The following is a 57,671-nucleotide window of genomic DNA, read 5'->3' on the forward strand; positions in this document are numbered from 1 at the left end:
GAAAGGGCTAAGCTGACATGGGTAGGCCAATCCAAATATTTACAGGGATTAACTGCCTTGTCGCTGCACAGAACGGGGGAAACCATTGTCCCGAAATCGATCTTGAAATCATTGAAAGAAACTGCCATTAACAATGAAGAATTGGGAATGTACTGGAAAAGCAACCAGCGCGGCTGGTGGTGGTATGAAGCTCCGATAGAGCGGCAGGCTTTGCTGATCGAGGCTTTTCAGGAAATAGGAAATAATGCCCAAACTGTCAATGACCTCAAAACATGGTTATTGAAAAACAAGCAAACCAATAATTGGGAAAGCACCAAAGCCACCGCGGAGGCCTGCTATGCATTGCTGCTGAACGGATCAGATTGGCTGTCCGAAGAACCGGCGGTGACGATTAAACTGGGAGCTACTACATTGCAACAGAACGACCAGGCAGCGGAAACAGGGACGGGATATTTCAAAAAAATCATTGAGGCAGCCGATGTTAAGACTGAAATGGGCAACATTCAAATTGTAACCAGTGGAAAGGAAGGGACTTTAAGCCAACCTGGCTGGGGCGCAGTTTACTGGCAGTATTTTGAAGATCTTGACAAAATTTCAATGGCCGAAACACCTTTGAAACTCTCGAAGAAGTTGTTTCTGGAAAAAAATTCTGACAACGGCCCGGTACTTTCCCCAGTCAAAAACGGAGACATGCTGAGCGTTGGTGATAAAATAAAAGTGCGCGTAGAGCTGCGTGCGGACAGAGACATGGAATATGTCCACATGAAAGATATGCGTGCGTCCGGTCTGGAACCCGTTAATGTACTGAGTGGTTTTAAATGGCAGGACGGGCTTGGTTACTACGAAAGCACGAAAGATGCAAGTACCAATTTCTTTTTCAGTGCATTAAGAAAGGGTACTTATGTATTTGAATATCCACTCTTTGTAACGCACGAGGGAGATTTCAGCAACGGTATCACCAGCATTCAATGCATGTATGCGCCGGAATTTTCGGCTCATAGTGAGGGTGTCAGGATTAAAGTGGTGAAGAAGTAGGAGGTGGAAAAATCTACGCGGCAACCGCATTCTGAATTTTCCTGATAGCCTCTGCAAACGCATCCATATCTTCCCGGTCCCCCAACATGGCATGCTGTAAAATCCAGACAGCGTCGGTACTACATGCTTGCTCAGCAACGGGACAGTTCACCTGGCTGTAGTCTGCGCTTTCCGGGATCGCATAGCACATGAAGTTCTTGTTTTGAAAAAGCGGCTGCCGATACAGCGGCTGTGGATAACCTTTAAAGGAAGGCACACCCTCAGCCGCCAGCATTTCAGCGAAACTGTCTTTGGGTAACCCTCCGAATTTTGCCAAATCGTATTTGAAAATATAAATGTGATAGCAATGTAAGGTTATGGATTCGTTACGCTGCAATGGCGTGATACCCTCTATATTTTCCAATAGCTGGTTCAGATATAAGCCGTTTTCGTTTCTACGCCGGGTCTGCGCTTCCAGTCTTTTCAGCTGATTTGAAAGTAGCACCGCCTGCATTTGCGTGATCCTGTAATTGCAGCCCGGATTATAATGTTCGTACCATTGCCCGCCTTCAATCCGTCCCACATTCCGCAATGAATGCATCATCGCATACAATTCATCGTCATCGGTGATCACAATGCCACCTTCTCCTGACGTAAGATTTTTGGAAGATTGAAAGCTAAAACTGCCCACATGACCTATTGAGCCCAGTTTTTTTCCTTTGTACTCCGCCCCGTGCGCGTGAGCGGAGTCTTCAATAACTTTCAGCCCGTAACGGTTTGCAATGTCCATGATCGCGTCCATATCACAAGCCAGCCCTCCAAAATGAACAGGAATAATGGCTTTGGTCCTGGGTGTAATCGCGGCTTCAATCGCGGCTGGACTGATGTTGTAAGTCTCAGGATCAATGTCGACAAACACCGGTACACAATTACATTCAATAACCGATGAAGCAGTCGTAATGAAGGTATAAGGTGGCACAATGATCTCGTCACCGGGCTTCACGCCGCAGGCTATCAGTGCCAGCCGCAATGAAACGGAACCATTGACGCACGTTATCGCATATTTACTTCCGCAGTAAGCGGCAAATTCATTTTCAAACTTTGCTACCTGATCGCCGCAGTCCGGGTTGCCCCATTTACCGCTTCGCACAATTTCAGCAACAGCATTCACTTCCTCCTCGTCGTACACAGGCCATGGAAAAGCCTTATTGACTGTTTTATCTCCTCCGTTAATTGCCAGTTTCTGGTCCATCTCCATTGCTTTCATGAGTATTGCGCTGTGATCATGTTTTCATTTATACTAGGCAAAATCTTTTTCAGGCTATTTTCTCAGGTTAGGGCGAAAATTATAGTCCGTTTTCATGATGAAAAAGTATTTAGCCCATAACCCCTACAACCGCATTTTACAATGAATAACAGACAATTACTTTATTCTCTGCTCCTTGCAGGGATGTCGCTCGGTACTGCCTGGGCAATCCGAGGACAATTTGGTCATGAACAGGGCGCCGCCTGGGCGGGAGGAATCGGAGGGTTGATCATTGTGCTGCTTGCCAAAAGAAAGGACTGGTACGCGAAGGCTTTTCATTTGACGCTGGCTTCTGCGGCTGGTTGGGGAATAGGCGGCATTATCAGTTATGGAAAGGTGGTGGGCTACGCACGAGGGCTGGAATTCGGAAATGTTTACTATGGATTTTTGATGTTGTTCGTCATCGGCGGGCTGTTCGGTTTGATTGGTGGCGGATTGTTTGGCCTGACGCTAGCTTCTACCAAAGAAAAGCCCGTTAAATGGCCCGAGCTGATTATCGAGATGACTGCCGGGGCTATAATATTTTACTACTTACTGATCGAAGAATTCGGCTGGACTATGACACCCCCGCGGTCTGAGGCCTGGGCTGCCTGCTTCGGTATGACGGTAGCGATGTTTTGGTTTATGCTCAGGAACAAACAGTATGCCGCAATACGGGTAGCCATTTTCGCAGGACTTGGAGGTGGATTTGGGTTTGCATTTGGTAATTTCCTGCAGGTAATGGGTCGCGTTTCGGGTGTCAAATTCAACTTCTGGAATGTCATGGAGTATTCGATCGGATTTTTCGGAGGCGCAGGAATGGCTTACGGCACGTTCACCTCTGAATGGGCGGATTCAGGCGACTCGGTCAGCAAAAGAAGTATCATCGCGCCGCTGGCCATCCTCACATTACTCATTCCATTTTTCGTATGGGACCAATCTTTTGGAACCGAACGGCTGATCGGGATCATCAAAGGTTTTGACCAGTTTGCCGATGCAGCTCACATTACCACATATGTACAGTGGGTGGCATTCCTGCTGATTATTGCATTTGCAGGATTGAGTTTTTACAAGTACTATTTCTCAAAACAGGGTGAGCTACTGCAATATGACGAGAAAGCATTACAAGTGTTTTTCTTTGGAAATCTGGGCTTGTATACTGCTTACAGTCTGCTGATTACCTGCGCCTTTATGAGCCTTTACCGCATCGAACAATACCTCTACATTGTCAATCTGATCATTATCGGTTTTCTGATCAATAAATTTCAGCCATCATTTAGTAGCCGTGGCCTGAACGTGAACCGGTGGGTTGTTAATTTTCTCTTTGTAATGGCCTTGTTCGCCATTTTGACAGCGGTGGCAGTTAGTTCTCATGGGGAGCTGAAAGGAGCTAACAGTCGGTTTGAGTAATCTTGACAAACCCTGACGTTGGATCCGATGCTCAATCAGCTATATTGGTGATGTTTTTTAACCAGAAACATTCGCCACGCACATGGAAGAAGGAACAAAGGAGCATCCCTGGCAACTCAAAACGCCACCTTTAACATCAGACTTTACAATGCATAAAGATGTAAAAGACGGAAAAGAGATATTGGTATGCACGGTTGGCAAAACCGTGCTGCACTATGACTATCGCTGTCTCGCGGACCTACACGAAATGCTGAAAAAGCATGGAGACTGGATGGATCTGGGTAGTGCCGACGAGCAGAAGCCGACCAAAGATGGTACGGTGGAAGCCTGGGGAAGGTCCGAAACGAATCCCGTTGGTGGCTGGTACGGTCTAAAAAAAGGGTTGCGCGGTCGTTTTGGCATGTATGTACCGCCGCTGATGGAAAAACTGGGTTTCGCGGAAGTTACCCATGAAGCAAAAGGCAATCAAATTAGGGCAAAATAAAAGCAACACTCCGGCCTGAAAACCGGAATGGCAATACTAAACCTAGCGGTGCAATCCCATTTCCCGTAATGTTGCGATCATCCTCTCTGGTTCGTCCGTCTGGATGATATTAGCGCCTTGGTTAGTGAGAGCAGTCAACGTTTCGCGCGCCTTTCCTTTTCTGATTTCCGCATCTGGCTGGCCGAGTGCATTGATCCATATTCGCGCTTTCTTTCCTTTGATCAGAGATGTCACCTCAGGAGTATAGAATTTCGAATCGATGTGCACTACCACCGGTTTGAAACGGACCAGCGCCGAGTCGGCCATCGCATGCGAGTACGCGCGGGGCATAATCATGAATTTTTTAGAAGCCGAATCTACTTTGGAAAGTATTTCATAGTCACTATCGAAAAAGAAAACGAACCCGGTCGCTTCCATCTTTTTCACTACTTCTATCACTTGATCGATCTGGTCTGTTTTCAGGTCAAGATCGACCAGGATATTGCCCTTGGCAATTTTCAGGGCTTCTTCCAACGTCGGAATAGTTTCGTCCGTCACCTTACCGTTAGAAACCAGCCTCAGTTTGCGCAGTTCCTCAAACGTCAGTGTTTCAAAACTACCCTTACCATTCGTCGTCCGGTCGACTTTCCCGTCATGCATAAGCATTGGAATACCGTCCTTGCTGACTTTCACATCGATTTCAGCAATGTCGACACCAAGGCGTATGGCTTCCTGAATGGCGGGTATTGAATTCTCTGGAAATTGATGGTGCACCGCACGATGCGATGCCACCAGTATATTTTTTGAATTAGGATTCAGGAAGTCCTTTTTAATAGGATCAAGCTGCTTTTGTGCGTGGGTTTGACAAACAACAAAAAATAAGAGAATAGCGGGTAATGTAATCCTGGTCATTATGATTGAAATTATTGAAAACTATTTGGTAATGATAAGCTCATCCTTCACATTCCCCTCCGGGTCGTAACATTTATACGATAATGTATTTCCATTGATGGTAATGTGTTGGTAAAGAGGACCATCCTTGTAGCGAACTAATGCATATTCCTCATCCGGCCAACGGACCTGCTTACCGGGAATACTGATCGACATCGTGTAAATGGTCCCTTGTGCCGGCGTGGCAACAGCCTTGTCGGCATTCAGGGGTTTCGTGCGGAGGTAGTAATGCATATGTCCGCTCATGACCATATCCACATGGTATTTGTCAAAAAGGGTACCCCATTCTTTTTTGATCTCATCATAAGGCTCCTCAAAATTATATGGAGGAAAATGGAACATCACAAACTTCCATTTAGCATCAGAAGTCTTTAGCTTTTCCTCAACCCAGGCACTTTGCTGCGGCACCGACAGGGTAGCGTCGATCATCAGGTATAAGGCATTTTGATAATTAAACGCATACGTCATTTCCGACGGCTGTCCGGCCGGGCCGTTCTCGGGTAAGCTGAACATTTCCTTGTACATCCACGCCCCCAGACCGTCCTGGCTGTCGTGATTTCCAGGAACCGGCATGAGCGATTTGCTGGTGAACACATTCTTGCTATGATCCCAAAGCTGATCCCAATGGTCACGGTGCAGCCCCGTGCTTACCAAATCTCCGGCAATTGAAAAGAATGCCGTCTCAGGATGGCGTTTTACGGCTTTTTGAGCCATATCTCCCCAAATGGGCGAGTAATGCGTGTCACCAAACCATATAAATGAAAAACCATCGTTTTGTGCGGATTCTGTTTTAAATGACGTAGGTACCGACCATTTGTTACGGTCTGTTCCTATCGCATAATGGTATGTTGTACCTGGTTTGAGACCTTTCAGCTTGGTTGTAAAGCGGTTGACGTACCGGTCATTTTGCAACAGTCTGTCCTCCATCTTAAAGACAGATGCGTCGGTACTAACCGTATCCTTCGTTCCCGGAACCCAGTATTTTACCTTTCCTGTTGCGATTTCGGGATTCGTTCTCCACTGCACATTGACCGAGGTTTTAGGATCACCGCTCCATGTCAGTATTACCTGATCGGGTTGTGTGGAGGAGGGTGTACCCGTAGTCCTGAATGCGTGTACCAGATGCGCCTCGCGCGCCCTGCCACGCACCGTCGTGAAAAGCACCTGTCCTTTCAAAGCATCGGGTACTTCATCCAGTACCAGACCGTCCCAGTCGTGGTATGTAAATGCGCCAACCCGCATTGTATCCAGTTTGTATTCAGCGGGCGCGACATTCGTAATTTCAAGTTTGTCGCTTATATTTTGCGGGGCTACGCTGATGAAATACACCGGCCGATGCATATCAAATCCATTGATACCCAGCCCGACCGTACCTTTATCGAAATTCTTTTGCCAGACTTCGTAGGTAAACTCTTCATTTTTTACCTGCATAGAAGTCTTTTTGAAACCGCTGCTTTCCAACCAGAAGGGCAATATTTTCTGATCTATATCCCGCATCAGAGAAACTGTCACAGGTACATTGGCATCGAATGTCCAGAATTTGGTCGCTAGTATTGCTTTCTCCTCCTCATTAAGAGATCCCAGCACATAAGCATCCGAAATGGTGTCGAGCTGTGCCGGTGTGAGCTTCTTGTAAAACCGCGTCACCGTACTGTCCACTACTTCCTTTACAGTCCCGGCCGGTAGCTGTTCCTGTTTTTGGCACGACATCATTACAACGGACATCATCAGCCCGTGCAGCAGCATATTTTTTATTTTCATCAGGGCTAATCTTTCAGTTATTTCGATTCTTACTCTTTCTTTTTTGTCGTCTTTACCGTTAAAGAACATTTTTACTATTGGTCAGGAAAACCCTGGTACTTTCTGTATAAGTATCTCCTTTCGGGGTTTTGTATTTCAAATCCACATAAAATGCGCGGAAGCCACTTGAAGGAAATGTCTCAGTCACCTTTACAGCGGATTTGCTGCTAATGCCCAGACTTTTGCTCGTCCAGGTATCATTACGCAAATCCTGGTCCGTAGAACTGGCCGACCACAGAATTACATCAACTAATGCATCAGAAGTGGTTTTGATATCCAGGTTAATCTGCTTCCCAGCCACCGATTGTGTCCATTTGCATTCAGTATAAGGCCTTTTGGTAACCGTAGCACCAAAGAAAGCACTTAATGCCTGCATCGCCTGTGCACCATCGCCCAGGTCGTGCCCTGCATTCGGGACATAATGCAGCATGCTGTTTCCGGGGATTTTGTCCAGGTAATTTTTAATATTGTCCACCACCCAGTACTCGTCATTGGTGCCCATAAAAATCATTTTGGGCATGGTTAATTTGGCGCGGTATGAATATGGGTCAATCATTTTAGTGATCGCCTCGCCATCCGCAGATCCCGTGGATTGGGGAATGCCGAGCTTTACATAATCTTCAATTTGAATGCTGTAGTCACCCCATGATTTGATCTGATAATCAAGGCTTACCGGCATATTGAGCACATCGATCACCATGGGCGCTATGGCTTCCACCCGCTTGTCGCTTGCACCTGTCAGCCAGGTAGTCCAACCGCGTTTAGAGGCGCCCGTCACTACAAATTTATTCACGGTGTGATTCAGTTTTTGTTTTGAAAACTCCTGCACCACATCCATGGCCCTGACCGCGCTTTTCACCATTGGAAATAATAGCGGCCAGCTATAATCCTTGTCTTTTTTCCAGTTATGCAGTGTATAGGAAATCAATGCGTCCTCTGTTAAATCACCGAAAAATGGCTGATTGGGTGTTTGCTTCAGCAATGCTACAATCGCGTGATTGGTTTTCGCAACTTCGCCCAGCGATGCATACATTTTTTCGTCTTTCTTACCATTCCAAGTCGGAAGTCCGTCCGCATTGGAGCCGCCGGTTATGAAAAGCAATGCATCATCGTGCTGGTTGTCTTTGGGAACGATAATGGTCAACTGGTGCGTCCAGGTAAATTCCCGCCACTTTTGCGAAGTAACAAGCACATTATAGAATGTAAGATCATCCCGTTTAAATGAATCTTTGAGCTCCCACTTAAAGCTTTTATCACCATTGTTCAGATAACTTTCCAGTGCATTTTCAGGAGTGATTTTTTTCTGTGCATTAGAAGTAAAAACAAACAGAAACTGGATCAGCAGTAATTTAAACGTGATCTTGATCATTTTCAAAGACATAGATTTGAAGCTTTTAGTAGTTTGCTAAGATTATTTAATTTCTTGTGGTTTAGGGCTTTCCTGAATTAATTTAAGCGCTTGTTCCATATAAATTTCCCCGGTCATTTCGCCCAGGCTGGTCCGGCTCACATAGTCGTATCTTTTGAAACTGTTGAAATCAACTTTAGTTAGCATATAACCGAATGCATCATTGGTTAGTCCGAACAAAAACGGTTGCTTCGTACTCATGTGCCGCTTTACATAGAAACCGATGTTAGGTAACGCTTCTCCGGGAATGCTCAGTACCTGGGCTGTACCAATGTTCAAGAGGTTGAGCTGCGTTGCGATCCGGTTCTCGCCGGCCATGTTATTTTTAATGGGTGATTTTTTCAAAATGTACCGCATGATTTCGGAGTCTACCGGAAATTCGATCTTTCTTGCAGTACAGTATAATTGAGGGTTTTCCTGTAATGGAGCGTCTTTCACGATCCGCAGCGCCTCATCAGCCAGTAGCTCACCGATCCTTTTGCATTCGTTCCAGTCGCTTGCCTCCTTGCCATTTTCCAAACGGTTATCGGCAGTGACCATTCCGCCCTGCGCACCATTCATAAACACCGCGATACCACCTCCCTGCGCTTCGATACGGTCATAAAGCGGCCCGCAGAGATCAGGACTTAAAATCCCTCTTCCCGAACCGATCACTTCCGGATGGATCGCATAGTTGACTAATGTGGCGATCGCTTTCCCTTTTTTTGCACCCGATGTCGCTATTGCCTGTATCACACCGCAACGGGGATCGTAAAGCTGGTCTGCGTAATAGTTGTAAGCGATTTTGCCCTTGGCTTCGCCTACTGCTATTTTCAATGAGGCGTCTTCCAGGTTCTTTACTGCTTCATTTACAGCATCCGCGATTTGTCGGGTGCAATGTTCAAGATATTTAAGGTCTGCGAACGACTCTCCTTTCTCATTGGGGAAGCCGTAAGCATCGGGACCGCTGTGCGTATGCGTGGCTCCGATCAATACATTTTCGGGGGCGATACCTTTAATCAATGCCCTAGACTTGTTGCCCAGCGCTGCCGGCCAACCCAGGTTATCCACATTCACAATGGCAATTCTGACATTGCCTTTTTCAAGTACCAACGCTCTTGCATACAAATCACCATTTTTCTCAGTCGATTTTTTCGGCGTCCCAATCCCGCCCGAAACCGGCAATAATGGGTCAGGCGTGATGATCCTGACAGCAGCAGCAGCCCTGAAATGCTGAGCGCTTATCACTTGCGGGATAATGAAAAACAGGCTGAGAAAAAGCAGGAGTCTTGATTTCATTGTAAAGGGTTTAGGAATTCATTTCAAAAAATTCTGTGCGTTTTAAAAATAAACCGGAACTGTCGGTACACATAGACAGCCCCGGTTTCAATTACTCCACCAAAAAAGATATTACCAGGGTTTAGCAGTTCCCTGTATCAGCCATGGTTTAGACCATGCACTATTTCCTTTATCAGCCTGTGAATAACTGGTGATTTCCAGCTTGCTCACTGCGCTTTCTGCATTGGCTTTGTTAATGCGAAGTTCATCCTGCATATAGTAAAAACGAACCGGCAGTACTTCTCTTTTTGCAGCAGGGCCAGCTTTCAGATCTGGGAAACCAGTTCTCCTGAAATCAAACCAGGCTTCGGTCGCAGCAGTCCAGCTGGCGATCCATTTTTGTTCAATAACCTGTTTGATGGTTTTATCAAAAGCTACACCAGGTGTGGCGATGTAAGTAGCATAGAAACTTCCTACTGTCCAGGTATCCATCGATGCTTTGATACCGGCCTCATAATGATCTTTCGCAGAACCCGCAGCCCAGCCTTTCAATGCTGCTTCTGCCAGAATGAAATGTACTTCCGCTGCCGAGATCATCCGGGCCCTAAGTAATGGTCCTTTTGCAGCTTTGTAAATAGTGTTCAGGAAAGAAACGTGCGGGTTAAAAGAAGTCTGCCCCGGTGTTGGATTCAGGTTATAAGCGGATGGCAACGCGGAGAAGCTTGGTGGCAGCCCAACGTATTCAGGATCTGTGTCTATCATTGCATTTTTAACTTTATCCGGAGACAAAATCCTTTTGCCGTTCACAATCTTATCTGTTCCCGCAGGCTGTGTAGCGTCCACTACCAATGGCACTTCCACTTTATTGGCCCATATACCCAGACGCGGGTCTTTCAAAGTTTGTAATTTCTCAACCAATGTCGCGCACATTTTGATACGACGGTAGTTGCTTCCGCTTGCATCAATCACCGCATTGGCAGGCCACGCATCGGCTTCGCTATTACCAGGGAAACCCATGGTCGCATCTTCTGAACTTGACGTAATGATAGGATACATGGCAGCATTGCCTACAATTTTCTCGATCCCTGCTTTGGCAATATCAGGCTGTTTTGCAGACAAACGCATATAGTAGCGCAGCAGCAATGAGTTAGCCATTTTCCTCCATTTCGCAGGATCGCCTCCATAATACACGTCTACATTATCCACAATACCTTCGTAATCGGCTTTGGATTTGGAAAGCAATGTGTTGGCTTTTTCAAGATCGGCGATAATGCCTGCATAGATTTTATCCTGACTGTCAAATGCCGGCAAAATGTCGCCCAAAGCGCCTGCTTCTCCTTTCAGTGCATTGGTATAAGGAGCATCTCCCCAAAGATCAGTGATCAATCCAAAAACGAAAGATTTCATGACAAGGGAAACTCCCTGGTGAAACTCAAATTTGAGCTCAACAGACCTGTTATAGAACAGATCATTGTTTCTCAGGATATCATAGTATTCGTTCCAGCTCTGGTTTCCACCCCAATCGTAGTCATTATGGCCGCTCGACCAGGCATCTTTCTGTGTATGCTGCACGACCCCTGCAATGTCCTGATAACCCAGGTTTACATACCTTTTTGCAGCCTCAGTAAGCACCGTAGGCATCACCAGGTTGGGGTTTACGCTCTCCGGGCCTACGCCGTTCGGATTCTCGTTGAGTTCCGTCAGATCTTTACAAGAGAAGATCAGCATCGTCAGCAGCAACGGAAATATAATGGAAGTTTTGATCAATTTTTTCATGAGTTTATTTATCTAAAATAGACTATATGACAGTTGTTAGAATGTTAGACCAAGTTTGAAACCGATAGGCATCACCCATGGAGTTACATTGTACCGCTCGATTCCTTGCTTGAACTGCGTTCCAGCCTGACGATTGGATTCTTGCTGGAATGCCATTTCAGGATCTATGCCGATCTTGGCTTTTGTCCACAAGATAATGTTACGGCTATACACGGCTACGTTTACGTTTTGCAGGCCAATTCTTTTCACAAATGTACTTGGCAGATCATAACCGATAGACACTTCACGAAGCTTCACAAAAGATGCGTCGAATGTAGCTGCGCGGGTGAAATCCCATGGATAGTTGTCTCCGTAAGGAATGTACTTGGTCCCTGCACCTCCAAGGTTTTCAGTATAACCGGTGACCTCGCCTTCTGAATTGTATTCGGCAATAACCCCTGGATTAAACACGGCATAATTGTAAGTATTGCCACCGTATTCAAACGGGAACCCGCCATATTCGGCAGTCGGTCCACCCACAATGTTGAACTTGTTACCTTCGATAATCACCTTGTTATTGTCCACCAGGTAGTTTCTCAGCTGATCACCAGTCATTCCGTTTGGATTGATCAGGTTATCCAGGAAGCGTTGTGATTTCAAATCCGACTCGCCATAGCGGTAAGTCTGCGATACAAAGTCACCACCACTTCTCCAGTCGAATGTCATGTTCAGGCTGAAACCTTTGTAGGAAACCGAAGTCTGCATTCCAAGAATAAAATCCGGGTTGAAGTTACCGATCTTATTTCTGGTGTTAGAAGCTGAAATGCTCTGCCACGATCCGTTTTCGTCCAAAATAGGATAGCCGAAGTAAGGTGAAGTTTTGTCTTTTACAGTCACGATTTCCGAATCATACAAATCTCCGATCTTTTCTCCAACATAAGTCCAGGCACCACCTTTTGCGTCTGTCCACAAAGTGTAGAAATCAAGTCCTTCCGACAACGATTTGATCGTTGTGCGGTTTCTCGACCAGTTCGCATTGATATCCCATCTCCATCCGTCTTTGTTGATCGGCGTTCCTCCCAATGTAAATTCAAGACCTTTGCTGACAAGCAAACCTGCATTGATGTTCTTATTGGTAAATCCGCTTGATCCCGGAAGCTTGGTGGGGATGATCTGGTTACGGTTATCAACCTGATAGTAGGTAGCTGAAAAACGCAGCTTGTTGGCATACAGGTTCAGGTCCAGACCATATTCGTAGGATTTAGCGATTTCAGGTTTCAGATCAGGAAGCAGAATAGTTCCTGATTTGGTTAGCCGGGTTATCCCGTCCCATGCACCTGCATTACCCAATGTACCAATCAGATTATATGGGTCCGTATCATTACCAACCTGGGCCACGCCGCCTCTCACCTTCAGCAGGCTGATCTGGTTAGGCATGTGAAACGCCTGATTAAGTAACAAACTAAGTGATGCTGATGGATAAAAATATGATCTGTTAGCTTTTGGCAATGTACTCGACCAGTCGTTACGAGCGGTAAGGTCCAGGTAGATCATATCTTTGAAACCTAAGTTGGCCAACCCATACACACTGAATACAGCGCGTTCCGATTTGTAATTTCCCGCGAGGAGACTGGCCGGAGCAATGTTGGAGATCGTGAAAAGACCCGGAATGATCAGACCTGTACCATTTCTAGTCGCAGCACTGATGTCTGTATTTTTCTGATAACGTGAGTTACCACCCGCCGAAATCGAAAAACTGAAATCGCTTATGTCTCTCTTATAGGTAGCAAGGAAATCCGCATTACGTTCAAATCTTGACAAATTCGTAACACCATAGGCACCGCGGCTATCATTGGTGTAGCTGTTACCGATCTTTGTTTCACGTTCTTCGCGGTAAGTATCCAAAGAATACCGTCCCATCAAGCTCAAATGCGGGGTGATTTGCCAGTCGGCTTTCAAGTTACCAAACACGCGATCGCGAACGAAGCTGTTATTTACTTCATAAGCAAGGAAATAAGGGTTGTTGTAATCGCCCGGCCCCTGCGACAATTGCTGCAGACCTTCTTGACCTGGCACCCAGTAGTTTTTCAGGTCCCTGATATCAATGTGCGGAGATACTGCATACGCCCATTGCAACGGGTTGGTACCTCGGTTGGTAGCGGGGCGATTATTGGAGTTATTTCGGCTGAAATCAATGTTGCTACTGATCCTAACATTCTTACTAACCTTCACGGACGAATTCATGTTAAGCGAGTTACGGAACAGATCCGAATTAGGAATGATACCTCTATTGGTCATGTTCGAGTATGACAAACGGTATGAAACCAGATCGGTGCTGTTTGATACTGAGACACCATTGGTTGTGGTGATCCCCGTGCGCACAAAGTTCTTCACATTATCCTTATGCGAAATCAGTTCGGTAGGAATCGGGTTACCGTCTGCATCTTTCGGACTGTTCCACTGAATAGCCTTGTAGCCTTTGTCCAGCTCCGGACCTACACCGCCGGCTGAGCCTTCGTCGATCATCAGGATACCGCCTGGGTAAGGATTGTTATCGGGTGTAAATGGAAGGATACCCGTCGCATACTTGGAGTGCATGTCCAGGTATTTGTAAGGTCGGTCAAAAACCGTGTTGGAATTGACGGACACGGTCATTTTTTTCGCTTTGCTTCCACTTTTTGTCGTGATCAACACAACGCCGTGGCCTGCACGCGAACCATATAATGCAGCTGCATTCGGCCCTTTCAGGATGGATACACTTTCAACGTCATCGGGGTTAAGGCTTGAAATCGCATTACCATAATCTACCCGGTTGTCATTACCGACCTGGCTGATGTTGTTCAATGTGTTGGTGATGGGTACACCATCTACCACGAAAAGTGGCTGATTATCATTACTTAGCGAAGTAGCCCCGCGGATGATCATACTCACGGAAGAACCAGTTCCGCCGGTTGAGCTGATGGTCACACCCGGTACTTTTCCGGCCATTGAGTTCAAAACGTTTTCCTGCGCTACGCGGCTGATGTCTTTACCATCAATTTCGCCCACTGAGTAGCCCAGGGAGCGTTTTTCACGGGAAAGGCCGAGGGCTGTCACCACGGTTTCTCCCAATGTTTCAGTGGCTTCCACTAATGCAACATTGATAACTGACTCATTCCCAACGGTAATTTCCTGGGATTCGTGGCCAATGTAAGAGAATACCAATACCGGCTTGCCCTGTTCGCTAACAGAAATTGAATAATTCCCCGCTGCATCGGACGAGGTACCGAGTTGTGTACCTTTCAGGATAATGTTGACGCCGGGCATGGCCGAGCCATCCGTTTTAGCAGTGATCTTACCTTTGATAGTCTTGTCCAGTCTGGGCGCGCCGGAAGCCTGCGAAAAGTCAGGCATTGCCATGAATACCAATACGAGCAAACACCATAGTATTCGTCGTATGCCAATGATAGAATTTGGATGCATAAGTTTTAAGTTTAAGGTGATTGTCACTTGCATTACTACTGAAACAGAGCTAATTAATGAATTTAACAGCCCGAAAAGCTTATATAACTAGTGTCTAAGAATCTATACAGCGTAAATGATTACCCGTCCCTTTTAATGCTATCTACATTACTTGGTATTATCACTTAAGTACTATCGTAAGTACCTCATTTTTAAATTATTCAAAACTATTATTTACAATAAGGGAGGGGCTACATGATTTGTTCAGGCAGGGTGTCGTTTTTACTGTCCCTGCCTGAACCCGGTCAAACTATTTTATTAACCACATTTTGGAAAATTGATCGTCCACTGTGGGCGTGAGAGAGGATACTCCCAGGTCGTATGCTGCTTTGTTCTGGCCCAGTTCATTACCTGGATAACGATAGCGTTCCGGGAACGCAAACCCGCTTAATCTGCCATTATTGAAGATATTGGGCAGTTTTGTGCGGCGAAGGTCCAAGTAGCCCTCGGAGGAAACCAGGAACAAACCGATCCACTTCTGATCCGCGATTTTTGCCAGCTGACCTGCTTTATCAGCAGGCAATGCTATTGCGGCCTGTGCCAGATATTTCGTTATCGCATCCTGGCTTACACCCCAGCGAACCAGCGAATTGGTGATCCCTTTTCTGTAATAAGCATCCGCGCTTCCTGAAATAAGGCCTTTTGCAGCTGCCTCAGCGAGATTAAATTGAACCTCGTCGCTGTTCATAATCATGGCTTTAAGCAATGCATGTTTATTTTCTCTAAATAGCTTGGAGAATTTCGACACCTTGAAATTCCCTACGGTTCCACCCGCAGCAATGTCGTAATGTCCGTTCCCGTTTTTCCAGTCGGCAAGCATTCCTGCGATAAAACCCACATATACTTTGTTCGAGTCGATCAGGATATCCTTCGTGGCGTATGCTGCAATGTCTTTATTTTTACGGTTGATGTACTCCCAGGTCGAAGTGTAAGTATAACCATTGGGATCTGTGGTTGAGAAACTTACGCCATTTTTTGCGGGGTCGCTGGTCCATGGTTTTTCAACTGGTGCGAACCATACCTGCATTCTTGGATCATTGAGTTCGGTTAATTTATCGATCAATGTTTTAGAAGGTCTTCTGGTATCGAAATTGTCGATCGTTCCCCAGTTCAGCGGCCCGCCGGTCCATGAATTACTATTATCTCCGCCAACGGTTCCGATATAAGAAATAGCGGCATTGTCGGTAGCGTCCGTGAATACAGGCGCCGTAAGCAATGCAGTAAGCTTGGCACCAGCATCGGGAAGTTTGGCAGAGGCGCGCATGAGCAACCTCAATTTCAGCGAGTTGGAAAACTTCTTCCATTTATCTTTGCTACCTGCAAACATCAAGTCGTAAGATTCCGAAATGGGTTCAGTACCTGCGTCCATCAATGCATTGGCGTCGTCCAGTTCTTTCAGCAAGCCTGTGTAAATGTCGGTTTGCTTGTCATACTTTGGATAAAGAATTCCCTCTCTCGCTTTCAGTGCCTGTGAGTAATATACGTCACCGTAAAAATCGGTCATATAAGAAAAAAGAAGCACCCGGAATACCTTGAAAATCCCCTGATGTGTTTTGGAACCTCTCGTCTCCGCCAGACCGACGGAGCCGTCGATCAGTTTCAGGATATCCATCGCGATGTACATATCATTCACTGGCGCTTTAAATCCCGAGTAGAAGTTATCACCGCTCTGGTAATTACTTTCCATATGCTGTACTGCCCCGGGCAGCATCCGGTTATCGTACCCCATTTTTTGGTAAAACAATGAGGTTTTTTTGATAATGGATGCCAACAGGTAAGGGTCGTTCACTGATTCCACTGCGTCTTTTTGCTGTAGTGAATCATATGTTCGCAATTCATCCTCACTGCAGGAGAAAAGCCCTGCGATGGTGACTAGTGTAAATATTTTGATAATCGATTTCATATTGCTTCAGAATGAGAGTTTGAATTAAAAATCAAGAGAGAGCTTGAACCCATAAGAACGGATACTTGGCAAAGTAGCCCTGAGCACACCCTGGCTGGTTCCGACCCCACTGAATGCAGATTCAGGATCTTCGTGACGGCCTGACTTGTTCCATTGGAAAACATTCCTTCCAACCAGCGCAAGCGTTACATTGTTGAGTTTGTACATCCTCGTCAAGCCGGCTGGCAATGTATAGGCCAGTGAAATTTCTCTCATTTTGAAATTAGTCGCATCGTAAGTTCTGGTGGAAGTGAAATTCCAGATAATATCACCATAACCATTGTAAGGGAAATCGTAGAAAGTATTGCTGGGATCAGCACCGTTTACAATGTAGTCCGAATCTTTGGCGTCTTCCGGGTTACCTTCGTAGGCAGGGTTCAGAAACACTCCTTTTACATAACTTGCATCCTGAAAATCAGAACGTTTGTCGTCATTATTAGCATTGATCGCCTCGTACTGGCTGGCTCCTACTGCCGGCCAAACCATACCACCATGTTCCGCGTCACGGCCTCCCTGCCACATTGGGTTATTATCTCCTGAGCCCAGCGTCGTAATCGCGCGGCCATTTGATTCCAGATACTGCTGATTTACAGATACATACTTGCCTCCTTTTCTCAAACTACCCACCATGTTCAATGTGAACTGCTTGTAGCGCAATGTGGTGTTCAGCCCCAGGATAAAGTCTGGATTATAATTTCCAAGCTGCCCGCGATCTCTTTCGTCAGACGACTGTTGAATTTTGCCCTGCTCACCGTCCAGAAGCGCCATACCTGCATATTTCCCTGATTTAACCCTGATCACAGGATTTTCTTCGTAGATATTACCAATGGTTTCTCCCTGGGCGATCTTCACTTTAGTTTTTCCGTCGTAGCTGGCAAACACATAGCCGTTTGGAGCAAAACTGTCGGACAGTCTGGTGATTTTCGCCTTGTAGTGGGTAAAGCTTCCGAATATATCCCATGAAAAGTCTTTCGTTTTAATCGGAGAAATGGTGATACCCCATTCGTAACCTTTGCTTTGCACGTCACCAATGTTAGTCAGCAACCCTGAATAACCCGTTCCCTGCACCAGCGGAATGTTATCGATCTGGTTCTTTTGTTCTTTAATAAAATAGGTAAAGTCAAACTTGATGCGATTGCGAAGCAGCCAAAGATCAATACCTGCCTCTTGTGTGACCGAATGCTGTGCTTTCAGGTTCGGATCCACGATCGTGGCATTGAGGCTTACCGTATTGATAGCGCCCCATGGACTTGCGTCATAGCTGTATGTATCGATGGACCTTCTTCTGGTAAGACCATTACCCACATCCGCCAGGCCTAACCGGAATTTCACGAGGTTAAACGCCTCAGGAAATTTGAATGTTTCAGACGCCAGCCAGCTCAGAGAAGCGGACGGATAGAAATAATGTATTTTTTCTTCCGCCAGGATTCCTTTCCAGTCGTTGCGCCCTGTTACGTCCAGGTAAAATTTGTCATCCCAGCCTATGGTAGTTGTACCGTAAGCACTGATCGATTTCCCTGTTGAATAAGGATCACCTTTTACGGTCATTGTTCCGGCCTTAATGTTGGCCAAAGTAAATAAGGAAGGAGAATTAAGGTCACCACCAGTAATTTCCATGCTGTTGGAATTGGTGTAACGATAGTTTCCCCCTCCTGCTACTGTCAAGGAAAGTTTACCAAAATTTTTGCTGTAAGTCAGGATAGCGTCCGTATTGGCTTCAATGCTGCTATTAGTTCCAGAAACATACTGTCCGTTTGCATCGCCTTTTTCACCCCAGGATTTCCTGAGCTCGTAGTTTTCTTTTACGTTTTCCATACCGGTACGAAGCAGCAGGGAAAGATGATCGTTAAACTGCCAGTTGAGCTGGATTTTACCGAAATAATTATCACGTCCAAAACGGTGGATTTTTTCGTAAGTCGTCCACCAAGGGTTATTTTCAGCTACATCCACCCCATTGTCTTTCATAATCGCGCCATTCTGTTTCGAACCTTCGAATCCATCGAGCCAATAATCTTTCATATCGCTCAGCGGTTGCAGGTTACTTGGCATGTTAAACAGCAAACTGTTCAGCACACTGTTAGAACCTGTCGTGTTGGCCTTATTGGGATTGAAAGTATTAATGTAGCTCGCATTGACGGACACCGTCAGGCGATTAGTAATGTTGTATTGCGAATTAAAATTGACCGATTTCTGCTGTGTCTTCGTATTGGGCATCACGCCTTTGTTGGTCATATTGGACAATGACAATCGGAAAGAACCTTTGTCATAATTCCCGGTAACGCCGATGTTGTTCGTAAAGGTGGTTCCGGTTTGCAGATAAGCCTTTACGCGGTTTTCATTGGATGACGTCATCGGACCATTCTTCCAGCTTTTGGATTTAATGTCCCAATAGTCAGACACAAACTTACCGTCTAGTTTCGGCCCCCAGGTGTCGGTGTTATCATACTGCCATTCGTAAGCTCTTTCTCCCTGGCCGAATTCCATCTGGCTTTCGATAAACTGATACGGTTTTTCAACAGTCGCCATCGTCGAGAAAGATACACCAAGTCCTTTTTTCGCGCCTTTTCCGGATTTGGTCGTGATCATCACGACACCATTTCCACCTTCTGCACCATATAATGCACCCGCGCTACCGCCTTTCAGAATCGTGATGGAGGCAATGTCATTCGGATTCAATTGAGAAAGGATGTTGCCAAAATCCACACCGTCTTTGGAAGTAAATGTTTGAGTACCAACAGGGATACCATCAATTACATACAATGGCTGACCTTTAATGGCCACATTGGCACCACCGTCACCGGTGGTAGGCATGGCAGTAGTTCCGCGGATGTTGACCAGCACGGAAGAAGTAGGATCACTGCTTAAACTCGTAAGGTTCACACCGCTCACTTTTCCATCCAGCGACTTCATCAGGTTGGGGTTACCACCTTTTACTATATCCTCCCCTTTAATATCACTGACCGAGTAAGCCAGAGAGCGTTTATCCCGGCTAATACCAAGGGCGGTAACAACCACTTCCCTCAAATTCTCGGCACTTGGCACAATGGCCACATCGATTACGCTTCTGCCGTTCACGGCTACTTCCTCCTGCACATAACCTACAAAAGAGAACACAAGCACAGGATTTCCACCACTTACATCGATCGAATAGTCACCGGAAGCATTCGATGTGGTACCGGTTTGTGTACCTTTTATCAAAATGTTCACTCCTGGCATGACCGTTCCATCTTCTTTGGAGGAAACCTTTCCTTTCACCAACTGGGCCTCAGCTGCTGAGGCGAGTACCGCTGCCAGTATTATGGCAAATCGTGTGCGCAGTAAAAATTTACGTAATGTAAAAACTGAATTCATACTATTCATGGGTAACGGTTTTAAATACATCGGGTTCACAATTCTATTTGCCCTCGGGGGCTTCACCATTCGGATGATTGTCCTTTAAAAGATTGTTAAAGTAGATCTCCAGCGCATCAGAATATTTCTGTTGCTCTTCTTCGCTCGTAATACCTTCCAGCAGTTCAGACAGTTCTTCCCCTGAGAGTTTGTTGCTGATCAGTTTATTAATCAATTTTTCAGCCCGGGAAAGTGACATAGTATTAGCAAGGTTTAGTCTGTGTAGGATACTGGCTGTCCTGTGGAAAAGACTATTCGTAAGTTCTTTTTTTCAAAAAGTTAACATTGAAGTAATTCAGCGTGCTGGCCTCCCAGAACAATACAATGCACTACCCTCAACGAACGGCACTTGCGTCAAATATTTTTTTTAGAAATATCTGTCGTGCGGCTGTTACCTATTTTGGAATGTACGTCTAAATACAGAAAGCTCACTTTCAGTATTATTTCGAACCATACATTCACTTGATTTTTATGAAACATTTTGTATTCAATTTTATCCTGCTCGTTGGCAGCATCAATCACCCGGCCTTAGCTCAGATACCACCAGTTCCAGACCTGCCGATCGATTTCGTTAATGGCCTAGAAGCCACCGAAGACAATGCAATACAGGCCGAAAGTGGCTATACCAAAGTATCCCCCCCTTCCCCGCAGTCGGCCTCATTTCAACGTTATGGTGATTATCCGGTGGGCCACGTCACAGGTGTCCCTGAAATCAGTATTCCACTTTTTACGATCAATACCGGCAAACTCTCACTGCCGATATCCATCTCCTACCACGCAGGAGGTTTCAAGCCTCGGGAGAACAGCGGAATACTCGGCCTGGGTTGGTCGCTCCATGCGGGAGGGCGCATTTCAAGAACTGTGATCGCAGATCCGGACGAACTGGCTTCAACACCCGCTCAGATAGTACCCGCTGGACAGCTTGCCGGAACAACAGTTAATGTAGCTGATGCGAACAAGCGGCTCTATCAATTGCAACTTGCTGCTGATGAAACCGCCTCGGGAACTGATTTGCAGCCGGATATTTTTTACTACAATTTTCCCTCGGGAGGCGGAAAATTTATGCTCAAAAATATTTTTGATGCCAACGGCAATTACACCGGTGTTAATAAGCCGGTAACCGTACCTTACCGCCCCATAAAGATTTCTTCCAATACTGCCTCTTTTAACTCAACCTTCACGCATTTTGAAATCATTGACGAAGATGGAGTGACGTACCGTTACGGACGTTCGGTAGCTAACGTAGATGTGATCGAAACCACTTATCCCGATCAAAAGAATGCTGGAAGGTCATTCACCACCAGTTGGTTGCTGACTGACATTATTTCTCAGGGAGGTAAGGAGCACATTACATTGAAATATACAACGGGGATTTATTACAGCAGCAGCAACAGAACGGATCTCGGAAAGATCAACAGTTTTGACATTGGAAACCCTCCCCAATCAATTAATAGCTTTGTTACAGCCGCCGCAAACGCATTTCCGCAGATCAGTATCTCCCAGGGTATCATCACCTCCACACATTATGTCACTTTGCCCAAATCCATTGAATGGGAGAATGGAAAGGTATTATTTTCTTATGAAACCGGCGGTACCGTACCTACCACATTCGATGGCAATAAGCTGAAAACCATGGAGGTTTTTGACGCCAGCAATAACCTGGTACAAAAGCATTCCTTTTCCCAAGGCATGTACACCGGCGATGTGAAACGCTACAAGCTGACCAAACTCGAACGTTTCGGTGTCCCCGCCGGTGCCACGTCAGAAACGCACAGTTTCGAATACAACGAGCCTCCTCAGCCTGCGCCCAACAATCCGGTCGATTTGAAAGGCCTCGATTATTGGGGTTATTACAACGGTTTGAATGCTAATGGGAGTCTCATACCGGGAAATTTCAAGGTACTGGTCACTGCGCAAGGTGGGGCGCAAACCAATTATTCATCTGGTAATGCTAATCGCGAGGCAAATGAAACGGCAACCCGATATTATGTTTTGAAGAAAATTGTCTATCCCACAGCCGGTTCAACGGAATTTGAATATGAAGGAAATAAAGTCTGGTGGGCAGGTGTGGCTACCAATGCAGGTGGTTTACGCGTCAAAAAGATCATTAACAATGTCGAAGGCCAGCAGGAAATCAAAAGTTATGACTATGGCGGCGAGCAATGCACGGGCTGTGGTTTTATCCGGCTTAACCCGTTTCAAACGGAAAGCTTCTGGACAATGGGTTATTCTAACAAACACGTACCCATTTTCAGCGGCTGTCTGGCAGAAAACAATTATGTGATCAAAGTGTCTTCTGATATCGTAGATGGTTCGGCATATTTTCAGACGAGTCCGGTCCTGTACACCAATGCGACCGAATACATTGGCGGGGTGAATGCCAACCAGGGCAAAACTATATTTACTTACGATACCCCAAGCCTGACTTTCGCGAACAATCCATTGATACGGTATCTGTCTAATGTGGATTTCTGGAAAGGTTCAAATTTGCTCTCAAAGGAAACAATGGGGTACATTGGAGGCAGCTATACTTCCATTGATAAGGAAAGTTACCAGTATACCAATGTCATCCGCGATTCACTGCAGGCGCAATACATTGAACCTTTTGCCATAGATGGTGATACCGGTGAACCATCTTTCGCTCACCTTGTGTGCGGCCATACAATGGATGCATTCAAGCTGTTTGACTATAAAATTAAAACCGGTTCGGCCATGCTGAGTCAAAAGCAGGTTGTGAAAAATGCAAACAACAATGGAGGGATCAGTACCACGGAAACTTACCAGTACCCGGCTGACTATATTTTACCAAAATCAAAAACTTTCACCAATAGTGAAGGACAGGTCATTGAAACCGCGTACACCTATCCTTTCGATCTCCCGGCATACGCAAATATGACTAATGCGAATGTGGTGACGCCAGTCATTTTACAAACTGTAAAAGAGGGCAATATGGTGATGGCAAATAAGACTGACTATGCATGCGCTTCGGGTGTTTGGGGAATTTCTAATCCTTGTATTTATGTACCGTCCATTATTTCTTCCCAACGAATTGAAAACAATGTAGCAGGTCCTGTTCTTTCAGAAATCACATTCAATAGCTACACAGACCGGGGTTATCCAGCTCAATATACTTCCAGAAACGGTATGGTAACTGCATTGGAATGGTACACGAATGGAGGCAATGCTAACTTACTGTCTGCGGAGACTACGGGTCTGAATACAGCGCTTGCCCAAACCAAGTCCTACCAATATCAGCCGCTGGTTGGGGTTAAAAGCATGACAGACGTTAGCGGGAAAGTCACATACTACGAATATGACCCATTCAATCGGTTGAGGTATGTTCGCCAGGATAACGCAAATGGAGCCATCCGTGCTTCCTATTGCTACAATTATGCGGGACAAGTCGTTGATTGCGCATTGATTGCGGCCTTCGGGATTGTCAGTCCTCCACCTCTTTTCCTGCTGCCCGATTCCAAAAGTTCCCCGCTGCCTGTGACCCTGGTTAGGTTTGTAGCCACGAAAGATGAAAATGCTGCGCTACTAACCTGGAATACAACTTCGGAAACGAATAGCGAAAGATTTGACATAGAGCACAGCACCAATGCTAAGGACTGGACCCGACTCGGTAGCGTAGTCGCCCAGGGTGAAAGCAGCAACACTGAGTTTTATTCATTCAAGGACACTAGCCCTTTGCCCGGAGAAAATCTTTACCGGTTAAAAATGGTGGATTCAGACGGAACCTTCGCTTACAGCCATATTGAGAGCATTCATTTTGATAATGATGTCAAAATCTACCCCAATCCTGTCATTACCGACAAGCTCCACCTGAGCGCACCTGAAATGATAAGCAATGTGCAGATCTACGATATGCGGGGCAACGTCCATTATTCAGGAAAACCCGAAAATGGCAGCCTGGACACCAGTCAGCTGAAAGCCGGGATTTATCTCATACAGGTTACTGCCGCAAACGGGGCTGTCAGCACGCACCGGGTAGTTAAGCAATAAGTCCTGGGCCTGGCGGAACAGCCGTCAATGAGAATCTGATCATTCATTTTATCATTTAATCAAATCATTATGAAGCATATTTTAGCCTTTTTGCTTCTCTTCTCAGGAGCAGTTTGTCTGGGACAAACCGATAGCAAAAACTACATCCTCTCCCGTACTTTTAAACAAACCGGGGCATTTCCAAATGACATAAGTAAAGTAAATATCCAGGTGCAGTATATCGACGGCCTGGGCAGACCGTTGCAAAATGTTTCCGTTGGGCAAAGCCCTGATGGTGCTGACTTTGTACAGCCCATTGAATACGATGTCTTTGGTCGGCAGGTGAAACAATATATGCCTTATGTGGCCCCAAGTAATGGCGCTTTTCAAGCTGGCACTGCGGCTGCTCAGGCCGGGTTTTACTCCGCTAATTCAGCCGGATTGGAACCCACAGACCTGGCCAAGCCTTATTCTGAGACTGGTTTTGAGCTGTCCGCATTGAACCGTCCTGTGACAGAAAGGGCTCCCGGTAACAAAAGCGCATTGGCAACCATCAGTTATGGTGCCAATACTGTCGGTGAAGTGAAACGCTACGATTATGTAGCCAATGCCAGCATCCTAATGACTGTCAGCGCTAATGGTGACTATGTCGCAGGAAAGCTTTACCGCACTCAAACCATTGATGAAAACGGAAAAGCCAATACCGAATTTACCGACGTACAGGGCAGGCTCATCTGTCGTAAAACAGCTGCTTCTGGCAATGAGATACTGGCTACCTATTATGTCTACGACGATTATGGCCAGCTCCGCGCCGTGTTACAACCCCAGTATCAGGACATTGCCAGCACCTCAGATTACGCTTTCCTCTATGAGTATGACAACCGGGGACGTGTGATAGGCAGGAAAATTCCGGGCGCAGGACTTGTGAATCTTGTCTACGATAATTTTGACCGGCAGGTACTTACCCAGGATGCTTCACAGCTGAGCCGCGGCGTTTGGGGATTTACCAAATACGACGCCCTGAACCGTGCCGTGCTGACGGGCGAGATTGCTTCCGCATCCAGCCGCGATACCTGGCAAAATAGCCTCAACGCCAGCCAGGCGCACCATGAGGACAAAACAGCAAACGGGATTGGCTATACATTTGGCAATACACTGCCTAATGTAGCCGAAGCCAACGTGCTGGTCGTGACCTATTACGATGATTATACCTTCCCAAAACCAGCCAACCTAAGCTACATCAATACATATGCCGTAAGTCCATTAAGTATAGTCAAAAACCTGCAAACGGGTAGCCGGACACGGATGCTAGCGGGAGCAAATGCGTGGCTGGCAAGCGCAACCTATTACGATGCGGAGTACCGTGCCATCCAGACCGTTCGGGAACTACATGACTTGGGCGCTGGTGCCATAGAGCGGGTTTCCATGCAATATAAATATGACCTGGCGCCCGTAATTGCCCAGGAAAAGACGGAGCAGATCATTGCTACCGGCACCAATGTGCACCAGAAAACTTACGAGTATGACCACGCTGACAGGCTTTTGAGTGTGAAGGAAAAGGTTGTCCATGGTAGCAAGTCCAGAGAAGCAATTACTCTTGCACAGCGTTACAATCCATTGGGACAATTGCGACAGAAGTGGTTTCATTCCGAAGACGGTATCAATTTCCGAAGAAGAACTAATTACACTAACAACATCCGCGGCTGGCTCGCGCAGGGCCAGACTTTTTATAAAACCAAGGAAAACGAGCCCGACTCCTCATTTTACAACTTTGCACTCAGCTATGCCAATGGTAACAATTACACCAATGGCAACATCAGCCAAATGCAGTGGAGCGGAAAAGCCGAAAACGCGTTCACAAAAGGGCTGGCTTTCACCTACGACGGCGCTAACCGGCTTTTGGGCTCCACTGGTCTGAACAATTATAAAGAAACCGAAAGCGGGATCAGTTACGATAAGAACGGAAATATCAAGACGTTGATCAGAAGCGGGGCGGTGGTAGATAACTTGGGTTATGCTTACCTCGGCAATCGGCTTTCGGCTGTCACGGATGGGTCTGGCAGTAATTTGGGCGTGAAGAGTGGTGTCAGCAATTATGGTTATGACGGCAATGGTAACATGACCAGCGATGGGAACCGGGGCGCGGTGCTGACTTATAATTATCTAAATCTTCCTGAAACAGTAACCATTGATGGTAAAACGCTAACTTATGACTACGATGCAAGCGGCACCAAGCATAAATATGTCGCTGATACATTGACCGCGAAATACGCCGGGGACTTTGAGTATAATCAAAGTAATGCATTTAAGCGGCTGGCTATCAGCGAAGGACAGGCCATTTACAGAAAGGATACCATTCGATTTGATTACTTTCTAAAAGATCATTTGGGTAATGTCCGGGTGGTTTTTGATGAAAGAGGAAGGATTTTGCAGAAGACGGATTACTATCCTTTTGGGTTGGAGATTGATGGGAATAACCCAATACAGCCTCAGAACGTCAGAAACGGCATAAATCGTTACAACTTCCTGGGTAAGGAAACGCAGGTGGCTACCGGATACATTGATCTGCAAGCACGGTTTTATGATCCGACGATTGGGCGCTTTATTCGTATAGACCTTGAAACAGAAGGACAACTGGAATTTTCGCCGTATCATTACTCGTTCAATAACCCCATAAGGTTCTCCGATCCGGATGGAAGGTTTCCGGATTGTTGCGGTGGGTTCGGAGATTTCTTGACAGGTGTCGGCCAGGCACTAAGTGACGATATTATTGGAGGGACTCCAATAAGGGCAACCCCGGGTTATGTTGGTGCATATAACAGCGGACGCACGGCAGGGCATTATGCAGCAATGGTGGTAGGCGCAACCGAGGTTGCAGCGGGTGCAATAGGCGATGTTGCCGCCGTTGTTGGTGAAATTGGTAGTGTAGGACTAGCAACACCGGTGGCCGTGCCAGTAGCGGCAATGTCAACAGGTGCTATCATACACGGTTCCGCGACTGGTGCCAGGGCAGCCGAGAATTTGAATAATGATAAGGGAAGGGTTGAAGTTAGTAGCAATTCAAATGTTGGCGCAAGAAGGCAAAATAGAATTCCTGATGAAGGCAAGCCAAATACAACTGCCTCAAATACATCAGGAACAACAACAAAAAAATATGGGCCGGATGGGAATGTACAAAAGGAATTCAACAAGGGGCATCAAGGTAATAAGGTTCCAAAAAATGAAAGGGCAGATCATGTACACGATTATAAGCCAAAGCCCAATCGACATCCTAATGACCCAAATCCGACTGAAAGGCAACCAGGTAGATCTCCAAAAAGGAACGAGCTAAAAAAAGATTTTGGAATATAATAAATGTAAATGATCTCTTATATGAACCTAATTACAGAAGGAGGGGGAGCCATCGAGTTTTTTTCAGACAGTGAAAGTCTAATAAGTGGAGAACTAAAAAGGTTTTCTGTTTATCGGCAAAACGAAAGACTTCTCCTGGATCTTGACATAACGTTATTGTATTCAAAGAAATTTAAAGATGTAACGCTGAGATTTATAGACGTTCTAGAATACTCATTTTATTACAAAAACCATAATAGTTTTTATTATATTGAAGACTATAAATTTTTTGTAACCGCCGAGCAAGCTTATATTTCCTTAGACCCGGTCGATGGTTCTGGCAACGAAATAGACCCAAATGATAATGATTTTGTGATAGCAAAGGAGCTAAAAGTTTACGTTTAGATTTAGCTGTAATATTTAATAGGTGAAACGCCCGTTCTGAGCCAGGAACGGGCGTTTTCATTTCATAACTCCCTGCAATTTAGTTTTAAGGATAAATGCATCAAGGAAAGACCAGACTAGGTTTTTATCTTCGGGTGTCATTTTGCTTACTTCATTGAGGCGGTTCAGGCTTGCCTTGTCAATCTCTATTTCAGCACTACCTACTAGGTAATCCAGGCGACCATTTGGGTAATGTTAGTGTAGTTTTTGATGAAAGAGGAAGGATTTTGCAACAGACGGATTACTATCCTTTTGGGTTGGAGATTGATAGGAATAACCCAATACAGCCTCAGAACGTCAGAAACGGCATAAATCGTTACAACTTCCTGCGTAAGGAAACGCAGGTGGCTACCGGATACATTGATCTGCAAGCACGGTTTTATGATCCGACGATTGGGCGCTTTATTGCGGTCGATCCAATGGCAGAGAAAATGCAGAGCTGTTCACCTTATAGCTATGGATTTAATAATCCGATTAAGTTTGTTGACGCAGACGGTCAATATCCAATTTATTTTTTGACAAGAAGTTACGCATCGTTTAAAACTTTCGGCCCAGGTAATCAATGGTATGGCGATAATAGAGGTGCAACACTAAATCAAAAGGCTACTTATCGTTCATCAGTTTCAATAAATTATGATACTGATACCAAACAAACGAGTGCTTACGGAGGTCGAACGAGGTCTCATACGGTAGATGGTTCTCACGATGCAATTTCTACGACAACAGTTTATAATAGATCGAAGGGAAACAATATAGATGTTCATTCGGCAGGTAGAAATGAGGCACAAACAGGTTCTTGGGATATTGACCAGTTTACTAAATTGAAAGTAGTAACAGAGGGTGTTATTAACAAAGATCATATTTTAAATGTCTCGGGAACTGTAAGCGGGAATGACTTTCCTAATCAAGAAAGTATGATTTATGACAGTAAAGGAAATGGTCTTTGGTTGGGTAATTATGAAACATCTGGAAATAGGCAGTGGGGGCCAGTTACAGATTTATCAAGAGAGAACGAAGGTGATGTTCAAATGAACATTGGTATTAGAGTTAAGGTTAATAAAAATGGTGTTTTCCAAGGCGTAATGCAAAGAGATAAAAGTGGAAATGAAACGATGATATCTATTGGTAACTGGAATAAAAAATTTAAATCAGATGATAGCAAATAGAAATTTTACTGCTGCCCTAGCCTTTTGTATTACTATATACTTTGTTTCCGATTATTTTTTCAATGGTACTGTTTTCTATTTGATCGGTGGATCGATGGGTACAGTATCAAAACTAATTGGCTTAAAGAATGGATTTTATTTAGTATGGACAACTCTGCTAGTAGGTAGCATTGTTTTGTTTTATAAGTCTCAAAACAAAGTAATAAAATACACCGCGGTCGTGATAATTTGGGTTCTTCTATATTTGATAGATTCAATTCTCTATGAAATTATGCCAGATGTTACCAGTAAGATAATTAGATATTCGCATATGGGATTGGCAATATTCTTAAAGAGCGTACTGTTAGTTTGGATTTATTACCGGCGACATAAATAATTATTAAAATCAAAACCCCGGTCGCCCGGGGTTTTGATTTTACAGCGACGCCTCATTTTGATTAAAGAAATCTTAAACGCCTTATTGGTGGTGAGCATTTTATCCATAAGTTGTGAGGTGCTACAAATATTCTCTTTTCAAACAATTTCCATTTGAAATTATTATCCTTTTGGGTTGGAGATTGATAGGAATGCTCCGGTGCAGACGCCTTCGGCCAGGAATAATGTGAATCGGTTGCTTTATAATGGGAAGGAGTTACAGGTTGGGACGGGGTATATTGATCTGTCAAGACGTTTTTACGATCCATCTATTGGCAGGTTCATGCAGGTGGATCCCGTCACTGAATTACAGGAAGGCCAATCCGTATACCAATACGGCTGGAATAGCCCTATACTGCGAAGTGATCCCAATGGAACCTACCCAGACAGACCGGGCGACGATCCATTCCTGATCGCAAGATTGGTAACAACGGCATTCTTTGACACCAAGCATGCGATCATCAATACAGCGGCAAGGGCTTTGGGTTCCAATCTCCGGGCCGGGTATAAAGTTGAAGAAGGACAACAGGTTTTCGAAACCCAGATCAGCAGGCAAGCCGTTGACAATTCAGTCTCAGGACAGGTAAAAGAAGCAGTAAATATGGTAGCCTATGTAGCTTTGGTAGCTACGACTGGATCAGGCTCAACAAATCCTGGAACACTCCTTTCTACAACCAGCACAGAGTCTCAGGTTGTAAAGGTGGGGAAGGAAGTTGCCAGTGAGGTTACAAAGGGAATTAGGGCCGCCACGGGCTCAGAAGTTACTGGGTTTGCAAAACATGGCTTAAATAGGATAATAGAGCGGGGAGTAAAACCGAACGCTATATTGGATGCCCTAAAAAACCCTTTAAAAACTGGCCAAGTCGCAATAGATGCAACCGGTAGGCAGAGCCAAAGATTCGTAGGGCAATTTGGAGAGGTCGTTATTAATCCACAGACAGGTAAAATTGTTTCAGCCAATCCAACTTCCACAAAGAGAGCTGCTAATCTTTTAAAGAAATTAGAACAATGAAAGTTAAACTTAAAAAGGAGGAGTTTGATTATCTGAATTATAGTCTCTTAGCAGGAAATGAAGATCTTTATTCAAAACTGCAACTTAGCGTAAGAGGAACCCTATTCCTTATTGATGTCAGTGATGATATCGTCGACGACCTGCATGAATGGGCAATGGAGGAATTACAAAGAAACGGGTTTGACATTAACTATGATCTAACATATGAGGGTAAAATATTGCAAGGGTTGGTAGATAGGCTATATTCCGCTGATAATTAGTCGAAACCGAGCCGAAGTTGTCCAGCAGTACTCATATACTGAACCTGATAGTCCAAAATCGATAGTAACTCGGGCTGCATGATGGACAATCGTAAGCCAAATAAAATGGGAAGGGTGGCACGTAATGGCCACCCTTCTTCAAAAAAACACAAAAACCATTATTCCTCCACATCTTCCCCCACTTCCCTTATTTTTGCCGAAAGTTTATCATATTAATGGAAAGTATCGTTTCTATACCGAAACCGGGCAGTGAAGAATGAACCCAACCAAGTGCTATAAGGAAATTTACTTTCTATTTTCTATTTTATTGACCTCATTTCCGGCCTTTGCGCAGACTGCCGGAGCGGATAGCAGTGCTACGCATGTGATTGGCGATGTCAGGGTTGAAGGCAACCATAAAACGCGCACAAGCATCATTCTGCGGGAAATGGCGATCAAATCCGGCGATACGCTGTCTGCTAATCTTCTGAAAGAAAAGCTCGAAATTGATCGGCGTAAGGTGGTCAATACCAATCTTTTTGTCACAGTCGACTTGCTTACCCAGCCTAATGCTGATTCTGCGCGCACCGATATCCGTATTGTGGTGAAAGAGCGCTGGTATATTATTGCAGTACCCGTGTTTCAGCTCGCAGACCGAAACTTTAATGAATGGTGGTACGAGCGCAAACGGGATCTTTCCCGCACAACTTACGGCGTATATCTCAGCTATGGGAATGTGACCGGTCGGGCAGATAAACTGCGTTTTCTGGCTGAATTCGGCTTTATCCCGAAATTTGAAATTGCCTATACATTGCCTTATCTGGACAAAGCGCAGAAGACCGGCATTACAATCGGCACTTCCTATTCGATCAACAAAACCACTGCTTTCAGAACCTGGCGAGACAAACTGCAATACCTGAATAGTGAAGATATCAACCGCGAAAGGCTGATCAGCTATGTCAGTATCACCCGCAGGAACAAATATTACACATTCCACACCGCTGATCTCCGGTGGAGTTACAGCAAGATCTCGGACACGATTGCATACCTGAACCCGAATTACCTGCTAAACGGGCGAAAAAGGCAGCGTTACCTGCAACTGACGTATACATTCAGCTACGATAAAAGGGATAATGTCCAGTACGCGCTGCTTGGCCAGAGTTTTGGATTACAGATTTCGAAGATCGGCCTCTTGCCTTCCGACGACGTGAACACATTGTATTTTTACGGGTCTTATCGTAAATACATTCCACTCAGCAAAAGATGGTTTTTTAACACTGGCGTTCGCGGAAGGATTTCGTTTCCTAAGCGCCAGCCTTATCTGCAGACCATCGGACTGGGTTACCGGAACGATCTGGTGAGAGGCTATGAACTATATGTGGTAGACGGCCAGGATTATGCCCTGCTCAAAAATGAGCTAAAATATAAGCTGTTCGCATTTCAAAAACACCTCTCGTTTATCCCTGTAAAACAGTTCAATACCATTCCGCTGGCTGCGTATATCAATACCTTCGCAGACGCTGGCTATGTTAAAAACAGTTACCCTGAATTCAGTAACACTAAGCTGGGCAACTCTATGCTCTACGGTGCCGGAGCCGGGCTGGATTTCGTGACATTTTACAATATACTAGCTCGTTTTAACCTTACATTGAATGCAAAAGGCGAACGAAGGTTCTTTTTCAACATTGCAAGGGAATTTTAAAACCGTTTTCAAAAAATGGAATAATAGTTAAATTGCACAACGCGATCTGCTTCTGAGGCATGACTATTTTATCAACACAATCAATAACTGAATGAAAATAACCTCTACATCAATGAAATGTTTAAAATATGGTGCTGTTGTGTTGCTACTCGCAATCTTTGGGGCTGGCTGTGACACCAAAACCAACGAAAAAGCAGAAGCTGTCTCAGATTCTGTAGTACTAGAGGAACCGGTTCAGACTGAACTGAACAGCGACCAGTCTGCTTTACTTCAAACGATACTTGGCCTCAGCGGACAAACGACGGATGGTACAGTACTCCGGGGAATTTCGTTCGGCGATCCGATCGCCAAGGTAAAAGCTTCGGAAACATTCGAAATGTTTGAAGAAACTGCTGACCATCTGGGCTATACCTCCGAAACTCCCAAGCTGGAAACCATAGACGTTCAGTATTTTTTGACGGAGGACAAAAAAGTCAACAAAATCACTGTTGATGTTTATTTGAATAGCCCTGAGGCGACAAAACAGCTTTGGAATGCGGGTAAGCAGCATTTTACGGGTCTTTATGCTGCTCCGAAAGAAGAGACGAAGAAAATAATCTGGAATAATAAATCGGTCAGGGTGAACATGGAAGATGTTTCGGAAGGAAAGGATTATGGATTAAAATTCCAGTTCTTTTCAACGGATAAAAATGTGCTGGCTGCAAACTAATGCTTATGAAAACCAAAAATTCGATACTACTGGCAGTTATCTGCCTTTTTTCTCTACAAGTTGATGCGCAGAAAAAGTCTAAAAAGGACGAGGTGGTGACCATTATCACCAGCATGGGAACGATGAAACTTATATTGTTTGATGAAGCACCCAAACATAAGGCCAATTTCATCAAACTGGTACAGGATAAATTTTACAACGACCTGCTTTTTCACCGGGTTATTGATGATTTTATGATTCAGGGTGGAGATCCCAATTCACGAAATGCAAAGCCGGATGATATCCTCGGCAAAGGAGATAACGGCTACAAAGTACCTGCGGAATTTAGTCCGAAACTTTTCCATCAAAAAGGGGCATTAGCCGCAGCAAGAGATAATAACCCCGCAAAAGAATCGAGCGGATGCCAGTTCTACATTGTTCAGGGCAGGAAATGGGGAAAACTTGATCTTGAAAAACAAGCGGCCAGAGCTACCAGAAAATTGACCGACGATCAGAAAAAAGTCTACGAAACCATTGGCGGCACTCCGCATTTGGACGGCGCGTATACAGTTTTTGGTCAGGTAATTGACGGAATGGAAGTGATTGACAAAATCGGGGCTGTGGAAAAAGACGAAAGGGACCGTCCTGAAAAAGACGTTTCTATGAAAATGTCGGTCAAAAAGATGAAGAAGAAAAAGATCACTAAAAAATACGGCTGGAAATACGAAGCTTAACGCATTCCGAATTGGACAAAAAACGAATACTAATTACCGGTTCTAATGGCCTTTTGGGCCAAAAACTGGTTGAAATGCTGGTTGAAAAGTCCTCCATTGAAACGATAGCCACAGCCCTGGGCGAAAACCGGCTTCCTTTCCAGCAAGGATACCGATATCTTGAAATGGACATTACGAACGCTGCGGAGGTGGATCGAATTCTGGCAGCTACGCTCCCTGATGTGATCATCCACACGGCTGCGATGACGAATGTGGATCAATGTGAAATGGAGAAGGAAGCGTGCTGGAAGCTTAATGTAACAGCCGTAGAAATGCTGATTGCGGCTTGTAAAAAGTACAATATCTTCCTAGAACACCTTTCCACCGACTTTGTTTTTGACGGCACTTCAGGACCTTACAGGGAAGACGATCTTCCTAATCCGATCAGTTTTTATGGATGGAGCAAGTATGCTGCCGAAAAGGCTGTCATTCATTCCGACATTCAATGGGCAGTCGCACGTACGGTGCTCGTATATGGCATCGCGCATGACATGAGCCGCAGTAATATTATTCTCTGGGTCAAAAAATCATTGGACGAAGGAAAGGCGATCAAGGTGGTGACTGATCAGTTTCGTACCCCTACCCTAGCCGAAGATCTGGCGCTTGGGTGTTTCCTGATTGCGGACCAGCAAGCGCAGGGAATTTTCCATATATCGGGAAAGGACTTTCTCACACCTTACGAAATGGCTATCATGGCCGCAGATTACTTTTCGCTGGATAAATCGCTCATCTCTCCTACCGATGCTTCTGCGTTTTCGCAACCCGCCCGACGGCCGCCACGCACAGGTTTCGATTTAACAAAATCCCGAAAAGTACTAGGCTACGAGCCCCATACTTTCCGGGAAGGCATTGCCTTGCTTGAAAAGCAGATCGGTTAATTGTCAGAATTTTTCTATTGAATTTAGGTCGAGTATGAACCCGGTAAACAATGTTTCTCCTGAAAGCTGGACGTTTAATCCTTCACGCTCCTCAGTATTTTGACTGGGTCGATAAATGTAGACCTTTTCGTCAAACCGGTCAATCAGCCAACCGAGCTGGCATCCATTAGCCATATATTCGTCCATTTTGTCTTTCAGATACTTCAAATCATCTGACTTGGAGCGTATTTCTACAATAAAATCCGGACAAATGGGTGCAAATCTCTCCTTGTCATCTTTGGACAGTGCGTCCCATTTTTCCCTAGTAACCCAGGAAATGTCGGGAGACCTTACTGCACCATTGGGAAGCGTAAAGCCAGTCGAAGAATCAAACAACTTTCCGGGAATTTTGTGGCTATGTAGCCATGCGCCCAGTTCAACCAGAATATCCGAATTAAAGCTTCCTGTAAAACTTCCTGTTGGTGACATAAAGATTATATTTCCGTTACTATCCCGCTCAAAGTCAAGCATGTCATTCATTCGGCAGAACCGAAAGAATTCCTCTTCACTCATGATGTCCCCAACTTTAATGGTTACCGGCATATTCATTAATGATGATAATTATTAATCACGGAAGTTTTTCAGAAAGCAATTTACCAATTAAAAGTCATTTTAAACTGTCACGATTTTTAAAAACTCAATACAGCTTCTCATAATACTCGCGCGCCATTCGGTCGGAGTTGAACTCTACATTGACGTCATTCATACTGTTAAGTACCATTTGCTGCCATTTGGCCTGGTCGGTGTAGTAGGTTGGCACTACCGTTGTTTCCAGTTTTTCCATTAGATTTTCGCAATCCTGCTTGTTGATATCTTCGCCTTCCGCTACCGGAAGGAGGAAAGAATTATCACCGTCTTTTGCAAATTCACAGATCCAGCCGTCGAATGTGGATAAGTTAAGTGACGCATTCATGGCTGCCGTCATGCCGCTGGTGCCGGATGCCTCACGGGTTACTACCGGCGTGTTGAGCCACACATCGGAGCCATCTTTCATTAGTTTTGAAAGTGCCAGCTCGTATCCTGTCAACACGGCGACATTTGGAAAAAGATGGCTCAGATAGAACAAATGGTTGAATGTGTTAATGGCACCCTCGTCTTTCGGGTACGGTTTTCCGGCCCATATCACCTGCACAGGCTGGTCCGTATTATTCACTAATTTGCTGAACCGTTCCAGGTCCCACGCCAGCATATCCGGTCGTTTATAAGCGGCAAACCTGCGCGCCCATACAATTGTCAGCACTTCGGGATCGAAGATTTTTCCGCATTGGTCTGCGACTGTTTTGAACAATATGGCTTTCAACTCCTTTTTACGGGCAGCTATCTTTTCCAAATTCTTCTCTACTCTGGCTTCTTCCAGCTGCTTATCGACCCAGTAAGTATTGTTCTGCGCATTGGTAATGTGGCCTATTTCAGCGATTTTCGGATAAGGTTTCCACATTTGACGCGATACTTCGCCGTGCAATTTGGAAACACCATTGGCTTTCCTGCTCAAACTTAATGCGGCCAGCGAGTGGTTGAAAGTATCGTCTTTTATCCCGCTGATCTTCCTGACCGTGCCAAGATCCAAACCCGAAAAGAACCCAAGGTTTTCAAGAAAATGAATGTCATGCTTTTCATTTCCCGCTTCCTCAGGCGTATGCGTTGTAAAAACGACGCGTTTCTTTACTTCAGCAACCTTTTTATATTTTTTGAACAAATGAAAAATAGCCGAAACAGCGTGAGCTTCATTGAAATGATAAACCTGCGGCTCATAACCCAACTCCTCCAACAACCTCGCTCCGCCAATTCCCAAAATCATACATTGTGCTACTTTATAGCTCACATCTGCGTCATACAGCGAGTAGCTGATCGCGCGCGTAGCCTCGTCATTTCCATCGGTATCAGTCGTAAGCAGGAACAATGGTGCTGACTGAAACACGTCGGGCGCCAGATAGTAGGCAGCTACCCAAACGTCTTTTCCCATCACGGGAATCTGAAAACGAATGTGTGTATCCGTCAGGAATGAATATATTTTTTCGCGGAATTCGGGCTGCATACTACCATCCTTTTTCCGTCCCTGATCATAATAGCCGTGTTTCCACAGCATACCGATACCGATCAGGTTCTGTTTCAGCGCGTACACACTGCGCATGTGTGAGCCCGCGAGGAAGCCCAAGCCGCCTGAATAGATTTTCAGCGCCTGATCGACAGCGAATTCCATTGAAAAGTAAGCGACTGATTTTTTGTATTTTTTGTCCGGCGTAAATGGATGCTGATATGGAAGCGAAAACGTTTGCTGTGACATTAGTGCTGGTGTTAGTGAAAATAAAATGACGGCCAAAAAAATCAGGCCAATGAAAAGGGCCTGACGAACAAGTCCATCAGGCCCTTCCCGTAATGATTTCCTCTATTATTTACCGAAAAGACGCGCCCAAAAGCCTTTTGCTTTGGTTTTTGTTTCCACATACTTTTCAGAAGCTGCTTCCTTCAATTCTTCGATTTCCACGGCAGCTTTGGCTTTCAGTTCAGCTGCTTTCACCTGTGCTTCGGCCAGTTTCTCAGCGGCTATTTCCTTCGCATCCTCGAATGCCTCGGTCGCATCCTCCTTCAAATCCTCAAACTTTTCGGTAGCTGTTTCCTTCCATTCTCCTGCTTTTTCAGTAACGTCAGAGATAATCTCCTCTGCTTTTACTTTTCCGGCAGCAATGTTCAATTCTACCTCATTTTGCAGTTGTTCAGCCTTCGCTGCGAAGCCTGACTTTGCTTCTTCTACTTTCTCTGCCACCACCTCTGCTTTCTCGGCTGCTACTTCTTTCACTTCCTCTACTTTTTCAGCCGCTGCCTCTTCCACTTCTTCTGCCTTATCTGCCACAACCTCTGCTTTCTCAGCTACTACCTCTTTCACATCCTCCACTTTCTCGGCTGCTACTTCCTTCACTTCTTCCGTTTTGGCTGCTGCTTCTTCCTTGATGGTGGCTACTATTTCTTTGGCTTGCTCAGCTCTTTCTTCAACTACTTCCTTTACTTCCTCCGTTTTTTCCTCCGCTTCGATTTCCAGATCTTCCAGCTTGTCAGTCACATTCTCTTCGATTTCCAAAGCTGCATCCTTGGTCAGATCCGTCTTTTCTTCGGCCTCTGCTTTCAGGTCGTCCAGTGTTTCGTACACCTCCGATTTAATCCCGTCAGCCTCCGCTGCTCCTTCTGCCTCAATCTCCTCTACCTTTTCCACAACTTCTTCTTTTGCATCCGCAGCAGTTTCTTTTAGCTCTTCGGCTTTATTTTCCAGTGATTCTTTCGCATCTTCTGGTGTAGGTTGATCATTTTCGGCCATTGGGGACAGATTTAAAGGTAAGTACAGTTGATTGACATGAATTCGAAATCTACAAAGGAGTTGGCAACGTTCCAAGCAATTGAGTCACCTTTTCTTCTACACTTCTCCTACTCTAACCTTCTAATCATCAAATTTTTAACCAATTCATAAAAGGGTTCCGGCTGCAACGTGCGCCAATTATTAAGATGGAGTGTACCACCAAAATTGATATAATAATCAAGCCTGAATCTATTCCACTGCTCTTTCACATGTTCCCTGAAGCTCACCGCCGCAATCCAGCCATCTTCAATGTCGTCAAACCATTCGGCATAATAGTCGTCCTCGCTGCCATGAAAATCCAGCACATTCTCCCCTAACAGAATAAACTGATTGATCCCCTCATCCACCAGCGGATCCACGACCTGGCGTTTGAAAAACATGATATCGTTATGCAATGCATCATTCCACTCGCCAAACACCTCAATGATTGCGTAATGTTTGTTGTAATCCGCGTACAGGATCTTTACATAGAGCGTTTCCGAACCGATCTCGTCCCAAAGCGGGTGTATATAGTAACCGTAGATCGCATTTTCGTAATAATCCAGGTTATAGGTCCTTCCATAAAAAGGTGACCGCTCGTCGTGGCTTGCCACATAATGTTTTTCCCAATTGTAATAAGGCTCAATCTCCTGCATGGTAATAACTCGGCTTGCAATGAATAATCAAACATAAATATAGTAAAACAGAAAAGGCTTAATCGACGTTTCCAGTCGATTAAGCCTTTAAAATTATTATACCTGTCTGTCGGGGGAATCTTACAATTCGCGGATCCAGATATTTCTGAAACTGCTGGTGTTGTTGTGATCCTGTAATTTGATCGGCCCTTTTCCGTGAGGCTCGATCGTAGGCTGTCCTATGTAAGGAGTAGTTCCCTGGATCATTGTATGGTTTTGAACCAGTACGCCGTTGTGTATCACGGTAATGTAAGGAGGAATAGTCATTTGACCATCCTTATTAAAATGTGGTGCAGTGTACACTACATCATAAACCTGCCACTCGCCCGGACCTACCGAAGCATTCACCAAAGGCATAGTTTGCTTGTAAATGGAACCTGCCTGACCATTGGAGTAAGTTAAATTATTATAGCTGTCCAATACCTGCAATTCGTACAGACCTTGCATAAAAATCCCGCTGTTACCACGTCCCTGGCTGCTACCTTCCACTTTCGCGGGAGTACGCCATTCGATATGAAGCTGATAATCACCGAAAGTTTGCTTGGTTTGAATGTCCCCTGATTTGGGCGCAACCGTGATCGCATTGTCTCCAACTGTCCACGGAGCAGCCGATTTTCCATCTTTACCCGAAACCCAGGCGTCCAGATTTTTACCATCAAATAGCACAATAGCGTCGGAAGGGGCAGTAAAACCGGAAAGGGCCGGCGTGATTTTACCAGGCGTCACAACACGAGGAACCGGGCTCCACAATTCACTGGATTCGGGTGTTTGTTTCGCGGGTTGCAATTGGGCATGCGCAGCAAACGCCGATGCAAGGCTGAACGCGGTAAGGATTAATTTTTTCATTTAGGAAGTACTTTTTAGTCTAATAACACATTGAAATAATATCAAAACACAACATTAGGTAAAAAGCATTAACAAACTCGATTCTCATCTAATTAAATGTAATTTTCCCGAATCTAATCACGTAATTTGCACCGCCCAAAGTGGCGCTATAATCTAAAACCGACAAGCTTACTTCAAGTATGTTTAAATTTAACCGTTCAATTCTACAACTTTTTGCTTGTGGCGTTGCAGTTTTCGCTATGCAATCTGCCTATGCCCAGCAGCCCATTCCCCTTAACGACCTCAGTGCATTTACCACGAAATCCGATAATTGGAAAATCGTAGGAAATGCGTCTGCTGACATTTCAAAGGAAAATGTGCTGATCACTACACCTGGAAAAGGCGTACTGGCATGCACCCATGAAAAAGGCAAGTATGGTAACCAATATGAGCTGATCTCCAATTTCAAACACGGCGATCTGGACATTGAAATGGATTTCATGCTGACCAAAGGCTCGAACTCGGGTATTTATTTGCAAGGAAATTACGAGGTACAGCTTTTCGATAGCTGGGGAAAAAAATCTGCCAAGTACAACGATAATGGTGGAATTTACGAACGCTGGAATGACTCCAAGCCTGAAGGTGAAAAGGGTTACGAAGGTTATGCTCCTCGTTTCAATGTAGCGAAGGCTCCCGGGCTTTGGCAAAATATCAAAATCTCTTACCAGGCTCCCCGTTTTGACGCCAGCGGTAAAAAAGTATCTAATGCAGTGTTCCTGTCCATTATTCTGAATGGCGTGACCATTCACGAAAATGTAGAAGTAAGTGGCCCTACCCGCGGATCATTGACTGCGGACGACGTGGCCATGGGCCCGATCCGTATCCAGGGTGACCACGGATCTTTGGCTATCAAAAACATTGTGATCAATAATTTTGACAAAAAGCCAGGTACACTATCAGAGCTTACCTACAAAACGTATTACGGCGGTTTGAGCGAAACAGAAGACCTGTCCAAACTTACTCCTGCTGAGACCGGCAAATCGGAAGCATTGAGCTGGGAGATCCTGAAAGAAAACAACAATTACTCTTACCTGTACTCGGGCAGATACAATGCGCCTACCGCAGGAGATTACAATTTCAAATTGCAGGCTTCGGGTAATTCCTACCTGAAAATCGATGGCAAATTCGTCATTGACGCACAATGGAAAACCAATAACGATTTCCGTCAGGGAACCGCTAAGCTGACAGCTGGCGACCATACCATTGAAATATTCAACAATAAAAGAGATGGCTGGATGCGCCCTGCTCTTGGCCTTTGGATAAGTGGCCCGGGATTCAGGGAAACGGCTTACCATACCAAAAGCTCCGCTATTGCGGGTGGATCCAATGATCCTATCCTGATTTCTGCCGGTACCAACACCATTACCCGCAGCTTTATGGATTTCAAAAAAGATCCAAAATCCAAAGGACAACGTGTAGTGCATGCAGTGTCAGTGGGCAGCCCTACTAACCTGCATTATACCTATGACCTGGACAAAGGAACGTTATTACAGGTTTGGCGCGGAGAATTCCTGGATGCTACCCCCATGTGGCACGATCGCGGCGATGGTTCTTCACGTCCGAGAGGAAGTGTGACGTTGCTGGGCGACGATATGGTACTTGGCAAATCAGGCAAATCCAAATGGGAGGCAGACACTACCGGAAGCGGTTACCGTCCAAAAGGATACGTACTGGACGATCAGGATGTGCCAACTTTCCAATATCAGGCATTCGGCTCGGCTGTAACGGATTATATTTCTGTTGTGAACAATCAGTATTTCGAACGCATTATCAAGGTAAATAATCCTGCGAAGGACCTGGTAGCGAGACTGGCGGACGGTTCCTCGATCGAGAAAATATCCGATGGCCTTTATGCGGTGGACAACAAGTCGTACTACATTCAGTTGGCTGATAAAAGTGTTAAACCCGAAATCAGAAGCGCTAATGGTTTGCAGGAATTACTGGTTCCGGTGACTAATGGCGAAGTGAAGTATTCGATCCTGTTCTGATTTTAATCCTATCATACCTTATTATATAATGAAAAAAATTGCCCACATAGCATTTGCTCTTTTGGCGACGCTCACGATGCTGAAAGCACAAGAGTCTCCGAAAGAAGAAGATTTTTACAAGATCATCACTCCCCCGATCCCGGAAGGAATTATCCTGGAAGTGGGTGGATTGACTACCATGCCAAATGGCTCCCTGGCTATTTCTACACGCCGTGGAGAGGTTTGGATCGTGGATAACCCTACCAGCCGTGCGCCTTATTTTAGAAAATTTGCGACAGGTTTGCACGAGATCCTGGGATTGGCTTACAAGGAAGGTGCATTTTACTGCGCACAACGCGGAGAGCTGACCAAGCTGATCGACAAAAATGGCGACGGGAAAGCGGATGTGTATGAAACTGTGTACGCATGGCCATTATCAGGACATTACCACGAGTATTCTTTCGGCCCGAAACTGGCTCCGGACGGAAGCTTTTTCGTGAGTGGTAACGTAGCATTCGGTGACGAAGAATGGTGGAGAGGCGAAAGCCGTGTACCAGGCCGTGGCTGGATTTTCCATATTACCAATGACGGAAAATATGAACCATACGCAACCGGAGTTCGCTCCCCGGCTGGTATCAGCATGCTGAATGGTGAGCTGTTTTATACGGACAACCAGGGAGATTGGATGGGTACCGGTGGTATTTTTCAGGTTAAAAAAGGAAGCTTTATGGGCCACCCGGCAGGTTTGAAATGGGCTGGATTGCCCAATTCACCTGTTAAGCTCACAGAAAAGCAATTCTTCGCTGAGCGCGACAACCGCCAGACCAAAGACGCACAAGGACGTGCCATTAAACCAGAAAACACTGGTAATGAGGCCCCTCAGTTCCTGTATCAGTTGAAACAAAAATATGACATGGTACAGTTGCCAGCAGTTTGGCTTCCATACGGTGTGCACGGAGTATCAACTTCTGAGTTGATTATGGACAATACCAAAGGCGATTTCGGACCATTTACAGGTCAGGTTTTCGTGGGTGACCAGGGACAAAGCAACATTATGCGCGTGGTTTTGGAAAAAGTAAAAGGCGAATACCAAGGCGCGAGCATTGGTTTCCGCAGCGGTTTCCAGTCCGGCGTATTGCGTATGGCGTTTGATAAAGACGGTTCAATGTTCGTGGGAGAGACCAACCGTGGATGGGGATCGGCAGGAGATGCGAACCAGGGCTTGCAGCGTTTGGTTTGGAATGGCAAAATGCCTTTCGAAATGTACACGGTAAAAGCCCAGCCAGACGGTTTCGAGATCGAATTTACAATGCCCGTTGACCGCAAATCAGCTGAGGACCTTGATTCCTACAAAGTGAGCAGCTACCTGTACAAGCATTATCCTGTGTACGGAAGCCCTCCGATCAATACTGAAGAAGTGAAAGTGACCGGTGTGAAAGTTTCTGACGACAATAAAAAAGTACGCATTGTATTGGACGGAATGCGTCAGTACTATGTGCATAAAATTCAGCTGGAAGGCGTTCGCGCTGCTACCAACAGCTGGTCACTGGTTCACGCGGATGCTTATTATACATTGAACAACATTCCGGACGGCGAAAAACTGAAAGTTTCCGAACTGAAAACGACCCGTTCCGGCTCTGCAAGTTCAGGAACTACTTCTGCGTCGACAATCCCAGCTACTGAAAAAGAACACGTATCTCCTGACGGAAAGGGTAAGCCAACTACTGCAAAAGCTGGTGTTGCGAAAGCACCAACCTTTGACGAGATCAAACCGCTTTTACAAAAAAATACCTGTCTGGCCTGCCATGCAGCTGACAAAAAAGTGGTTGGACCGAGCTATGCGGACGTGGCTAAACGTAAGTACACCAACGAGCAGATCGTGAACCTGATCTACAATCCTAAGCCTGAAAACTGGCCGGATTATGCCACTCCAATGGCCCCGATGCCTCAGGTACCGAAGGCTGATGCAGTCAAAATTGCTGCCTGGATCAATTCATTAGGTAAATAATTTCTGCTCACCGGTTCACGCCGGTTTTGAGAAGATACAAATTATCAGAACGGCTGTCTCTTGGATCGAGACAGCCGTTTTTGCTTTTGGTATGGCCCTACCAACATTGGGTTTAATGCATTATATTCACATCACCAATCGGACAAATGCTTATCAATTGCACCATTAGCGGTTGAAAATGCGTTAGTTAGAACGAATACTATCAATGCCTTATGTCAGCTTTACGCGACCTGTTTTCATTTAAATCTGTGAAGGGTAAAGTCCTGCTGGGCTTCTTCATAGCGTCGTTGGCACTTGGAGCATCCTGGATGATTACCCGGCTTGCTTTTACCAATATGCTGGATAAACTGGAAGTACTTTCCACACCTAACGACAAACTCAGGCTCGTTAACAAAATTTTCAAAAACATCCTTCAGCTTGATCATTTACAAAATACCCGAACGCTGAAAGGCGAAGAAAAAAACGATCAGGTACTGGCTCAGTCGGCAGAGTTGCTAGCCACACTCGACTCCCTGCATGTCATGAGCATTGGTGATGACATGCAGGTTATCCGTATCGATTCCATGAGGCAGCTGTTGAAACAGCGTGAAAAAATTTATGGAAGTTATGTTAAAGTGCGGTCCAAACTGGTCAATAACAAGGCGTTGGAAGATGAAGTGAAAGAAATTTCCGGCCTGATCACGACTAAATTAAAACCCGACAGTACGGTCGTCAAAACTGAAAAACGAACAACTACTACCACCGTTTATACTGAGCTTCCTGACACCGCTCAAAAAGCGGCTGAGAAGAAGGGTTTTTTCAACAGGGTGTTTGGCGGTGGCTCCAAGAAAAGCAAAAAGGCCCCATTGCCTGAACCTGCCAAGGTCGTGCAAAAGCAGGAGGTGAATGTACAAGTGGATACGATCACCGTCGCGCAGGAAGACAGCACGATCGAAAGAGTCGGCGAGGCGGTACATGCCATTGAGAAATCACAGAAAATAAGGACGACCAGTTTCATAGATCGCGAGCAAGAACTTGCGTCCGCCGGCAATTCGCTGGTACAGCAGCTGCTCGACGTGATGCAGAAGGTGGAAAGAGAAGTTCTGAAAGAGTCGGATAAAGGAAGTCTTTTGACTAAAAGCATTGTTGCGAAAAGTATTAGAGGGCTCGAATGGGTTATGCTGGGGTTCTTTTTCCTGACTGGCCTACTATCCTACCTCATATTTACTGACATTACCAAAAGCAACGAATACCGCAGCCAGCTGGAAGAGGCGAAGGAAGAAGCCGAGTACCATAGTATGGCCAAGCAGCGCTTCCTGTCCAACATGAGCCACGAGATCCGAACACCGCTGCAATCGATCATTGGCTACACGGAGGCCTTAAAAAAGGATGAAAAGCCGCGAAAACAAGACCTGGAAACGCTGCATTCGGCCTCAGAGCACTTGCTGTACCTTGTTAACGAGGTGCTGGATTATAGCCGGATCATTTCTGACCGATTCACTTTTGAGAACCGGGTCTTTGCAATTAATCCATTACTGAATGAGGTTATTCAGGTACTTCGCCCAACTGCACTGTCGAAGGGTTTGATATTGCGGCTGGAAAATTCTCTTTCACCTAATTTGTATCTGAACAGCGACCCATTCCGGCTCAGACAAATCTTGTACAATCTGCTGACCAATGCCATCAAATTCACCGAAACCGGGGAGGTTGTGCTCAAAGTTAGCGGGATAGAATCAGGCAATCAGGTCAATATGGAAATGCAGGTTTCTGATACCGGCATTGGTTTGTCGCAAGAGCAGGCCCAGCGGGTTTTTAACCAGTTTGAGCAGGCAGACCCTTCCATCTCCCGCAAGTATGGCGGCACTGGCCTGGGACTCAGCATCGTAAAAGCATTGGTGGAAGGTTTGTCGGGGAATGTGAATGTAAAAAGTACACCCGGTCAGGGCACGACTTTTTTTGTGCACGCCAGCATGAGAAAAGCTGAAACACTGGAAATCGCAGAAGAAACACCAGAAAGGAGCTATAACATTACCGGAAAAGTCTGGCTGGTAGATGATGATGCTTTTATATTGAAATGGTGCTCGTCCGTTCTGGAATTGAACGGCATTCCACACACATCATTCTCCTCGGCTGAGGAGGTTTTAAGCCGGCCCTGGGATAACCAGGTAAAATTTGTCCTGACAGACATGCGGATGTCCGGGATGAATGGGGCAGAGCTCTGCAAACGGCTTCGTAAATCCACACCAGAAGGTGTCAAATTCTTCGTACTGACCGCACAGGCCCTGCCCGAAGAAAGAGAAAACCTGCTAAGTCTTGGTTTTGACGGCTATCTGATGAAGCCTTTCCATTCTACTGAGTTACTGGAATTGCTGGAAAATTACTCACCTGCGGAGGCGCAAAAGCCTATACAACGTGCCGAGTTTGACTTCTCCATGCTCAATGAAATGACATTCGGGGATGAAGTGATGATCAGGGAAATCCTCGATCAGTTTGTCAAAGATTCGCGTAATGATATTGAAGCTTTGCACATTAACATTGAAACCCGCGAACTGGAAAAAGTGCAGGAAATTATGCACAGAATGGCCGGAAGAACCGGGCAGATTGGCGCGAGAGAACTTTCTGCGAGCTTCCGTGCAATGGAAATCGCATTGCGTGAGGATTCCTCCAAGGTAGCAGTTGCGGAAATGAAAGACGTGGTAGCCAATGCCAAGCTCGTTATTGCGCAAGTGGGGGAAAGAGCGCTTTCCTACTCGATGTGATATTTCTCGATTTTGTAATAAAGTGTCTTTCTGTCAATATTAAGGAGCTTTGCAGCCTTGCTTTTGTTGTAACGTACCTCCTGTAATACCCTCTCGATCATTTCTTTTTCGTGGGTTTCCTGTAACGCTTTCAGGTCTGAGCCTGCAGAAGGTTTTTGCTGATCTTCCATGGCGGTGATCATTTCAGCAGGCAATGCACTCAATGTAGCTACTTCTTCTTTTGATAACAGTACCAGTCTTTTAATGACATTGTTCAACTCGCGAAGGTTACCAGGCCAGTCGTATTTCTGGAACACGTCCATTACTTCTTTCGAAAGTTCCCGTACATTTCTACCCAGTTCCTGATTCGCTTTGTCTACAAAATGTTGAATAAAAATGCCCAGATCTTCCCCTCTTTTTCGAAGCGGTGGCACCTCTATTTTGAATTCATTGAGCCTGTGATATAAATCTTCCCTGAAATCACCATTAGCAGCACTGGTCATCAGATCTTCATTCGTGGCCGCGATCAAACGCACATCTACTTTGATCTGCTGGGTTGCGCCTATCGGGACGATAATCCGTTCCTGTAATGCACGAAGCAATTTGATTTGTACATCGTAACCCAGGTTCCCTATCTCATCGAGAAACAATGTCCCGCCATCTGCCGCTTCAAACTGGCCCATTTTATCTTGCATAGCACCAGTGAACGAGCCTTTTTTATGGCCAAAAAGTTCGCTGGCCGCCAGTTCTTTGGACAGGGAACCACAATCAATCGCTACGAACGGTCCGTTACCACGTTTGCTTAGTTTGTGAATAGACTTGGCCACGTGCTCTTTACCAGTACCGCTTTCGCCCTGGATGATCACAGACATATCAGTGGGTGAAACCAGTCTCACGTACTCATAAAGCTGCTTGGAAATTTTGCTTCTTCCTTCTATATATTCCAGGCCTGACTTATCATTCTTGATGGCTGCTTTCGCTTTCGGTACTGCTTTCACACCAGTCACTTCCCCTTTATTCAGCGCCTCTCCCAGTACCATCAGCAGTTCCTCCGGATTGACAGGCTTCGTAATGTAGTCAAATGCACCAATCTGCATCGCAGTTACAGCGGTTCTTACATCGTGAAAACTAGTCATGATGAAAGCAGCTGTACGGTTTCCTTCACTTCTAAGTGCTTTCAGAAAATCGACCGAATTTCCATCTGGTAGCCTGTAATCAAGCATTAGTACTTCAAAAGGACCGTCCTCGTCACCATTTGCAATGGCCTCCCTGGCTTCTTTTATATTGGAACAAACTTTCACCTGGTGGCCATGCTTACCAAGAAAATTACTAAGCAGTTTTGAGAATGTAGTATCGTCTTCTACAAGGAGCAGCTGAGCCATAGGGTTTCAAAAATTTCAAAATAAATACTAACTAACGTGCAGGTAAAACGTAAAATTATAAAAACAAACGCCAAAAGCCGGAGAAATCTCCGGCTTTTCGTTTATAGTCCTTTAAAATGTATCAACAAAGAATTTTAATCAATTTTCTTCCCGTATTTATCGAGATTTACAACGGCAGTTTCAGCTTCTTTTTTGATGTTGATCTCGTAATACTGTGAATTATCATCTCTCGTAACCAGGTACGCGCTGGTAATTTTCCAGTCGGCATACATATTCCCGGCCAATGTGGTTTTGACAGCTTCGGGCAGATCCTCAGGCCTTACAGAAACCTTTCCCTGCACGGATTTAACCTGATAAAACGGCGCGGACAATGACCTTTCGCTTCCGGAAGCATATCTGTTGAATGCGGTGAGGCAGAAAATAATGATGAGGTATCGCATGGTTGGGTAAGCAGTTTTCTTAATGATAGATGGGCAGGAATAAGATTTCCATACCAGTAAATATCGATCACAAGTAAGGTTGATTATCAGAGATAAACAAATTTGAAACGAGCATTGCTAAAAAAACATCATGGGGGCGGTTCCCACATCTTGTGGAGTTAAACAGCATGTACACGAAATTTTACCAACGAAAATGTCCCAATCACGTTAGGATATTCATGAAACTAAAAAAAATTCAAAATTTATTTTCCCGAAAATGCCCTGGTTAAGAACATATTCTCTTATATTTGCGTAGTAATTATTAAGTTCATATTTGTAGAATTTACGCTACACACCAACCATACGAAAGCGCTATACATTCATTAAAATTCATATTTATCAGGCATTATTTACTCAGCGTTGTTATTTTATCATCGGTTAGTCTGAAAGCATCGAGAGTCTAGGAATAGGCTCTTTTTGTTTGATACCCCCTCCCCCCAATGCGCTTTGCCGCATTTTCTTTTCCCATTCATTTGATCTAAAGCAAAAACAAGGTCGTAGGTTTCACCAAAGTCTTTTCGACGAACGAAAAGGAAACTCAGTAATCTTTTATTGCTATGAACAGAATAATGAAATCAAAAAACTCCGGTAAGGAAGAAGGGGAAATCACGTCAGTAGTAAACAGACGTTTGTTTTTACGCTCGGCCGGGCTAGCCACTTCATTGGGAACTATTGTGTTGAGTGCTGCGTGTAGCGATGATGATCCCGATCCAATGATTCCAGGAACAGGTGATACTGTTGATCTTGGCATGGGTGATATTGGTGTATTGAACTATGCATACGCTCTTGAACAATTAGAAGCAGCATTCTACACACAGGTTATCGCAACGCCATACACAGGTATGACTGACGCCGAAAAAACTATTCTTACTGACATTCGCGACCACGAGGTTGTTCACCGCGATTTTTTCAAAGCTGCGCTGGGCGACAAAGCGATCAAAGGACTTACTCCCAACTTCGCTGCCATTGATTTTACAAAAAGAGATGCTGTACTAGGCGCTGCCAAATTATTCGAAGATACCGGAGTTGCTGCTTATAATGGTGCCGGTAAATTGATCAAAGACGGAGGTTACTTACTACTTGCAGGTAAAATCGTATCTGTTGAAGCTCGTCACGCAGCTGTAATCCGCGATCTTATTAATCCAAAATCAGCAGATTTCGCAGGTGATGACATTATCAACGGAGACGGATTTGACAAGGCGACTGCCCCTGCGGACATTCTTGCAGCCGTAAAAGGTTATGTAAAGGATACCATCACAGGTGCGAACGTGGGTAAATAATTTAAAACTTAATTTGATCAGAAATAATGGATATTTTCAAAATAATAGATGAGTTTCAAAAGATTGACGGAGATGTAGCAGGTCGTTTGGAATATGCTACACGCCGCCACTTTATGAGCAAAGTCGGAAGCAAGCTTGCTGCTGTTGCAGTTCCTACGGCTTTTGCTTCTATCGTAAACAAAGCGTATGCACAGTCGGCAGCAGCCATTGACGTATTGAACTACGCACTGACGCTGGAATACCTGGAAGATGAGTTCTACAAAGCTGGTAATGCAGCTGCGGGCTTGATCCCAGCTTCCGACAAGGTGATTTTCACTCAAATTGGCAAACACGAAACGCAGCACGTTGCTTTTCTTGTGAAGGCGTTGGGTCCAAAAGCGATCGCAAAACCTACATTTGACTTCAAATACGGTGGTGCTTTCGGTGATGTATTTACCAACTATAAAACTTTTGTAACAGTGTCAAGCGCACTGGAAGATACTGGTGTCCGTGCCTACAAAGGTCAGGCTGGCGCATTGCTTGCAGATCCACAGATCCTTGAATACGCATTGCAAGTACATTCTGTTGAAGCACGTCACGCAGCAATCGCTCGCAGACTGGCGGCAACTGTAACCAGCAACCCTGCTATGAAGGGCTGGATCACCGGAAAAGAAGGAGCTGTACCGGCGATCTATGCGGGTGAGGATAACATGACCCAGGGTGGTAAAGACCTGAAAGGACTTGCATCCAAAACTGATGCGGCTATTACAGAAGCATTTGACGAACCTTTGACGAAGGAAGCGGTTCTTGCGATTGCAGGGCCGTTCATAACGAAATAAGTAAATTCTCCCTGTGAACGTATACATACACTTTTAAAGTGAACGTAATGTTCGAAGTGTTATGACACACTATCTCGTGATGAGAGGTTACCCAGGCGGTAACCTCTTTTTTTGTGTTACAAAGCCATGTTATTAGCAATTATGAATGGTAAACAAGCATGGTTTATGTAAATTTGGTCGTTGATGGATTAGACTAATTTCCTGGACCTTACTATGAATTCCATACATAACAGACGAGATTTCTTAAAAACAGGCAGCCTCACAGCACTTGTGACGGCACTCGGCAGCAACATTGTTTTTGCTGAACATTTACCAAAAGGATACATTCCCGTGTTGCTTGGTGAAGGCGATGCATTAAAGGGCAAAAGCACCGAAATGATCGTTCAGGGAGACAAACCCTGGAATGTAGAGTCGCCGGTACACCTGCTCGACGACCGCATTACACCCGTTGACAAAATGTTTATCCGCAACAATGGCCTCATTCCTGAAAAGATTGATGTCAGCACCTGGACGCTCACCATTGACGGGGAATCAGCCAAAGCGCCCAAAACATATACACTCGCAGATCTCAAAAAGCGATTCAAAACTTATACATACCAGCTTGTACTCGAATGCGGCGGAAACGGCCGCTCAGGCTTCCAGCCACAAACTTCGGGTAATCAATGGGGGCAAGGCGCAGTACATTGCGCATCCTGGACTGGCGTGAGGTTGAAAGACATTCTGGCCGATGTGGGCATTAAAGACGATGCTGTGTACATTGGTTATCACTCCAAAGACATTCACCTGAGCCGCGATCCCAAGAAAGAACCCATTTCGAGAGGCGTACCGATCAGTAAGGCAATGGAAAATGAAACATTACTGGCCTGGCAGCTGAATGGCCAGGATATCCCGGAGTTTCACGGTTTTCCGCTGCGGTTGGTGATCGGTGGCTGGCCGGCATCGGTTTCCGGTAAATGGCTCAGCGGTATTTCGGTGCGCAATAAAGTACACGACGGTGCCAAAATGGACGGGCACAGCTACAAAATGCCTCGAAATCCTGTCGCTCCCGGAGAAGACATTCCGCAGACTGACCAGTATTTCAAGATCATCGAATCCATGCCGGTGAAATCATTGATCACCTATCCTAAGTCTGGCGCTATGATTACCCCGGAAACGGAGCTCGCCATACGCGGACATGCATGGGCGGGTGACCATGCGGTTAAAAAAGTAGAAATTTCCATCGACTTCGGTGCGACCTGGAAAGATTGCAAGCTGGAAGCCCCTGCCAACCGGCTCGCGTGGCAACATTGGAATACCAAACTGAAATTCCCGGCAAAAGGTTACTACGAAGTGTGGGTACGGGCTACTGACAACAATGGTCATGCGCAACCCATGGTCTCCCCTGCCTGGAATCCAGGTGGCTACCTCAACAATGCATGTGAAAGAATTGCTGTGAAAGTCGGTTAACAATCTGCAAATGATGAAAATCTTATTAGTACTGGTAGCAGGATTGGGTATGGTGTCCCCTATTTTTACCAAAAATCCTGACATAAAAAACCCTGCGTCCCAAGTTGCTGTCGTTGCCACGGACACATTGAAAAAGGATGTGCAGACAGGATTAGTTGACGATGAAAACCTGTACATGGTGAAAGCGCAATGTACCAGCTGCCATTCATCGAAGCTGATTCTTCAGAATCGGTTTACAAGAGACGGCTGGAAGCAAAAAATCCGTTGGATGCAGGCCAAGCATAACCTCTGGGAACTGGGAGATACGGAAAAACAGGTACTGGATTACCTGGAAAAACATTACGCTCCTACCGCTTCCGTGGCTAGAAGAGCACCATTGAAAGACATCAAATGGTACAAGCTGGAACAGGAATGAGGTAAACAATCTCTATATTTATCGTTTCAAATATTACGAATTTTCCGCGTGTTTAGTTTTCGTTTCCCAACTTCAAGTTTACCCGTTCATTACCTGTTTGTTGCAATGCTGGCTGTCGGAATATCTTCTTCCGTACATAGCCAATCAGCGATTAAGCCAGATAGGCACATTCAAAAAAGCAATGATTTACCCAATCCTTTAAAAGCAGAAGTGATCGGCATTCAGGATGGGGATACGATTGAACTGAAATTTTTATACACCGGAAAAAAGGCGGGACACCGCATGGGAAAGCCGGTAAGGATACGGTTTCTGCATGTGAACTGCCCCGAACGCGGCAGGCCCTATTACAAGGTTGCCAAGCAATTTACAAGCGAAAAATGCTTTCGCAAGGTGGTTAGTATCAGACATACCGGCGAATTTGACAAATATGGCCGGTTACTCGGCGAGGTTATCCTTCCTGATGGTAAGGTTTTGAATAAGGAGTTGGTCAAAAAAGGGTTGGCGGTGCATTTTAAAAAATATTCGACCAGCATTGAATATTCTAATCTGGAAATTCAAGCCCGGAAGCAAAAATTAGGCGTATGGAGCCAGCAGGGATTATTTTTCGGTAAATTATAATCAAAATCAATGAGTTCGTCGGCGGCAATGTATCAGATCTTGTACCAGAATGAAACACTTTTTCATGTGGGAGAATATCTTGTGCAGCCAGTTGCGGAGGCCGTTGTCAGCGAGCCCGAGATCAAGGAAATAGAGGTACTTCCTTCCCAGTCAACGGATCCGGCTGTTCTAGAAACCCCTATTATTCCGAAAGCGACCATACCAGCGGTACCAGCTCCTGCCGCCCCGGTATCAGCCAGTTTCCCTGTATTGAAACACGCAGTACTGATCCTGATCGATGAACCGAAACAGCAAGAAATGATCGTTTCCGAATCGCTGTTCCTGGATAACATACTAAAAGCCGTCGGACATTCCACAGAAACTTCCGACATTCTTAATTTTAGTTTCCTACCCGGCCAGGACGCCAGAACCGTATTGGCTGAAAAAAGTACAAACTTCTTCATCACATTTGGGGTACCGCTCATTAAGCTGCATCTGGACATGCTGCTGACGCCTTACACACCCAAAATGGTCGAGGGCATCTGGTTCCTTCTCACCGATCCATTGGTGGTCATCGAAGCCGACCGGAATTTGAAAAAGAAACTCTGGCAAGCATTACAGAGAATGTTCGAAATGTCCTAATTCCCAGTGCCTTACCTTTTTTAATAGCCGGTCATCACAATAATGTAGGGATTTTCTCTGTTTTCATGGATAATCGCAGGCTAATCCATGAAAAAGTTATGGCCAAATTGACTGAATACATTGCGAACTGGTTTCGTCCGAAAGAGTCCGACGAGAATCAATACTATGATGATGAGCCTGTTGAGGCTCAGGAGAGCCTCAGCCGCCTGGCAGAGGTTATTCCCGAAAACAGATACGTACCGGCGGTCGAAACACCCATTGCCCGGATAACGGAACAACCAGCCCCCCAGCCGATCGAAATCCCCAAAATTGAAGTACTGATTCCCTACTGGCTGGAAGACGAAGATACCTTGCGTGACGAGGGTGTTTTGTTCGGACTTTCGGAGTCGGACCCGAATGAAAAAACCGATATAATCCAAAAATACTTCTCGAATCTGGCAGCCGGCCACATTGCTAACATTGAGGAGCACAATGAGCGGATACAGGAGCTCAATCTCTTTATTGGTCAAAAAAATAACCGGATTGAGGAATTGCAGGAAAAGCTCAAAAATCCTGCGAACCGTTTGGAAAAGGAGCATCATTTGCCTCGTACGCTCATTGGCATTACGCTTTGCGTCGCGATGTGCGTAGGTAACTTTTTCCTGATCCGTGAATCATTGAAACCTGTATTTGCTGATAATTCCTGGATTGCGTTAGGCGTGTTCCTGGCAGGAATGTTCAGCTTGTTTGGCAGGATCTCATTATTTCATGACACGGAATCGAAGGTTACCTGGAAATCACTTTTGGAAGAAATAGGGTTGCCTTTTGCGGCAGCATTGTTTGTATTTGCCAATGTGATCACGCACCAAACCTGGTGGCAGGCGTTTGCGCTGTTCATATTCGTGTTCTTCCTATTCCTTTTTGCGGGAAAACTGCTGCTGAGCAACATTACCGTGCTCCGCAATGACCTGCAAGCCTGGCTGAACATTCGTAAAGACCGCCAGGATTCTGTTGACAATCACTACAATTGGGAAACAGAATGCCACACATTACAGGAAGAAATTGACGAGCTCAGAGTCAAAAAATGGCAGATACTGCGCGAGCAAAGCAATGCTGAAACGGAACGCGACCGCCTTAATGCCAAGCGGGATATGCTGATTAAACTGTTTGAAAGCGAGTTTTATCTGGCCAGACGAATGAAAAATGACCTGACGACACGTCAGCTTAACCTCATTCAAAAAGGCAGCAAATAGATTTTCCAACCGGCCACTCGTGACAAGAGTGGCCTGGTTTTTACAATATTTTCATTCGATCAACCAAAAAAACAGGTTATGAACGAGCAAAATCCAAACGAAAACGGCGACTACCAACACGGTTACACCCGTGGGATCGAGGGAATTGACCGTGAGGTTTATGAATCATATTTGTCCAGCAATGTAAATCATGACTGGATCCAGGACAGGCTTACTACAAAAAGTGAGGAGCTTTCGTCCGTTAAAATCAAACATCAGGACACACTACGCCAACATAAAACAGCTTACGACAGGCTGCAAAATCAGGTAATGGGCCTCAACAATGCTGCGAAGCAAATGAGGGACCTGGAAACTTCGGTGGCTGACATTGACACTACAACAGAACAATTAAAAGAAAAACGCGCTGATAAAGCACCGTCTTATTCGTTGATAGCAGGGCTAATATTTTTGGCTGCCGGTATTTCTTTTATTGCTGGTGACCTTATCATTTCACATGAAATTGTAGCCTATGCATTGAATATCAGGAATTCGAATGAAGCCTGGGCGTTTGCTATTGGTTTGGCTATGTTGTCCATTCTGTTAAAACCTGCATACGACCGACTCGTAGAAGAGCCATACCATAGAAACGAGACGCCAAAAGCAAGATCTCGGTACGCTGGTTTCAAATTGGTCCTTTCGATTTTCGCGATTGTTACATTGATCGTGTTGGGCTGGTTCCGTTACGAAGCCTACCGGACAGATAAATTGAAAGAAGCGATTAACAAATCAGTTAAAAACCTGCAATTGAATGCTGTTGACCCATTGACTGGTGCTCCGGTTAACAGTCCCGAGCTGACCAACAAAATTGAGGAAGCACTGCGTAATTCAGACCAGCTGAACCTTGATCTGGTAAACAGTCCCTGGGCTCTTTTGTCATTTGTAATGAGTGGGGTACTATTTGCCATCGCCGGTGCAGTTTCGCTGGGTATGGCATTGCCGGTACTGCAGGGCTTCTGGTACCGATGGCTGCAAGTCGATCCCAAATTGTGGAGGCTGCGACGCAGAAGAAAAAGAATACTGAAACAAATGGAGCCATTGCAAAAAGCATTGACGCTACATATGACAGAAAAAAGTATTCTTGAAAATGATATTGCCGTACTGCCTGAACTGGCGGAGTTGAAAGAAGAAGAGGCCAAAATAAAAGCCGAAATTGAAAGCCTAGAAAACGAACGTAAGCAAGCGCTGACCAACAGCCGTATCCAGTCATTTGGTGATGGTTACGCGCATGGGCAGGTGAGCCGCGACGTGATGGGTGAGGAAGAATACGACTCCTGGCGCAACAGCCATCTGTCCGTTTCCAACCTGGCATTGCGTGCCAAATCCAATGCAGCTTCGGATCGGGCGGTACCCAGAACAAAAAGCAATGGAATGCGTCCGCACCAGGCGATCAGAAAAGCAATTACGGATCGTTTTGACGAAAACAATTCATAGTTTCTTAAATTGGGGGCTGATATCTGAATCATATGATTGAAACCCCCCATTTAAGAATTGTACCCTGCGACGACACACTATTTGATGCCATACGCATGGGCAATAATACGCTAGCCCGCGTAATGGGCGTAAACGTCCCCAAAAAGTGGACCGAGTTTCGGGACACATTCACCCCTTCCTACCATCGATGGAAAGCACATCCCCCGCTTCGCGACTGGTGGGTGTACCTCATTATTCACATTCCTGATAATGCATTGATTGGCTCCTGCGGATACAAAGGCGAGCCGGATTCAAACGGTATGGTGGAGATCGGTTATGAAATAGCGCCATCTCACCGCTTGAAAGGCCTAGGTACTGAAACAGCCCGGGGATTGCTGGACCACGCACTCAGTCACAGCGCTGTCCGTCGTGTGATCGCACATACGCTGGCGGAAGAAAATGCTTCGGTGCATATCCTCGAAAAACTTGGTTTTGCGCAAACAGAAGATGTTAAGGACCCGGAAGACGGCCAGCTCTGGCGTTGGGAAATTGTAAAGAAATAGCCATTTCTGAGTACACATTAGTCCGATTGAACCAGATTTTAGTAATTAAAAAATAATTGCACTGGATTAATAAAGTTTTGGCTTAATTGATTACCTTAATTTCACAATGCATCAGTCCCCACCCTTGTCTCTTACACTATGATTGCTATATCAAAGGATACCTATCCATGGTTAAAAAATTATCCGGAAGGCATTCCCTATGAAATAAATCCCGACGCCTACGTTTCGCTGCTTGAAATGATGGAAATCAGTTTCAGCGAAAATGCCGACAAGCCTGCGTATGCTAACATGGGTAAGGAGATGACCTTTGGCAGGCTGGATGAATTATCGAGCAATTTTGCGACTTATCTGCAAAGCATAGGGCTGACCCAGGGAGACCGCATTGCATTACAAATGCCCAATATGCTGCAATATCCCGTGGCAATGATGGGTGCATTGCGTGCCGGATTGGTGATTGTCAATACCAATCCACTGTACACTTCCCGCGAAATGCAGCACCAGTTTAAAGATTCGGGTGCCAAAGCCATTGTGATACTGGCCAATTTTGCTTTCAATCTGGAAAAGATCATTGAGAATACAAACATTCAGCATGTGATTATCACCGAAATAGGGGATTTGCTGGGCTTTCCTAAAAAGCTCATCGTGAATGCGGTTGTAAAGTATATCAAGAAAATGGTACCGGACTACCATATCAAAAATGCCGTCAGTTTCTCTACTGCCTTGTCCATTGGCTCCGGCGTAACTTACAAACGACCGCATATTTCAGGATTGGATACGGCATTTATACAGTATACCGGCGGAACGACCGGTGTCTCTAAGGGTGCCATATTAAACCACCGGAACCTGATAGCCAATGTAGAAGGCATTAATGAATGGCTGATGTCCAAAATGAGAAGATCAGAGACTTCCGGACAACTTACATT

At 45.4% G+C, this 57,671-nt stretch carries 42 protein-coding genes and 1 pseudogene (2 of these 43 cut by a window edge); 26 read left to right on the plus strand and 17 right to left on the minus strand.

Features of this window, described 5'->3' with window-relative positions; all coding sequences use genetic code 11:
- On the plus strand, window positions 1-1,035 hold the final stretch of the coding sequence (locus tag ABIO93_RS13955) for an alpha-2-macroglobulin family protein (RefSeq protein ID WP_348068611.1). The gene continues 5,001 nt to the left of window position 1, outside the view; only the last 1,035 of its 6,036 coding nucleotides appear in the window; the start codon falls outside the window, past its left edge; the stop codon is at window positions 1,033-1,035.
- 13 nt (window positions 1,036-1,048) lie between these two features.
- Here ABIO93_RS13955 and ABIO93_RS13960 read toward each other — a convergent pair whose 3' ends face one another.
- Window positions 1,049-2,281: a DegT/DnrJ/EryC1/StrS family aminotransferase gene (locus ABIO93_RS13960; protein WP_348068613.1), complete on the minus strand. Its 1,233-nt coding sequence runs from the start codon at window positions 2,279-2,281 to the stop codon at window positions 1,049-1,051.
- Between the two features lie 141 nt (window positions 2,282-2,422).
- On the opposite strand from ABIO93_RS13960, the gene ABIO93_RS13965 reads away from it, so the two are divergent.
- Window positions 2,423-3,709, plus strand: a complete 1,287-nt coding sequence (locus ABIO93_RS13965; RefSeq protein ID WP_348068615.1) for a hypothetical protein — start codon at window positions 2,423-2,425, stop codon at window positions 3,707-3,709.
- Window positions 3,710-3,791: 82 nt separating this feature from the next.
- Window positions 3,792-4,193: a DUF6855 family protein gene (locus tag ABIO93_RS13970; protein ID WP_348068617.1), complete on the plus strand. Its 402-nt coding sequence runs from the start codon at window positions 3,792-3,794 to the stop codon at window positions 4,191-4,193.
- 42 nt (window positions 4,194-4,235) lie between these two features.
- Here ABIO93_RS13970 and ABIO93_RS13975 read toward each other — a convergent pair whose 3' ends face one another.
- The 9 genes from ABIO93_RS13975 to ABIO93_RS14015 form a co-directional block, all read right to left on the minus strand.
- Window positions 4,236-5,084 (minus strand): glycerophosphodiester phosphodiesterase family protein, encoded by an 849-nt coding sequence (locus ABIO93_RS13975; protein WP_348068619.1) that lies wholly within the window; start codon window positions 5,082-5,084, stop codon window positions 4,236-4,238.
- A gap of 21 nt (window positions 5,085-5,105) precedes the next feature.
- Window positions 5,106-6,884: a metallophosphoesterase family protein gene (locus tag ABIO93_RS13980; RefSeq protein WP_348068621.1), complete on the minus strand. Its 1,779-nt coding sequence runs from the start codon at window positions 6,882-6,884 to the stop codon at window positions 5,106-5,108.
- Window positions 6,885-6,942: 58 nt separating this feature from the next.
- Window positions 6,943-8,304 carry a PhoPQ-activated protein PqaA family protein gene (locus ABIO93_RS13985; RefSeq protein ID WP_348068623.1) on the minus strand — a complete coding sequence of 454 codons (1,362 nt, stop codon included), beginning with the start codon at window positions 8,302-8,304 and terminating at the stop codon, window positions 6,943-6,945.
- 30 nt (window positions 8,305-8,334) lie between these two features.
- Window positions 8,335-9,609, minus strand: a complete 1,275-nt coding sequence (locus ABIO93_RS13990) for a hypothetical protein (protein ID WP_348068625.1) — start codon at window positions 9,607-9,609, stop codon at window positions 8,335-8,337.
- A gap of 111 nt (window positions 9,610-9,720) precedes the next feature.
- On the minus strand, window positions 9,721-11,364 hold the full coding sequence (locus tag ABIO93_RS13995) for a SusD/RagB family nutrient-binding outer membrane lipoprotein (protein WP_348068627.1): 1,644 nt from the start codon (window positions 11,362-11,364) through the stop codon (window positions 9,721-9,723).
- 36 nt (window positions 11,365-11,400) lie between these two features.
- Window positions 11,401-14,805, minus strand: a complete 3,405-nt coding sequence (locus tag ABIO93_RS14000) for a SusC/RagA family TonB-linked outer membrane protein (protein WP_348068629.1) — start codon at window positions 14,803-14,805, stop codon at window positions 11,401-11,403.
- Window positions 14,806-15,094: 289 nt separating this feature from the next.
- A complete protein-coding gene (locus ABIO93_RS14005) occupies window positions 15,095-16,747 on the minus strand; it encodes a SusD/RagB family nutrient-binding outer membrane lipoprotein (protein ID WP_348068631.1) in 1,653 nt (550 codons plus the stop codon).
- Window positions 16,748-16,771: 24 nt separating this feature from the next.
- Window positions 16,772-20,146 (minus strand): SusC/RagA family TonB-linked outer membrane protein, encoded by a 3,375-nt coding sequence (locus ABIO93_RS14010; protein WP_348068633.1) that lies wholly within the window; start codon window positions 20,144-20,146, stop codon window positions 16,772-16,774.
- Window positions 20,147-20,180: 34 nt separating this feature from the next.
- The gene (locus tag ABIO93_RS14015) at window positions 20,181-20,375 is read right to left on the minus strand and encodes a hypothetical protein (RefSeq protein ID WP_348068635.1); all 195 of its coding nucleotides are present in this window, start codon (window positions 20,373-20,375) and stop codon (window positions 20,181-20,183) included.
- A gap of 272 nt (window positions 20,376-20,647) precedes the next feature.
- On the opposite strand from ABIO93_RS14015, the gene ABIO93_RS14020 reads away from it, so the two are divergent.
- From ABIO93_RS14020 to ABIO93_RS14065, 10 genes and pseudogenes are all read left to right on the plus strand, one after another.
- On the plus strand, window positions 20,648-24,181 hold the full coding sequence (locus ABIO93_RS14020; RefSeq protein WP_348068637.1) for a T9SS type A sorting domain-containing protein: 3,534 nt from the start codon (window positions 20,648-20,650) through the stop codon (window positions 24,179-24,181).
- Between the two features lie 69 nt (window positions 24,182-24,250).
- Complete coding sequence (locus tag ABIO93_RS14025; RefSeq protein WP_348068639.1) at window positions 24,251-27,511, plus strand: DUF6443 domain-containing protein; 3,261 nt, start codon at window positions 24,251-24,253, stop codon at window positions 27,509-27,511.
- A gap of 21 nt (window positions 27,512-27,532) precedes the next feature.
- Window positions 27,533-27,895, plus strand: coding sequence for a hypothetical protein (locus ABIO93_RS14030; RefSeq protein WP_348068641.1), 363 nt, complete (start codon window positions 27,533-27,535; stop codon window positions 27,893-27,895).
- A 266-nt stretch (window positions 27,896-28,161) separates the two neighbouring features.
- A complete protein-coding gene (locus ABIO93_RS14035) occupies window positions 28,162-29,100 on the plus strand; it encodes an RHS repeat-associated core domain-containing protein (protein ID WP_348068643.1) in 939 nt (312 codons plus the stop codon).
- Between the two features lie 547 nt (window positions 29,101-29,647).
- Window positions 29,648-30,526, plus strand: a pseudogene (locus ABIO93_RS14040) (RHS repeat-associated core domain-containing protein); the annotation flags it as partial.
- Complete coding sequence (locus tag ABIO93_RS14045) at window positions 30,523-30,786, plus strand: hypothetical protein (protein ID WP_348068645.1); 264 nt, start codon at window positions 30,523-30,525, stop codon at window positions 30,784-30,786. The pseudogene ABIO93_RS14040 and the gene ABIO93_RS14045, both read left to right, overlap by 4 nt.
- A 256-nt stretch (window positions 30,787-31,042) precedes the next feature.
- A complete protein-coding gene (locus ABIO93_RS14050) occupies window positions 31,043-32,467 on the plus strand; it encodes a BamA/TamA family outer membrane protein (protein ID WP_348068647.1) in 1,425 nt (474 codons plus the stop codon).
- A gap of 112 nt (window positions 32,468-32,579) precedes the next feature.
- Window positions 32,580-33,176 (plus strand): hypothetical protein, encoded by a 597-nt coding sequence (locus ABIO93_RS14055; RefSeq protein WP_348068649.1) that lies wholly within the window; start codon window positions 32,580-32,582, stop codon window positions 33,174-33,176.
- Window positions 33,177-33,181: 5 nt separating this feature from the next.
- On the plus strand, window positions 33,182-33,889 hold the full coding sequence (locus tag ABIO93_RS14060) for a peptidylprolyl isomerase (RefSeq protein WP_348068651.1): 708 nt from the start codon (window positions 33,182-33,184) through the stop codon (window positions 33,887-33,889).
- Window positions 33,890-33,900: 11 nt separating this feature from the next.
- Window positions 33,901-34,806, plus strand: coding sequence for an NAD(P)-dependent oxidoreductase (locus tag ABIO93_RS14065; protein WP_348068653.1), 906 nt, complete (start codon window positions 33,901-33,903; stop codon window positions 34,804-34,806).
- Between the two features lie 3 nt (window positions 34,807-34,809).
- Here ABIO93_RS14065 and ABIO93_RS14070 read toward each other — a convergent pair whose 3' ends face one another.
- The 5 genes from ABIO93_RS14070 to ABIO93_RS14090 form a co-directional block, all read right to left on the minus strand.
- Window positions 34,810-35,358 (minus strand): Uma2 family endonuclease, encoded by a 549-nt coding sequence (locus tag ABIO93_RS14070; protein WP_348068655.1) that lies wholly within the window; start codon window positions 35,356-35,358, stop codon window positions 34,810-34,812.
- A 124-nt stretch (window positions 35,359-35,482) separates the two neighbouring features.
- Window positions 35,483-37,129, minus strand: a complete 1,647-nt coding sequence (gene glgP / locus ABIO93_RS14075; protein ID WP_348068657.1) for an alpha-glucan family phosphorylase — start codon at window positions 37,127-37,129, stop codon at window positions 35,483-35,485.
- Window positions 37,130-37,234: 105 nt separating this feature from the next.
- On the minus strand, window positions 37,235-38,155 hold the full coding sequence (locus tag ABIO93_RS14080) for a hypothetical protein (RefSeq protein ID WP_348068659.1): 921 nt from the start codon (window positions 38,153-38,155) through the stop codon (window positions 37,235-37,237).
- 107 nt (window positions 38,156-38,262) lie between these two features.
- Window positions 38,263-38,829: a hypothetical protein gene (locus tag ABIO93_RS14085; RefSeq protein WP_348068661.1), complete on the minus strand. Its 567-nt coding sequence runs from the start codon at window positions 38,827-38,829 to the stop codon at window positions 38,263-38,265.
- Window positions 38,830-38,949: 120 nt separating this feature from the next.
- Window positions 38,950-39,714 (minus strand): DUF1080 domain-containing protein, encoded by a 765-nt coding sequence (locus ABIO93_RS14090; RefSeq protein WP_348068663.1) that lies wholly within the window; start codon window positions 39,712-39,714, stop codon window positions 38,950-38,952.
- A gap of 239 nt (window positions 39,715-39,953) precedes the next feature.
- Here ABIO93_RS14090 and ABIO93_RS14095 point away from each other — a divergent pair, with 239 nt between their 5' ends.
- The 3 genes from ABIO93_RS14095 to ABIO93_RS14105 all read left to right on the plus strand — a co-directional run bounded on the left by ABIO93_RS14095 (window position 39,954) and on the right by ABIO93_RS14105 (window position 46,466).
- Window positions 39,954-41,741: a family 16 glycoside hydrolase gene (locus ABIO93_RS14095; RefSeq protein WP_348068665.1), complete on the plus strand. Its 1,788-nt coding sequence runs from the start codon at window positions 39,954-39,956 to the stop codon at window positions 41,739-41,741.
- A gap of 28 nt (window positions 41,742-41,769) precedes the next feature.
- Window positions 41,770-43,728, plus strand: coding sequence for a c-type cytochrome (locus ABIO93_RS14100; protein ID WP_348068667.1), 1,959 nt, complete (start codon window positions 41,770-41,772; stop codon window positions 43,726-43,728).
- Window positions 43,729-43,940: 212 nt separating this feature from the next.
- Window positions 43,941-46,466 (plus strand): ATP-binding protein, encoded by a 2,526-nt coding sequence (locus tag ABIO93_RS14105; RefSeq protein WP_348068669.1) that lies wholly within the window; start codon window positions 43,941-43,943, stop codon window positions 46,464-46,466.
- On the opposite strand, the gene ABIO93_RS14110 is transcribed toward ABIO93_RS14105, so the two are convergent.
- Window positions 46,454-47,827 (minus strand): sigma-54 dependent transcriptional regulator, encoded by a 1,374-nt coding sequence (locus ABIO93_RS14110; protein ID WP_348068671.1) that lies wholly within the window; start codon window positions 47,825-47,827, stop codon window positions 46,454-46,456. The genes ABIO93_RS14105 and ABIO93_RS14110 overlap by 13 nt on opposite strands.
- 134 nt (window positions 47,828-47,961) lie before the next feature.
- Window positions 47,962-48,267 carry a hypothetical protein gene (locus tag ABIO93_RS14115; protein WP_348068672.1) on the minus strand — a complete coding sequence of 102 codons (306 nt, stop codon included), beginning with the start codon at window positions 48,265-48,267 and terminating at the stop codon, window positions 47,962-47,964.
- Window positions 48,268-48,863: 596 nt separating this feature from the next.
- Here ABIO93_RS14115 and ABIO93_RS14120 point away from each other — a divergent pair.
- From ABIO93_RS14120 to ABIO93_RS14165, 10 genes are all read left to right on the plus strand, one after another.
- Window positions 48,864-49,586: a ferritin-like domain-containing protein gene (locus ABIO93_RS14120; protein ID WP_348068674.1), complete on the plus strand. Its 723-nt coding sequence runs from the start codon at window positions 48,864-48,866 to the stop codon at window positions 49,584-49,586.
- Between the two features lie 26 nt (window positions 49,587-49,612).
- Complete coding sequence (locus ABIO93_RS14125) at window positions 49,613-50,404, plus strand: ferritin-like domain-containing protein (RefSeq protein ID WP_348068676.1); 792 nt, start codon at window positions 49,613-49,615, stop codon at window positions 50,402-50,404.
- A gap of 213 nt (window positions 50,405-50,617) precedes the next feature.
- On the plus strand, window positions 50,618-51,850 hold the full coding sequence (locus ABIO93_RS14130; RefSeq protein ID WP_348068678.1) for a sulfite oxidase: 1,233 nt from the start codon (window positions 50,618-50,620) through the stop codon (window positions 51,848-51,850).
- 10 nt (window positions 51,851-51,860) lie between these two features.
- Window positions 51,861-52,265 carry a hypothetical protein gene (locus tag ABIO93_RS14135; protein ID WP_348068680.1) on the plus strand — a complete coding sequence of 135 codons (405 nt, stop codon included), beginning with the start codon at window positions 51,861-51,863 and terminating at the stop codon, window positions 52,263-52,265.
- Window positions 52,266-52,370: 105 nt separating this feature from the next.
- Window positions 52,371-52,883: a thermonuclease family protein gene (locus ABIO93_RS14140; protein WP_348068682.1), complete on the plus strand. Its 513-nt coding sequence runs from the start codon at window positions 52,371-52,373 to the stop codon at window positions 52,881-52,883.
- A 9-nt stretch (window positions 52,884-52,892) separates the two neighbouring features.
- The gene (locus ABIO93_RS14145) at window positions 52,893-53,504 is read left to right on the plus strand and encodes a hypothetical protein (RefSeq protein WP_348068684.1); all 612 of its coding nucleotides are present in this window, start codon (window positions 52,893-52,895) and stop codon (window positions 53,502-53,504) included.
- 98 nt (window positions 53,505-53,602) lie between these two features.
- Complete coding sequence (locus tag ABIO93_RS14150) at window positions 53,603-54,736, plus strand: hypothetical protein (protein WP_348068686.1); 1,134 nt, start codon at window positions 53,603-53,605, stop codon at window positions 54,734-54,736.
- A gap of 78 nt (window positions 54,737-54,814) precedes the next feature.
- The gene (locus ABIO93_RS14155; protein WP_348068688.1) at window positions 54,815-56,206 is read left to right on the plus strand and encodes a hypothetical protein; all 1,392 of its coding nucleotides are present in this window, start codon (window positions 54,815-54,817) and stop codon (window positions 56,204-56,206) included.
- A gap of 32 nt (window positions 56,207-56,238) precedes the next feature.
- Entirely contained in the window at window positions 56,239-56,748 is a 510-nt protein-coding gene (locus tag ABIO93_RS14160) for a GNAT family N-acetyltransferase (protein ID WP_348068690.1), read from the plus strand.
- A gap of 138 nt (window positions 56,749-56,886) precedes the next feature.
- A protein-coding gene (locus ABIO93_RS14165) for an AMP-binding protein (protein WP_348068692.1) crosses the window boundary here: on the plus strand, window positions 56,887-57,671 show its beginning. It continues 934 nt past the right edge of the window; 785 of the gene's 1,719 nt are visible here — the first part of the coding sequence; the start codon lies at window positions 56,887-56,889; its stop codon lies off the right edge, out of view.

This window comes from Dyadobacter sp. (assembly GCF_039919315.1).
GTDB lineage: Bacteria > Bacteroidota > Bacteroidia > Cytophagales > Spirosomataceae > Dyadobacter.

Coding starts and splice junctions, on each gene's coding strand:
- ABIO93_RS14155 (WP_348068688.1), top strand. CDS start 54,815: ATGAACGAGCAAAATCCAAACGAAAACGGCGACTACCAACACGGTTAC.
- ABIO93_RS14145 (WP_348068684.1), top strand. CDS start 52,893: ATGAGTTCGTCGGCGGCAATGTATCAGATCTTGTACCAGAATGAAACA.
- ABIO93_RS14100 (WP_348068667.1), top strand. CDS start 41,770: ATGAAAAAAATTGCCCACATAGCATTTGCTCTTTTGGCGACGCTCACG.
- ABIO93_RS14160 (WP_348068690.1), top strand. CDS start 56,239: ATGATTGAAACCCCCCATTTAAGAATTGTACCCTGCGACGACACACTA.
- ABIO93_RS13975 (WP_348068619.1), bottom strand. CDS start 5,084: ATGACCAGGATTACATTACCCGCTATTCTCTTATTTTTTGTTGTTTGT.
- ABIO93_RS14050 (WP_348068647.1), top strand. CDS start 31,043: ATGAACCCAACCAAGTGCTATAAGGAAATTTACTTTCTATTTTCTATT.
- ABIO93_RS14085 (WP_348068661.1), bottom strand. CDS start 38,829: ATGCAGGAGATTGAGCCTTATTACAATTGGGAAAAACATTATGTGGCA.
- ABIO93_RS14045 (WP_348068645.1), top strand. CDS start 30,523: ATGAAAGTTAAACTTAAAAAGGAGGAGTTTGATTATCTGAATTATAGT.
- ABIO93_RS14010 (WP_348068633.1), bottom strand. CDS start 20,146: ATGAATAGTATGAATTCAGTTTTTACATTACGTAAATTTTTACTGCGC.
- ABIO93_RS14025 (WP_348068639.1), top strand. CDS start 24,251: ATGAAGCATATTTTAGCCTTTTTGCTTCTCTTCTCAGGAGCAGTTTGT.
- ABIO93_RS13990 (WP_348068625.1), bottom strand. CDS start 9,609: ATGAAATCAAGACTCCTGCTTTTTCTCAGCCTGTTTTTCATTATCCCG.
- ABIO93_RS13995 (WP_348068627.1), bottom strand. CDS start 11,364: ATGAAAAAATTGATCAAAACTTCCATTATATTTCCGTTGCTGCTGACG.
- ABIO93_RS13980 (WP_348068621.1), bottom strand. CDS start 6,884: ATGAAAATAAAAAATATGCTGCTGCACGGGCTGATGATGTCCGTTGTA.
- ABIO93_RS14000 (WP_348068629.1), bottom strand. CDS start 14,805: ATGCATCCAAATTCTATCATTGGCATACGACGAATACTATGGTGTTTG.
- ABIO93_RS13960 (WP_348068613.1), bottom strand. CDS start 2,281: ATGAAAGCAATGGAGATGGACCAGAAACTGGCAATTAACGGAGGAGAT.
- ABIO93_RS14055 (WP_348068649.1), top strand. CDS start 32,580: ATGAAATGTTTAAAATATGGTGCTGTTGTGTTGCTACTCGCAATCTTT.
- ABIO93_RS14030 (WP_348068641.1), top strand. CDS start 27,533: ATGAACCTAATTACAGAAGGAGGGGGAGCCATCGAGTTTTTTTCAGAC.
- ABIO93_RS14115 (WP_348068672.1), bottom strand. CDS start 48,267: ATGCGATACCTCATCATTATTTTCTGCCTCACCGCATTCAACAGATAT.
- ABIO93_RS14135 (WP_348068680.1), top strand. CDS start 51,861: ATGATGAAAATCTTATTAGTACTGGTAGCAGGATTGGGTATGGTGTCC.
- ABIO93_RS14090 (WP_348068663.1), bottom strand. CDS start 39,714: ATGAAAAAATTAATCCTTACCGCGTTCAGCCTTGCATCGGCGTTTGCT.
- ABIO93_RS13985 (WP_348068623.1), bottom strand. CDS start 8,304: ATGTCTTTGAAAATGATCAAGATCACGTTTAAATTACTGCTGATCCAG.
- ABIO93_RS14080 (WP_348068659.1), bottom strand. CDS start 38,155: ATGGCCGAAAATGATCAACCTACACCAGAAGATGCGAAAGAATCACTG.
- ABIO93_RS14130 (WP_348068678.1), top strand. CDS start 50,618: ATGAATTCCATACATAACAGACGAGATTTCTTAAAAACAGGCAGCCTC.
- ABIO93_RS14070 (WP_348068655.1), bottom strand. CDS start 35,358: ATGAGTGAAGAGGAATTCTTTCGGTTCTGCCGAATGAATGACATGCTT.
- ABIO93_RS14110 (WP_348068671.1), bottom strand. CDS start 47,827: ATGGCTCAGCTGCTCCTTGTAGAAGACGATACTACATTCTCAAAACTG.
- ABIO93_RS13970 (WP_348068617.1), top strand. CDS start 3,792: ATGGAAGAAGGAACAAAGGAGCATCCCTGGCAACTCAAAACGCCACCT.
- ABIO93_RS14020 (WP_348068637.1), top strand. CDS start 20,648: ATGAAACATTTTGTATTCAATTTTATCCTGCTCGTTGGCAGCATCAAT.
- ABIO93_RS14150 (WP_348068686.1), top strand. CDS start 53,603: ATGGCCAAATTGACTGAATACATTGCGAACTGGTTTCGTCCGAAAGAG.
- ABIO93_RS14095 (WP_348068665.1), top strand. CDS start 39,954: ATGCAATCTGCCTATGCCCAGCAGCCCATTCCCCTTAACGACCTCAGT.
- ABIO93_RS14015 (WP_348068635.1), bottom strand. CDS start 20,375: ATGTCACTTTCCCGGGCTGAAAAATTGATTAATAAACTGATCAGCAAC.
- ABIO93_RS14140 (WP_348068682.1), top strand. CDS start 52,371: ATGCTGGCTGTCGGAATATCTTCTTCCGTACATAGCCAATCAGCGATT.
- ABIO93_RS14105 (WP_348068669.1), top strand. CDS start 43,941: ATGTCAGCTTTACGCGACCTGTTTTCATTTAAATCTGTGAAGGGTAAA.
- ABIO93_RS14125 (WP_348068676.1), top strand. CDS start 49,613: ATGGATATTTTCAAAATAATAGATGAGTTTCAAAAGATTGACGGAGAT.
- glgP (WP_348068657.1), bottom strand. CDS start 37,129: ATGTCACAGCAAACGTTTTCGCTTCCATATCAGCATCCATTTACGCCG.
- ABIO93_RS14005 (WP_348068631.1), bottom strand. CDS start 16,747: ATGAAATCGATTATCAAAATATTTACACTAGTCACCATCGCAGGGCTT.
- ABIO93_RS14120 (WP_348068674.1), top strand. CDS start 48,864: ATGAACAGAATAATGAAATCAAAAAACTCCGGTAAGGAAGAAGGGGAA.
- ABIO93_RS13965 (WP_348068615.1), top strand. CDS start 2,423: ATGAATAACAGACAATTACTTTATTCTCTGCTCCTTGCAGGGATGTCG.
- ABIO93_RS14060 (WP_348068651.1), top strand. CDS start 33,182: ATGAAAACCAAAAATTCGATACTACTGGCAGTTATCTGCCTTTTTTCT.